At 68.0% G+C, this 54,049-nt stretch carries 59 protein-coding genes (2 of these 59 cut by a window edge); 40 read left to right on the plus strand and 19 right to left on the minus strand.

What is annotated here, in order from left to right; genetic code table 11:
* The 5 genes from moaA to GTW51_RS01100 form a co-directional block, all read left to right on the plus strand.
* A protein-coding gene (moaA, locus tag GTW51_RS01080; protein ID WP_246232465.1) for a GTP 3',8-cyclase MoaA crosses the window boundary here: on the plus strand, nucleotides 1–604 show its 3' portion. 443 nt of this gene lie to the left of the window's left edge; the window shows 604 of its 1,047 coding nt (coding positions 444–1,047); the start codon falls outside the window, past its left edge; it ends in the stop codon at nucleotides 602–604.
* 4 nt (nucleotides 605–608) lie between these two features.
* A complete protein-coding gene (locus GTW51_RS01085) occupies nucleotides 609–1,091 on the plus strand; it encodes a hypothetical protein (RefSeq protein ID WP_343033855.1) in 483 nt (160 codons plus the stop codon).
* A gap of 166 nt (nucleotides 1,092–1,257) precedes the next feature.
* Nucleotides 1,258–2,121 carry a DMT family transporter gene (locus tag GTW51_RS01090; RefSeq protein ID WP_163042636.1) on the plus strand — a complete coding sequence of 288 codons (864 nt, stop codon included), beginning with the start codon at nucleotides 1,258–1,260 and terminating at the stop codon, nucleotides 2,119–2,121.
* A 67-nt stretch (nucleotides 2,122–2,188) separates the two neighbouring features.
* Nucleotides 2,189–3,382, plus strand: a complete 1,194-nt coding sequence (locus GTW51_RS01095) for a multidrug effflux MFS transporter (RefSeq protein WP_246232468.1) — start codon at nucleotides 2,189–2,191, stop codon at nucleotides 3,380–3,382.
* Nucleotides 3,383–3,514: 132 nt separating this feature from the next.
* Nucleotides 3,515–4,312 (plus strand): ABC transporter substrate-binding protein, encoded by a 798-nt coding sequence (locus GTW51_RS01100; RefSeq protein WP_163042034.1) that lies wholly within the window; start codon nucleotides 3,515–3,517, stop codon nucleotides 4,310–4,312.
* Between the two features lie 59 nt (nucleotides 4,313–4,371).
* Here the strand turns inward: GTW51_RS01100 and GTW51_RS01105 are convergent, their stop codons facing one another.
* Nucleotides 4,372–5,346, minus strand: a complete 975-nt coding sequence (locus GTW51_RS01105; RefSeq protein ID WP_163042035.1) for an MBL fold metallo-hydrolase — start codon at nucleotides 5,344–5,346, stop codon at nucleotides 4,372–4,374.
* 122 nt (nucleotides 5,347–5,468) lie between these two features.
* Between GTW51_RS01105 and GTW51_RS01110 the strand changes: the two genes are divergently transcribed.
* The 3 genes from GTW51_RS01110 to GTW51_RS01120 all read left to right on the plus strand — a co-directional run bounded on the left by GTW51_RS01110 (nucleotide 5,469) and on the right by GTW51_RS01120 (nucleotide 7,953).
* A complete protein-coding gene (locus GTW51_RS01110) occupies nucleotides 5,469–6,179 on the plus strand; it encodes an ABC transporter permease (protein ID WP_163042036.1) in 711 nt (236 codons plus the stop codon).
* Complete coding sequence (locus GTW51_RS01115; RefSeq protein WP_163042037.1) at nucleotides 6,176–6,988, plus strand: ABC transporter permease; 813 nt, start codon at nucleotides 6,176–6,178, stop codon at nucleotides 6,986–6,988. Before GTW51_RS01110 ends, GTW51_RS01115 begins: the two co-directional genes overlap by 4 nt.
* Nucleotides 6,989–7,083: 95 nt before the next feature.
* Nucleotides 7,084–7,953 carry an NAD(P)-dependent oxidoreductase gene (locus GTW51_RS01120; protein ID WP_163042038.1) on the plus strand — a complete coding sequence of 290 codons (870 nt, stop codon included), beginning with the start codon at nucleotides 7,084–7,086 and terminating at the stop codon, nucleotides 7,951–7,953.
* Nucleotides 7,954–8,054: 101 nt separating this feature from the next.
* Here GTW51_RS01120 and GTW51_RS01125 read toward each other — a convergent pair whose 3' ends face one another.
* From GTW51_RS01125 to GTW51_RS01135, 3 genes are all read right to left on the minus strand, one after another.
* Nucleotides 8,055–8,540 (minus strand): Lrp/AsnC family transcriptional regulator, encoded by a 486-nt coding sequence (locus GTW51_RS01125; RefSeq protein ID WP_163042039.1) that lies wholly within the window; start codon nucleotides 8,538–8,540, stop codon nucleotides 8,055–8,057.
* Between the two features lie 89 nt (nucleotides 8,541–8,629).
* On the minus strand, nucleotides 8,630–9,262 hold the full coding sequence (locus GTW51_RS01130) for a uracil-DNA glycosylase family protein (protein ID WP_246232470.1): 633 nt from the start codon (nucleotides 9,260–9,262) through the stop codon (nucleotides 8,630–8,632).
* Nucleotides 9,259–9,870, minus strand: a complete 612-nt coding sequence (locus GTW51_RS01135; RefSeq protein ID WP_163042040.1) for a glutathione S-transferase family protein — start codon at nucleotides 9,868–9,870, stop codon at nucleotides 9,259–9,261. The genes GTW51_RS01130 and GTW51_RS01135 overlap by 4 nt, the downstream gene beginning before the upstream one ends.
* A gap of 235 nt (nucleotides 9,871–10,105) precedes the next feature.
* On the opposite strand from GTW51_RS01135, the gene GTW51_RS01140 reads away from it, so the two are divergent.
* From GTW51_RS01140 to GTW51_RS01150, 3 genes are all read left to right on the plus strand, one after another.
* The gene (locus GTW51_RS01140) at nucleotides 10,106–11,608 is read left to right on the plus strand and encodes a sensor histidine kinase (protein WP_163042041.1); all 1,503 of its coding nucleotides are present in this window, start codon (nucleotides 10,106–10,108) and stop codon (nucleotides 11,606–11,608) included.
* A gap of 149 nt (nucleotides 11,609–11,757) precedes the next feature.
* Nucleotides 11,758–11,997, plus strand: a complete 240-nt coding sequence (locus tag GTW51_RS01145) for a DUF1289 domain-containing protein (protein ID WP_163042639.1) — start codon at nucleotides 11,758–11,760, stop codon at nucleotides 11,995–11,997.
* The gene (locus tag GTW51_RS01150) at nucleotides 11,990–12,697 is read left to right on the plus strand and encodes a retropepsin-like aspartic protease family protein (protein ID WP_163042042.1); all 708 of its coding nucleotides are present in this window, start codon (nucleotides 11,990–11,992) and stop codon (nucleotides 12,695–12,697) included. The genes GTW51_RS01145 and GTW51_RS01150 overlap by 8 nt, the downstream gene beginning before the upstream one ends.
* 25 nt (nucleotides 12,698–12,722) lie before the next feature.
* Here GTW51_RS01150 and GTW51_RS01155 read toward each other — a convergent pair whose 3' ends face one another.
* Both GTW51_RS01155 and dusA read right to left on the minus strand, forming a co-directional pair.
* Complete coding sequence (locus tag GTW51_RS01155; RefSeq protein ID WP_163042043.1) at nucleotides 12,723–13,544, minus strand: sulfite exporter TauE/SafE family protein; 822 nt, start codon at nucleotides 13,542–13,544, stop codon at nucleotides 12,723–12,725.
* Between the two features lie 88 nt (nucleotides 13,545–13,632).
* Nucleotides 13,633–14,637: a tRNA dihydrouridine(20/20a) synthase DusA gene (gene dusA, locus GTW51_RS01160; protein WP_163042044.1), complete on the minus strand. Its 1,005-nt coding sequence runs from the start codon at nucleotides 14,635–14,637 to the stop codon at nucleotides 13,633–13,635.
* A gap of 261 nt (nucleotides 14,638–14,898) precedes the next feature.
* Here dusA and GTW51_RS01165 point away from each other — a divergent pair, with 261 nt between their 5' ends.
* Nucleotides 14,899–15,390, plus strand: coding sequence for a hypothetical protein (locus GTW51_RS01165; RefSeq protein ID WP_163042045.1), 492 nt, complete (start codon nucleotides 14,899–14,901; stop codon nucleotides 15,388–15,390).
* The gene (locus GTW51_RS01170; protein ID WP_163042046.1) at nucleotides 15,387–16,061 is read left to right on the plus strand and encodes a DUF1028 domain-containing protein; all 675 of its coding nucleotides are present in this window, start codon (nucleotides 15,387–15,389) and stop codon (nucleotides 16,059–16,061) included. The genes GTW51_RS01165 and GTW51_RS01170 overlap by 4 nt, the downstream gene beginning before the upstream one ends.
* 55 nt (nucleotides 16,062–16,116) lie before the next feature.
* Here the strand turns inward: GTW51_RS01170 and GTW51_RS01175 are convergent, their stop codons facing one another.
* Nucleotides 16,117–16,569: a MarR family winged helix-turn-helix transcriptional regulator gene (locus GTW51_RS01175; protein ID WP_163042047.1), complete on the minus strand. Its 453-nt coding sequence runs from the start codon at nucleotides 16,567–16,569 to the stop codon at nucleotides 16,117–16,119.
* 314 nt (nucleotides 16,570–16,883) lie between these two features.
* Here GTW51_RS01175 and GTW51_RS01180 point away from each other — a divergent pair, with 314 nt between their 5' ends.
* The 7 genes from GTW51_RS01180 to GTW51_RS01210 all read left to right on the plus strand — a co-directional run bounded on the left by GTW51_RS01180 (nucleotide 16,884) and on the right by GTW51_RS01210 (nucleotide 23,164).
* Complete coding sequence (locus GTW51_RS01180; protein ID WP_163042048.1) at nucleotides 16,884–17,165, plus strand: acyl carrier protein; 282 nt, start codon at nucleotides 16,884–16,886, stop codon at nucleotides 17,163–17,165.
* A 96-nt stretch (nucleotides 17,166–17,261) separates the two neighbouring features.
* The gene (locus GTW51_RS01185) at nucleotides 17,262–18,470 is read left to right on the plus strand and encodes a beta-ketoacyl-ACP synthase (protein ID WP_163042049.1); all 1,209 of its coding nucleotides are present in this window, start codon (nucleotides 17,262–17,264) and stop codon (nucleotides 18,468–18,470) included.
* Nucleotides 18,471–18,480: 10 nt separating this feature from the next.
* Complete coding sequence (locus GTW51_RS01190) at nucleotides 18,481–19,767, plus strand: beta-ketoacyl-ACP synthase (protein WP_203565833.1); 1,287 nt, start codon at nucleotides 18,481–18,483, stop codon at nucleotides 19,765–19,767.
* A 36-nt stretch (nucleotides 19,768–19,803) separates the two neighbouring features.
* Nucleotides 19,804–20,859 (plus strand): zinc-binding dehydrogenase, encoded by a 1,056-nt coding sequence (locus GTW51_RS01195; protein ID WP_163042050.1) that lies wholly within the window; start codon nucleotides 19,804–19,806, stop codon nucleotides 20,857–20,859.
* Nucleotides 20,856–21,800: a lipid A biosynthesis lauroyl acyltransferase gene (locus GTW51_RS01200; RefSeq protein WP_163042051.1), complete on the plus strand. Its 945-nt coding sequence runs from the start codon at nucleotides 20,856–20,858 to the stop codon at nucleotides 21,798–21,800. The genes GTW51_RS01195 and GTW51_RS01200 overlap by 4 nt, the downstream gene beginning before the upstream one ends.
* Before the next feature lie 217 nt (nucleotides 21,801–22,017).
* Nucleotides 22,018–22,914, plus strand: coding sequence for a universal stress protein (locus tag GTW51_RS01205; protein WP_163042052.1), 897 nt, complete (start codon nucleotides 22,018–22,020; stop codon nucleotides 22,912–22,914).
* Nucleotides 22,915–22,933: 19 nt separating this feature from the next.
* The gene (locus GTW51_RS01210; protein WP_203565834.1) at nucleotides 22,934–23,164 is read left to right on the plus strand and encodes a hypothetical protein; all 231 of its coding nucleotides are present in this window, start codon (nucleotides 22,934–22,936) and stop codon (nucleotides 23,162–23,164) included.
* Nucleotides 23,165–23,234: 70 nt separating this feature from the next.
* Here the strand turns inward: GTW51_RS01210 and GTW51_RS01215 are convergent, their stop codons facing one another.
* The 4 genes from GTW51_RS01215 to GTW51_RS01230 all read right to left on the minus strand — a co-directional run bounded on the left by GTW51_RS01215 (nucleotide 23,235) and on the right by GTW51_RS01230 (nucleotide 26,518).
* A complete protein-coding gene (locus GTW51_RS01215; RefSeq protein ID WP_163042641.1) occupies nucleotides 23,235–23,663 on the minus strand; it encodes a L,D-transpeptidase in 429 nt (142 codons plus the stop codon).
* A gap of 221 nt (nucleotides 23,664–23,884) precedes the next feature.
* On the minus strand, nucleotides 23,885–24,289 hold the full coding sequence (locus GTW51_RS01220; protein ID WP_163042054.1) for a hypothetical protein: 405 nt from the start codon (nucleotides 24,287–24,289) through the stop codon (nucleotides 23,885–23,887).
* A gap of 166 nt (nucleotides 24,290–24,455) precedes the next feature.
* A complete protein-coding gene (locus GTW51_RS01225) occupies nucleotides 24,456–25,706 on the minus strand; it encodes an NAD(P)/FAD-dependent oxidoreductase (protein WP_163042055.1) in 1,251 nt (416 codons plus the stop codon).
* Between the two features lie 119 nt (nucleotides 25,707–25,825).
* On the minus strand, nucleotides 25,826–26,518 hold the full coding sequence (locus GTW51_RS01230; protein ID WP_163042056.1) for a FadR/GntR family transcriptional regulator: 693 nt from the start codon (nucleotides 26,516–26,518) through the stop codon (nucleotides 25,826–25,828).
* A 226-nt stretch (nucleotides 26,519–26,744) separates the two neighbouring features.
* Here GTW51_RS01230 and GTW51_RS01235 point away from each other — a divergent pair, with 226 nt between their 5' ends.
* The 7 genes from GTW51_RS01235 to GTW51_RS01265 all read left to right on the plus strand — a co-directional run bounded on the left by GTW51_RS01235 (nucleotide 26,745) and on the right by GTW51_RS01265 (nucleotide 33,669).
* A complete protein-coding gene (locus tag GTW51_RS01235; protein WP_163042057.1) occupies nucleotides 26,745–27,788 on the plus strand; it encodes an ABC transporter substrate-binding protein in 1,044 nt (347 codons plus the stop codon).
* A 61-nt stretch (nucleotides 27,789–27,849) separates the two neighbouring features.
* Nucleotides 27,850–28,749, plus strand: coding sequence for an ABC transporter permease (locus GTW51_RS01240; protein ID WP_246232473.1), 900 nt, complete (start codon nucleotides 27,850–27,852; stop codon nucleotides 28,747–28,749).
* Nucleotides 28,749–29,573 (plus strand): ABC transporter ATP-binding protein, encoded by an 825-nt coding sequence (locus tag GTW51_RS01245; RefSeq protein WP_163042058.1) that lies wholly within the window; start codon nucleotides 28,749–28,751, stop codon nucleotides 29,571–29,573. Before GTW51_RS01240 ends, GTW51_RS01245 begins: the two co-directional genes overlap by 1 nt.
* 5 nt (nucleotides 29,574–29,578) lie before the next feature.
* Nucleotides 29,579–30,331: an ABC transporter permease gene (locus GTW51_RS01250; protein ID WP_163042059.1), complete on the plus strand. Its 753-nt coding sequence runs from the start codon at nucleotides 29,579–29,581 to the stop codon at nucleotides 30,329–30,331.
* Nucleotides 30,331–31,053: a fumarylacetoacetate hydrolase family protein gene (locus GTW51_RS01255; RefSeq protein ID WP_163042060.1), complete on the plus strand. Its 723-nt coding sequence runs from the start codon at nucleotides 30,331–30,333 to the stop codon at nucleotides 31,051–31,053. Before GTW51_RS01250 ends, GTW51_RS01255 begins: the two co-directional genes overlap by 1 nt.
* A gap of 70 nt (nucleotides 31,054–31,123) precedes the next feature.
* Entirely contained in the window at nucleotides 31,124–32,644 is a 1,521-nt protein-coding gene (locus tag GTW51_RS01260; protein WP_163042061.1) for an acyl--CoA ligase, read from the plus strand.
* Nucleotides 32,641–33,669, plus strand: coding sequence for a 2-dehydropantoate 2-reductase (locus tag GTW51_RS01265; protein ID WP_163042062.1), 1,029 nt, complete (start codon nucleotides 32,641–32,643; stop codon nucleotides 33,667–33,669). The genes GTW51_RS01260 and GTW51_RS01265 overlap by 4 nt, the downstream gene beginning before the upstream one ends.
* On the opposite strand, the gene GTW51_RS01270 is transcribed toward GTW51_RS01265, so the two are convergent.
* Nucleotides 33,627–34,502: a helix-turn-helix transcriptional regulator gene (locus tag GTW51_RS01270; protein WP_163042063.1), complete on the minus strand. Its 876-nt coding sequence runs from the start codon at nucleotides 34,500–34,502 to the stop codon at nucleotides 33,627–33,629. The two genes, GTW51_RS01265 and GTW51_RS01270, sit on opposite strands and share 43 nt — an antisense overlap.
* A gap of 85 nt (nucleotides 34,503–34,587) precedes the next feature.
* Between GTW51_RS01270 and GTW51_RS01275 the strand changes: the two genes are divergently transcribed.
* The 5 genes from GTW51_RS01275 to GTW51_RS01295 are packed head-to-tail and all read left to right on the plus strand — an operon-like array spanning nucleotide 34,588 to nucleotide 40,006.
* A complete protein-coding gene (locus GTW51_RS01275; RefSeq protein WP_163042064.1) occupies nucleotides 34,588–35,283 on the plus strand; it encodes an ABC transporter permease in 696 nt (231 codons plus the stop codon).
* The gene (locus GTW51_RS01280) at nucleotides 35,280–36,005 is read left to right on the plus strand and encodes an energy-coupling factor ABC transporter ATP-binding protein (RefSeq protein WP_163042065.1); all 726 of its coding nucleotides are present in this window, start codon (nucleotides 35,280–35,282) and stop codon (nucleotides 36,003–36,005) included. Before GTW51_RS01275 ends, GTW51_RS01280 begins: the two co-directional genes overlap by 4 nt.
* Before the next feature lie 20 nt (nucleotides 36,006–36,025).
* Nucleotides 36,026–36,865, plus strand: coding sequence for an ABC transporter substrate-binding protein (locus GTW51_RS01285; RefSeq protein WP_163042066.1), 840 nt, complete (start codon nucleotides 36,026–36,028; stop codon nucleotides 36,863–36,865).
* Between the two features lie 43 nt (nucleotides 36,866–36,908).
* Nucleotides 36,909–38,045: a molybdopterin-binding protein gene (locus tag GTW51_RS01290; RefSeq protein WP_163042067.1), complete on the plus strand. Its 1,137-nt coding sequence runs from the start codon at nucleotides 36,909–36,911 to the stop codon at nucleotides 38,043–38,045.
* Nucleotides 38,042–40,006 (plus strand): molybdopterin biosynthesis protein, encoded by a 1,965-nt coding sequence (locus GTW51_RS01295; protein WP_163042068.1) that lies wholly within the window; start codon nucleotides 38,042–38,044, stop codon nucleotides 40,004–40,006. The genes GTW51_RS01290 and GTW51_RS01295 overlap by 4 nt, the downstream gene beginning before the upstream one ends.
* Nucleotides 40,007–40,008: 2 nt before the next feature.
* On the opposite strand, the gene mobA is transcribed toward GTW51_RS01295, so the two are convergent.
* Nucleotides 40,009–40,641: a molybdenum cofactor guanylyltransferase MobA gene (gene mobA, locus GTW51_RS01300; RefSeq protein WP_163042069.1), complete on the minus strand. Its 633-nt coding sequence runs from the start codon at nucleotides 40,639–40,641 to the stop codon at nucleotides 40,009–40,011.
* Nucleotides 40,638–41,522, minus strand: a complete 885-nt coding sequence (locus tag GTW51_RS01305; protein ID WP_163042070.1) for a formate dehydrogenase accessory sulfurtransferase FdhD — start codon at nucleotides 41,520–41,522, stop codon at nucleotides 40,638–40,640. The genes mobA and GTW51_RS01305 overlap by 4 nt, the downstream gene beginning before the upstream one ends.
* Before the next feature lie 96 nt (nucleotides 41,523–41,618).
* Here GTW51_RS01305 and GTW51_RS01310 point away from each other — a divergent pair, with 96 nt between their 5' ends.
* Together GTW51_RS01310 and GTW51_RS01315 are read left to right on the plus strand one after the other, a co-directional pair.
* Nucleotides 41,619–42,875 (plus strand): molybdopterin molybdotransferase MoeA, encoded by a 1,257-nt coding sequence (locus GTW51_RS01310; protein ID WP_163042071.1) that lies wholly within the window; start codon nucleotides 41,619–41,621, stop codon nucleotides 42,873–42,875.
* Between the two features lie 64 nt (nucleotides 42,876–42,939).
* Entirely contained in the window at nucleotides 42,940–43,176 is a 237-nt protein-coding gene (locus GTW51_RS01315) for a sulfurtransferase TusA family protein (protein ID WP_163042072.1), read from the plus strand.
* 38 nt (nucleotides 43,177–43,214) lie between these two features.
* Here GTW51_RS01315 and GTW51_RS01320 read toward each other — a convergent pair whose 3' ends face one another.
* From GTW51_RS01320 to GTW51_RS01335, 4 genes are read right to left on the minus strand one after another with little or no spacing between them, the layout of a single operon-like run.
* Entirely contained in the window at nucleotides 43,215–43,667 is a 453-nt protein-coding gene (locus GTW51_RS01320; RefSeq protein ID WP_246232475.1) for a DUF3305 domain-containing protein, read from the minus strand.
* Nucleotides 43,667–44,680 carry a DUF6352 family protein gene (locus tag GTW51_RS01325; RefSeq protein WP_163042073.1) on the minus strand — a complete coding sequence of 338 codons (1,014 nt, stop codon included), beginning with the start codon at nucleotides 44,678–44,680 and terminating at the stop codon, nucleotides 43,667–43,669. The genes GTW51_RS01320 and GTW51_RS01325 overlap by 1 nt, the downstream gene beginning before the upstream one ends.
* Complete coding sequence (locus GTW51_RS01330; protein ID WP_163042074.1) at nucleotides 44,677–45,216, minus strand: DUF6505 family protein; 540 nt, start codon at nucleotides 45,214–45,216, stop codon at nucleotides 44,677–44,679. The genes GTW51_RS01325 and GTW51_RS01330 overlap by 4 nt, the downstream gene beginning before the upstream one ends.
* Nucleotides 45,207–45,899, minus strand: a complete 693-nt coding sequence (locus GTW51_RS01335; RefSeq protein ID WP_246232478.1) for a biotin/lipoate--protein ligase family protein — start codon at nucleotides 45,897–45,899, stop codon at nucleotides 45,207–45,209. Before GTW51_RS01335 ends, GTW51_RS01330 begins: the two co-directional genes overlap by 10 nt.
* Before the next feature lie 87 nt (nucleotides 45,900–45,986).
* Here GTW51_RS01335 and GTW51_RS01340 point away from each other — a divergent pair, with 87 nt between their 5' ends.
* A complete protein-coding gene (locus tag GTW51_RS01340) occupies nucleotides 45,987–47,723 on the plus strand; it encodes a 4Fe-4S dicluster domain-containing protein (protein ID WP_343033859.1) in 1,737 nt (578 codons plus the stop codon).
* Between the two features lie 27 nt (nucleotides 47,724–47,750).
* Here GTW51_RS01340 and GTW51_RS01345 read toward each other — a convergent pair whose 3' ends face one another.
* On the minus strand, nucleotides 47,751–49,022 hold the full coding sequence (locus tag GTW51_RS01345; protein ID WP_163042077.1) for a c-type cytochrome: 1,272 nt from the start codon (nucleotides 49,020–49,022) through the stop codon (nucleotides 47,751–47,753).
* A gap of 96 nt (nucleotides 49,023–49,118) precedes the next feature.
* Here GTW51_RS01345 and GTW51_RS01350 point away from each other — a divergent pair, with 96 nt between their 5' ends.
* The 5 genes from GTW51_RS01350 to fdh3B all read left to right on the plus strand — a co-directional run.
* Nucleotides 49,119–49,754 carry a DUF3306 domain-containing protein gene (locus GTW51_RS01350; protein WP_163042078.1) on the plus strand — a complete coding sequence of 212 codons (636 nt, stop codon included), beginning with the start codon at nucleotides 49,119–49,121 and terminating at the stop codon, nucleotides 49,752–49,754.
* A 116-nt stretch (nucleotides 49,755–49,870) separates the two neighbouring features.
* The gene (locus GTW51_RS01355) at nucleotides 49,871–50,512 is read left to right on the plus strand and encodes a TorD/DmsD family molecular chaperone (protein ID WP_246232480.1); all 642 of its coding nucleotides are present in this window, start codon (nucleotides 49,871–49,873) and stop codon (nucleotides 50,510–50,512) included.
* A gap of 52 nt (nucleotides 50,513–50,564) precedes the next feature.
* Nucleotides 50,565–50,792 (plus strand): formate dehydrogenase, encoded by a 228-nt coding sequence (locus GTW51_RS01360; RefSeq protein WP_163042079.1) that lies wholly within the window; start codon nucleotides 50,565–50,567, stop codon nucleotides 50,790–50,792.
* A gap of 7 nt (nucleotides 50,793–50,799) precedes the next feature.
* Complete coding sequence (locus GTW51_RS01365; protein ID WP_163042080.1) at nucleotides 50,800–53,739, plus strand: formate dehydrogenase subunit alpha; 2,940 nt, start codon at nucleotides 50,800–50,802, stop codon at nucleotides 53,737–53,739.
* 15 nt (nucleotides 53,740–53,754) lie between these two features.
* Nucleotides 53,755–54,049, plus strand: the beginning of a protein-coding gene (gene fdh3B / locus GTW51_RS01370; protein ID WP_163042081.1) for a formate dehydrogenase FDH3 subunit beta. The gene runs 302 nt beyond the window's last position; the window shows 295 of its 597 coding nt (coding positions 1–295); the start codon lies at nucleotides 53,755–53,757; its stop codon lies beyond the right edge, outside the window.

The following is a 54,049-nucleotide window of genomic DNA, read 5'->3' on the forward strand; positions in this document are numbered from 1 at the left end:
CCGCCAGATCACCCGCTGGGGCGAACTCGACAAGGTGATGGCCGGCATCCGCGCGGCCCAGGCGGCCGGCATCGGCATCAAGCTGAACGCCGTCGCGCTCAAGGGCTTCAACGACGGCGAAATCCCCTCGATGATCGAGTGGGCGCATGGCGAAGGCATCGACCTGACGCTCATCGAGACCATGCCGATGGGCGAGATCGACGAGGACCGCACCGACCAGTATCTGCCGCTGACCCAGGTCCGCGCCGACCTTGCCGAGCGCTGGACGCTGCGCGACATCCCGTACAAGACGGGGGGCCCGGCCCGCTACGTCGAGGTCGCAGAGACCGGCGGGCGGCTGGGGTTCATCACGCCGATGTCCCACAATTTCTGCGAAAGCTGCAATCGCGTCCGCATCACCTGCACCGGCACGCTGTTCATGTGCCTCGGCCAGGAAGACGCCGCCGACCTCCGCGCGCCATTGCGCGCCTCGGAAGGGAACGAATTGCTGTCAAATGCCATTGACGAGGCGATCGGCCGCAAGCCGAAGGGCCATGACTTCGTCATCGACCGCGCGACGCGGAAACCTTCGGTCTCACGGCACATGAGCGTGACCGGAGGATGATTCCGTGGCAATTCGACGACTGGCTCTGGCGGCAGCCGGGCTGACCCTCGCCTTCACGGCCGCGAGCCCCGCCTTGGCGGAGGACGTGACCTACCGAAACGAACGCTTCGGGACGACCGCCACTTTCCCGGCCGAGCTGTTTCCCGATCAGCTACCGGCGCCGACCAATGGCGACGGCCTCGGCTGGACGTCGCCCGAAGGGGCGGAGATATTCATCTACGCGCGACCGCGCCAGGACGGCGAAACGCCTCGCACCGTGGTGCGCGACCGCGGCTCGGTGGATGACGTCACCTACGACCGCTCCGGGCGGCGCTGGGTCGTCGTGTCGGGCTACCGGGACGGCCGCATCTTCTACGAGCGCTACATCTTCCGCGGCGATCTCGTGCATTCAGTGTCGATCCGTTATCCCGAGACACTGCGCGCCACCTACGATCCGCTGGTCGGTCCCGTGACGATGTCCCTGCAGGGTCCGTCGAGCGGCTCATAGTCCTCGCCGGCTGGCAGAGATTGTCACTTCTGCAGGATCGCGCGGCAGACAACCGCAATGTGGCCTCGCCAAGCGGCAGGGGTGAGCGTAAGGGAGACTGATCGTCCCTTCCGCAGTTTTCCCGGCCGTCACCTTGCACAGCGACAATTTCCGCGCCGCCCTGTTCATGCTGTTGGCCATGGCGGGGTTCGTCGTCAACGACACCTTCGTCAAGATCGCCTCGACGGACATCCCGCCGGCGCAGATCATGGCGATACGCGGCGTCGCCGCATCGCTGTTCCTCGCGGTTCTCGCTTGGAAGCTGGGGGCACTGGGCCCGGTACGGCTGGCGCTGTCGCCGCGGCTGCTGCTGCGAACCGCCGCCGACATCCTCGCCACGCTCTCCTACATCACCGCCCTCGGCCAGATGCCCATCGCCAACGCCTCGGCCATCTTCCAGGCGTTGCCGCTGGTGGTGACGCTGGGGGCCGCCCTGTTCCTCGGCGAACCGGTCGGCTGGCGACGCTGGTCGGCGATCATTGTCGGCTTCATCGGCGTGATGATCATCGTCCGGCCGGGCACCGAGGGATTTACGGTCTATTCGGTTGCCGTCCTCGCCTCTGTCGCCTTCTCGGCGGTCCGCGACCTTTCCACCCGCCGGATGGACCGGACGGTGCCGTCGATCTTCATCGCCCTGGTGACGGCCATCGCCGTGGGGCTGTTCGGATGGCTGCTGGTGCCATTCTCCGGCGGGTGGCAGCCCGTGTCGGCATCGATCCTTGTCAGCCTGACCGTCGCGGCGGCGGCGATCGCGGTCGGCTACATCTTCATCGTCCAGGCCATGCGGACCGGCGACATGGGCTTCGTCGCGCCGTTCCGCTATTCGATCCTGCTCTATGCCTTGGTCATTGGCTATCTGCTTTTCGGCGACCTGCCCTCGCCGCTGACCCTGATCGGCTCGGCCATCGTCGTGGCGAGCGGCCTCTACACGCTGTATCGCGAGCGCCTGCGCGGCGTCGTCAAGCTCCCGCCGACGCCGCAGGTGCACTGATGATCACCGTCCCGACCCGAAGCTGCCAGCCCGCTGCTTCGCCGCTCGATCCCGCAGGAAAGTCCGCATGACCGACCAGACCACCATCGCCCGGCGCCCGATGCTCGTCACGCTGATGATCGCCTCGGCGCTGTCGCCGCTGGCGATCAACATCTTCATCCCCTCGATGACCTCGATCGCGCGTGACCTCCAGGCGGACGGGCCGACCATCGGACTCGGCCTGTCGCTTTATCTGATCGCAACGGCGCTCATCCAGCTGATCGCCGGGCCGCTCTCCGACCGCTACGGCCGGCGTCCGGTGATCCTCTGGGGCATGGTGCTGTTCCTCGTCGGCACGGCGATGTGCCTCGCCGCCGAGGGACCGGGGCTTTTCCTCGCCGGCCGCATCGTGCAGTCGGCCAGCGCCACCGGCATCGCCCTCTCCCGGGCGATCGTGCGCGACGTCTACAGCCGCGAGCGCGCCGCGGCGATGATCGGCTACGTGACGATGGGACTCGCCGTCGCGCCGATGGTGGGCCCCGCGCTCGGCGGCCTGATGGACACCGCCTTCGGCTGGCGCAGCGTCTTCTGGCTGCTTGGCGGCGTCGGCGTCCTCACCGTCGGCCTGCTCGCCTTCGACCTCTCGGAGACCAACAGCGAGCGCGGCAAGCCGTTCTTCTCGCAGTTCGGCTCCTATGCGCTGCTGCTTCGATCGAGCGCCTTCTGGATCTATGTCGGCGCCTCGGCCCTCACCTCGGCGGTGTTCTTCGCGTTTCTCGGCGGCGCGCCGTTCATCGCCGTCGAGGTGCTTCACATGACGCCGGCTGGCTACGGCTTCTGGTTCATCCTCTGTTCGGTCGGCTACGTCGCCGGCAATTACGGCACCGCCCGCTATTCGGAACGCCTCGGCATCAAGACGATGATGGTCGCCGGTACCGTGCTGACGGTCTTCGCCGCCATCGTCGGAGCGGTGACAATCGGCGCCGGCCTGTTGTCCCCGTTGACGCTGTTCGGGCCGATGATGCTGGTCGGACTCGGCAACGGCCTGGTCTTGCCGACCGCGACCGCGGGCGGCGTGAGTGTCCGACCGGAATCAGCGGGCGCGGCGGCAGGGCTACTCGGTGCCTGCCAGATCGGCCTCGGCGCGGTCGCCTCGATCCTGGCCGCGATTCTCGCTACCGGCGCTGGCGGCGCCTTCGGCATGGCGTTGCTGATGCTCGGCTTCGGCATCGCCGGCCTCGTCTGCACGCTGCTCGCCAAGCGGGTACGGACCACCGGCTGAGATATCGGCGGACACGGCCTCGTCACGGTTGCCTTGCACGACGAAAAAATGGCAGCATCGCCTGTCTTCGCGGCATGCTGCTTTTCCGGGCGTCCGAGCAGCGTGACCGCCAACAACAACGATGAGGTCTCCATGCGATTCACCCGAACTCTCGCGCTCGCCACCGCGGTCGCTGCCCTGCTCGCCGGCCCTGCCGCCGCTCAGGAAAGCGATGCGGACAAGGATTGGTCAACCGTGGTGATCGGGACCGAAGGCGCCTACCCGCCCTTCAACTTTCTCGACGCGGCTGGTGAGCTCAAGGGCTTCGACGTCGATATCGCCAAGGCGCTCTGCGCCCAGATGGAGGTCGAATGCACCTTCGTCACCCAGGACTGGGACGGCATGATCCCGGCGCTGCAGAACGGCAATTTCGACGCGCTCGTCGCCTCGATGTCGATCACGCCGGAACGCCAGGAGCAGATCGACTTCTCCGACAAATACTACCAGACCCCGCCGGCCATCGCCGTGCCGAAGGATTCCGACATCACGGAAGCCACGGCCGAGGCACTGTCGGGCAAGGCGATCGGCGCGCAGACGGCGACCACCCACGCCCAGGCCGCCGAAGCGCTGTTTCCGGACGCCGACATCCGGCGCTATCCGACCGCGGAAGAGTACAAGCTCGACATCGAGAGCGGCCGCGTCGACGCGGTGATGGACGACGTCGTGGTCCTGTCGGAATGGCTCGACAGCGAAGCCGGCGCCTGCTGCAAGATCCTCGGCACGCTGCCGGCCGACCCGGCCATCTACGGCAGCGGCGTCGGGATCGGGCTGCGCAAGGGCAATGAGAAGCTCAAGGGCATGTTCAACGAGGCGATCGCCGCGATCCGCGAGAACGGCACCTACAAGACGATTCAGGACCAGTATTTCGACTTCGACGTCTACGGCGAGTGAAACTGGGTCACGAGAGAAGCGCGGCGTCCTGTGACGCCGCGCTTCAGGCAACGATGCGATCAGAGATCGTAGGTCCAGGGGGACGGCTGGAACACGTAGGTTCCGTCCTGCGAGCCCTTCACGACATGACCGACGCCCGGGAACGAGATGTGCATGCCGGCGACGCGGGTACGCTCCGTCGCCACCTCCGCGAGGATCGCCTGGCGTGTTGCGATGGCCGTCTCGGGGTCGGCATCGAAGGCGACGCCGATGTCGGGCCTTGCGATTTGAACCGGCGCGACATGGACGATATCGCCCCACACCAGAAGACTGTCCTCGCCGCTGCCGACCAGGAAGCCGCAATGGCCCGGCGTATGGCCGAAGAGCTCGCGCGCGGTGATGCCGGGCACCACTTCCGCCGAACCGGTGAACGTCTTGACGCGATCACCATAGGTTTCGACCACCGCGCTGGCGGCGTCGAAGAACGGCTTGAACTCTTCGGGTGCGGCGTTGCGGTTGTCCGCGCTCGTCCAGAAGGCGGCCTCGATTTCGTGGACGTGGACGTCGGCATTCGGGAAAGCCGGCTGACCATCCACCAGCATCGCGCCGATATGATCGGGATGCAGATGCGTCAGCAGCACCGCGGTGACGGCATCCGGAGCGATGCCGGCTGCCTCGAGGCCGGGCATCAGCTGTCCAAGGCTTGGCAACATGCCGGCACCCCCGGCATCGATCAGCACGGTCTGATCTGCCATCTGTACGACATAGGCGTTGACGCCGGTGATCACCGGCGAGACGGCGGGCACGAAGGCGGCCGCGAGGATCTCGTTGGCCGCCTCGGGGGTGACGTTGGAGAGCAGCGCGGTCTCGATGGCGAGGAAGCCGTCGGAAATCGCCGTGACGGTCGCCTCGCCGACCTTGAGGCGCTGGATGGCGACGACCTGGGAGACGCCACCCGCGGCGGCGGTTTGCGCGTTCGCCGGGACAAGCGCAAGTTTGACCAGAACGGGCGCGGCAAGCGCTCCGGCAAGCAGCGTGCGTCGGGACATCGTCATGACGAGAAGTACTCCGTGATCGGGAGGCAGACACTAGCCATGTCCCGGCAGGCCGCAAGGCTATCCGCAGGCGAACGATCCGTAGATCAAACGGAGACGCACCGGATCGAGGGGCGCGCCTGATGCAGGAGGCGCTGGTTCTCCTTGGCTTCGGCGAGACCGGATGGGGCGACGACATCGCCGCCGGCGTCCTCGTCACCGTGTCGCTGTCGCTGGCGACGCTGCCGATCGGCCTCGTCGCCGGCTTCCTGCTGTCGCTCGGAAAGCAGTCGGAGGACCGGCTGCTCAATCTTTCCGCCAATATCTACACGACGATCTTTCGCGGCCTGCCGGAGCTGCTGACGCTGTTCCTGGTCTATTTCGGCCTGAACAGCGCGCTACGCTCGCTGAGCAGCGCGAGCGGCCTTCCCGACATCGCGCTGTCGAGCTTCGTCTCGGGCATGCTCGCCCTCGGCCTTGTCTTTTCCGCCTTCGCCAGCGAGGTATTTCTCTCCGCCTTCCGCGCCATCCCGCGCGGCCAGACCGAGGGCGGCATGGCGCTCGGTCTCAGCCGCTGGCGCGTGATGCTCTTGATCATCGTGCCGCAGCTGATCCGCATCGCCCTGCCCGGTCTCTCCAATCTCTGGATGAACCTCCTCAAGGACACCGCCCTCGTCTCGGTCATCGGCCTTGCCGACATCTTGCGCCAGGCCGGCATCGCCGCGCGGGTGAGCCGCGAGCCTTTCCTGTTCTTCGGCGTCGCGATCATGCTCTATCTCGTCCTCACCATCGTCTCGTCGGTGGCGATCGGCGGCATCGATCGCTGGACGAAGCGCGGTGAGGCCGTGCGATGAGTGCCGCGACGCTTCATTCCGGTGCGCCGGTCGCCCCCCGGCCCAAGCGCGGCACCGCCGGCATCGTCGCGGTCGGGTTCTGGATCCTCGTCGGCGTCGGGCTGGTCATCTATCTCGCCAGCGTCTTCGACCCCAGCCTCTTCGTCCGCTTCGGGCCATCCTACCTCTCGGGCCTGTGGATCACGTTGTCGCTAGTGCTGATCTCGTTCGTCGTCGGTGCCGTCGTCTCGGTGCCGGTGGCGTTCGGCCGGATGGCGAAGAACCCGGTGGCCCGGACTCTGGCCTTCGTGTTCGTGTATTTCTTCCGCGGCACGCCGCTGATCGCCCAGATATTCCTGGTCTATTACGGCTTCGGGCAGTTCCGCGGGTTCTTCGAGGCGATCGGGCTTTGGGGGTTCTTCCGCGAGGCCTGGTACTGCGCGCTGTTCTCGCTGTCGCTGAACACCGCGGCCTATCAGGCGGAAATCCTGCGCGGCGCCATCGAGAGCGTGGCGCGCGGCCAGTGGGAAGGCGCCCGCTCGCTCGGCCTGTCGCGCGGGGTGATCTTCTGGAAGGTCGTCCTGCCCCAGGCGATGATCGTCGCGCTGCGTCCCTACGCCAACGAGATCATCCTGATGATCAAGGCGTCGGCCATCGTCGCGATCATCACCGTCTACGACCTGTTCGGCGAGACCCGGCAGGCCTATTCGCGCACCTTCGATTTCCAGACCTATGTCTGGGCGGCCCTGCTCTACCTCTCCATCGTCGAGGCGCTGCGTCACGCGACGAACTTCGCCGAGCGCCGGCTGACACGGCACCTGAAGCGGTAGCGCGTCTCGACTCCACGCCGGATAACATGGAAAAAGCGAGCGGGCCGCTGCACTATCGGCCCGACACAAGCATCGATCGAGGGGGGAAAGCCGGCATGGCGAAGACAGCATTCATCGGACTGGGCGTGATGGGTTACCCGATGGCGGGTCACCTCAAGGCGAAGGGCGGCCACGACGTCACCGTCTTCAACCGCAGCGCGGAGAAGGCGCAGAAATGGGCTGGCGAACATGGCGGTGCCCATGCCGCAACGCCCAGGGAAGCCGCCGACGGCGCCGATTTCGTCTTCACCTGCGTCGGCAATGACGACGACGTCCGCTCGGTCGTCTACGGCGACGACGGCGTCTTCGCCGGGATGAAGTCGAGCGCGACCCTGATCGACAACACCACCGCCTCGGCCGAGCTTGCCCGCGAACTCGACGCGGCGGCCCGCGAGAAGGGCTTCAAGTTCATCGACGCGCCGGTCTCGGGCGGGCAGGCCGGCGCCGAGAACGGCGCCCTGACCGTGATGTGCGGCGGCCACGAGGCCGACTTCGCGGCGGCCGAGCCCGTCATCAGCGCTTACGCCAGGATGGTCGGCCTGATGGGTCCGGCCGGCTCCGGCCAGCTGACCAAGATGATGAACCAGATCTGCATCGCCGGCCTCGTCGAGGGCCTGTCGGAAGCGATCGCCTTCGGCCAGAAATCCGGTCTGGACATCGAGAAGGTCATCGGCGTGATCTCCAAGGGCGCTGCCGGATCCTGGCAGATGGAGAACCGCTACAAGACGATGATCGCCGACCATTACGAGCACGGCTTCGCGGTCGAGTGGATGCGCAAGGATCTTGGCATCTGCCTCGCCGAAGCCCGGCGCAACGGCGCCACACTGCCCGTCACCGCTTTGGTCGACCAGTTCTATGCCGAGATCGAGGCAATGGGCGGCAAGCGCTGGGACACGTCGGCGTTGCTTGCCCGACTCAATCGGTAAGGCGCTATCTCCGTCGCGCGGGCACACCTGAAGATGCTCGCGCGACGCATGAAAGCATTGTCCCAGCCAATTCAGCCGACTCGGCTATCGGCGCCAGCGACTCAGTCCCCGCGCGGCTCCTTGTCGAGCACCAGATAGTCCAGCGGCAGCTCGGTCGTGTACTTGATCTGCTCCATCGCGAAGGAAGAGGAGACGTCGCGGATCTCGATCTTGGCGATCATCCGCTTGTAGAAAGCGTCATACGCCGCGATGTCCGGCACAACGACGCGCAGCAGATAGTCGACGTCGCCGCTCATGCGGTAAAACTCCATCACTTCCGGAAACTCGCCGATCACCTCGGAAAAGCGCTTCAGCCACTCGTTGGAATGCGAGTTGGTGCGGATCGAGACGAACACGGTGACGCGGGCATTCACCTTGACCGGGTCGAGGATCGCCACGCGGCGCTTGATGACGCCCTCTTCCTCGAGCTTCTGGATGCGGCGCCAGCAGGGCGTCGTCGACAGCCCGACGCGCTTGGCGACGTCGGCCACCGCCAACGTCGAATCCTCCTGCAGCAGCCTCAGAATCTTCTTGTCCAGCCGGTCCATTGCCGCACCACTCCCGTCGTTCCTTCGAGTGATAGACAAGGCTCGGCGAAAACAACAGGGCGCGGCGGCATTGCGCGCATTGCCACGTCTCAGACCAGTTGCGCCACGCGCCGCTGCAGTTCCGGTACCAGCTCGGCCTCGAACCATGGATGGCGCTTCAGCCAAGGGGTGTTGCGCCAGGACGGATGCGGCATCGGCAGCACCGGCGCGAAGCGCCCGCGTCCTGCAAGTATCGTTCGCCAGTCCGTGACGGTCTCGGTCAGGCTCCGGCCGGCGCCCTCGACGATGTGGAAGCGCTGGGCGTGGAGCCCGATCGCCAGCACCAGCTCGACCTGCGGCATCGAGGCCATCACCAGCTCGTGCCAGGCGGGACGGCATTCCCGGCGGGGCGGCAGGTCGCCGCCTTTGGTGTCGTTACCGGGAAAGCAGAAGCCCATCGGCACGATCGCCAGCCGGGCGGGATCGTAGAAGATGTCCGGCCCGATCCCCAGCCATTGCCGCAGCCTGATCCCCGATGGATCGTTGAACGGAATCGTCGTCCGGTCGGCGATATTGCCCGGCGCCTGGCTGGCGATGACCAGCCGCGCCGTCGAGGAGATCACCAGGATTGGGTTGGGCTCGATCGGCAGCGGCGGCCCGAGCGGCGCGTCCCGGCAGATGCGGCAGCCGCGGATCGTCCGGTACAGCGCTTCGGGCGTTTGCGGGAACGCGCTTTCGGTCAAGCCGCCGCGCCCGGCCGCGACGAGACCTCGGCATGCCACCGCGCAACGTTCGTGAGTCCCTTGGGCATCGCGATCTTGGCCGGCTTCATGAAGTCGCAGGCGATCAGGCCGGTGACGTCGGCGACGCTGTAATTCTCGCCCGCAGCAAAGCGGTTGTCCGCCAGATGCGCGTCGAAGAGTTCCAGGAATTCCTGCGCCTTGGGTCGGTTCGCCTCGCCCCAGGCGGGAATTTGAGGCACTTCCCATGCCGCCATCGCCGGATGGGTATGACGGAACGCAGAAGCGACCGCCATGTAGAGCCCCAGCTCCAGCCGGCGGTTCCACATCTCGACCCGCGCCCGTCCCAGGGCGCCAGTACCGAACAGCGCCGGCTCGGGATGCAGCTCCTCGAAATAGCGGCAGATCGCGATCGATTCGGTGAGCACGGTCCCGTCGTCGAGTTCGAGCACCGGCAGCCGTTTCAGCGGATTCAGCCGGGCCATCGCGTCGGATCGATGCGCCAACTGGCCCATGTCGACCGCTTCGGTCGGCACCTCGATACCTTTTTCCGCCAGGAAGACCCGGACGCGCCGCGGGTTGGGCGCACGGCCGCCGTCGAACAGTTTCATCGCTTCATCCTCCCGAATGCTTCCCGATGAGTAGGCAAGTGCGGCGGGCCTGCCAAGACCCTTGTCGCGTGGGGTCTGAAGCGCCGGCGCGCTGCCGTGCCGACCGACCGTCGCCGAAGTCAGGTCGGATTTTCCACAGGCAATCGGCATTTTCGCTCTTCCTTAAGGCATTTTTTTAAGCTTCCCGAAACATGATCGGTCGTCATCCGCGTATCCAGGCGATCGATCGAGTTTCATGTCCATCGCAGCCCATCCGCTCTACGATTCCCAGCTCGTCTCGCGGCGTGCGTCGGGCAATGCCGACCTGAACCGGACGCTGCGGCGGACGCGCGAGAAGCTGTCGTCGCGAGGTGGCGTGTCCGACAGCTACGGCCGCGAACTGCTGGCGCAGCATGCGGCCTCGGTGCAGGCGGCGGCGGTCGTGCTGCCGCTGCCGGTGATCCTCACCGGCTCTGCGCTCTCGGTGTTCACCGGGCCGGCGATGGCGATGATGTGGACGCTGTTCGCGCTTGCCAGCCATCTCGGGCTCGTCCTGATCGCCCGGCGCTTTTCCGCCCGCCCCGGCGACAGCATCGACGTCCGGCGCTGGAGCCGGCTCTTCCTGCTCGGCCACGTCGTCGCCGGGTTGTCCTGGGCGTATCTCGCCACGCTGTCCTGCGAAGCCTGCGGGCCGATGCGCTTCGAGATCTTCCAGTTCACGGTGATCTTCCTCGCCGTGGCGATGATCGCGATGATCTCCTACACGCTGAAGGGGGTCGTCCCGCTGACCTTCGTGCCGACCGGGCTGCTGGTCGTGGTCGCGATCATGTCGTCGCCGCAGCCGGTGACCGGGACGATGCAGGTCGTGCTGCTCGGCGCCGTGCCGTTCTTTTCCATCGTCGCGGAGCGGCTGCGGCGTAGCGCCCTCGACCGGATGAAGCACCAGGCCGAGAAGGACGACCTGATCGCCGAGCTCGAGACCGCGAAGATCGTCTCGGACGAGGCGCGAAGGCGCGCCGAGGACGCCAATCTCGCCAAGTCCCGTTTCCTCGCCACGATGAGCCACGAACTGCGCACGCCGCTCAACGCCATTCTCGGGTTCTCCGAAGTCATCGGCAAGGAAATCCTCGGCCCGGTCGGCAACCCCGCCTACAAGGAATATGTCGACGACATCCACGCCTCCGGCCAGCATCTGCTCGGCCTGATCAACGAGATCCTGGACCTCTCCCGTGTCGAGGCGGGGCGCTACAACCTCAACGAGGAAGCCGTCGAGCTGGTGCCCATCGCCCGCGATTGCCTCGCCTATATCCGGGTCAAGGCTGATGCCAAGGAACTCGAGGTCCGCGCCGAGTTCGAGAAGGACCTGCCCGCCATGTGGGCCGATGAACGCTCGCTCCGGCAGATCGTCATCAATCTCCTCTCCAACGCGGTGAAGTTCACGCCGCGCGGCGGCAAGATCCTGCTCCGCGTAGGCTGGACGGCCGGCGGCGGCCAGTATGTCTCGGTCAGCGACAACGGGCCGGGCATCCCGGAAGACGAGATCCCGATCGTTCTCTCGTCCTTCGGCCAGGGCTCCGTCGCCATCAAGAGCGCCGAGCAGGGAACCGGCCTCGGCCTGCCCATCGTGCAGGCGCTGGTGAAGATGCATGACGGCACGTTCGAGCTGCAGTCGCGCCTGCGCGAAGGAACCGAGGCGATCGCGATCTTCCCCAATTCTCGCGTCCTGGAAGTCATGGAAGCGCTCGACGAAATCGCCTGACGATCGGCGGTCGGCACCCCCAGTGACATCATCTTTGCTGACGACAAACTGACAGGATCGTCAGGAGCGGGACGCTTGCCCGTTCGGCGCCGGCTCGCCATATCTGTGGCGAAGGCGGCCGAACGCCGCAAGCAAGGACGGGCATGACCATCGAAAGCCCCTGCAACCTCGTCTGCACCATCGATCCGACGAGCGGCTACTGCTTCGGCTGCGGCCGGACCGGCGACGAGATCGCCGGCTGGACGGGCTTCAGCCCGGCCGAGCGGCGCGACCTGATGATCGTGCTGCCCGAGCGGCTGGCCACCCTTACCCGCCCACCACGCCGGGAGACGCGGCGCAGCGCGCTCGCGCGCGCCCGGGGTGCTGCCGGGGGCGCCGACGATGCGTAGGGACGTTCTCCTCTGGGTCATCCTGGCGCTGCTTGGCGTCGCCTGCCTCGTGCTGGTGCTCAACGGCGACGGCGAGATCGCCGGGCTGCCGGACGGCCAGTTCGCCCGCCTCGCCTATTACGGCGCGTGGGGGCTGGCGCTCGCCTCGACCGCCCTGTTGATGGTCCGTACCCGCCTCGGCTTCGCCCTGAAGGCCGCGGCCATCTGGGGCCTCGCCTTCCTCGTGCTGATCGGCCTCTATGCCTCCGCGCCGGAGTTGAACGCGCTGAAGAACAGGCTGATGGCGGCGCTCGTGCCCGGCAGCGTCGTGGCGGTCTCCGGTTCCGACGGCCGGCAGTTCATGGCGACGCGCGGCGTCGACAACCATTTCCATCTCGACGGCTCGATCGACGGCGCGCCGGTGTCCTTCATGGTCGATACCGGCGCTTCGGTCGTCGCGATGGACCGCGCTTCCGCCGAGTCGCTCGGCCTCCGCACCGACAATCTGCGCTTCTCGCAGCAGGTGATGACGGCCAACGGCGTCGCCAACGCGGCACCGCTGCGGCTGGACACCGTTCGGATCGGCGACATCGTCCGTCATGACGTCGACGCGGCGGTCATCGAGGGGCGAGGCCTCGGGGTCGTGCTGCTCGGGATGAGCTTCCTGTCGACGCTGACCTCGTTCGACTTCCGCGGCGACCGGCTGATCATGACGGACTAGCTGTCCGGGAATGTCCGGCGCGGCCTCAGAGCAGGCTGTAGATGAAGCGTGCGGCAACCAGCAGCAGGAAGCAGCCGAAGCCGATCTCCAGCTGGCGCCGGCTGAGCCGGTGCGCCAGCGCCGCGCCGCCGGGCACGGCCAGGATCGAGGCAGGGGCGATGATCGCGACGGCGGCGAGGCTGACAAAGCCGAAACTGTAGGGCGGCAGCAGCGGATCGCCCCAGCCGCCGACGATGTAGGCGACGAGGCCGGGGATCGAGATCAGCGCGCCGACGCCGGCGCTGGTCGCCACCGCCTGGATCATCGGGCGGTTGAACAGCGTCATGAAGGTGTTGTTGAGGACGCCGCCGCCGATTCCCATCAGGGCCGAGAACACGCCGATGGCGAAGCCGGCGACCGAGCGACCGGCGAGGCCCGGCAGATCCTGCGCGACGACATAGGGCACACGACCGAACAGCATCTTGATGCCGAGGATCGTCGCGAGCACGGCAAAGATCCCGCGCAGCGTCTCGGACGAGGCGTAGGTGGCGAAGACGACGCCGGCGATGGCGCCGAGCGGGACCGCCACCGTCCATTCGCGCAGCAGCCGCCAGTCGACCACATCCTTGCGCCAGTGGGCGACCAGCGAGCGTACCGACGTCGGCACGATGATCGCGATCGACGAGCCGACGGCCAGATGCATCGTCACCGCGTGGTCGACGCCAAGCGTCTCGAACGTCTGGTAGAGTATGGGAACATAGATCGCCCCGCCGCCGATGCCGAACAAGCCGGCGAGGAAACCGCCCGCAGCGGCGGCGATCAGGATCGGGATGAGCAGCGCCAGGAGCGACGCGAGATCGAACGACATCAGGTCTCTTAGGCCACTAGGTGCCGCGAGGCACCCCACGCCGCGGGATGTCCACCGTCATGCGCGCAGTGAACGCGTGCAGGCAGCCTCACGCCGCATCCCGCTCGGCCGGAGCAACCCGGACGGCGGCGAACGCTTCGTGCAACAGGGCCGGACCGGCGCCGGGCTTGACGGCGCCGTCCGACAGGATCTGCCGCCAGCGCCGCGCACCCGGCATGCCGTTGAACAGGCCGATCATGTGACGGGTGACCTGCCCCAGCCGGCCGCCTTGGGCGATATGCCGGCCGGCATAGTCCGCCATGGCGTCGATGATGGCGGGATAGTCGACCGGCCGTACTTCGTCGCCGAAGACGCGGGCATCGACGTCGAGGAGCCGGTCCGGCGTCTGGTAGGCGGCGCGGCCGAGCATCACCCCGTCGACATGGTCGAGCTCTGTGACGGCGGCATCGAGCGTCTGAAGCCCGCCATTCAGCCCGACGAAGACGTCCGGCAGCCGGCGCTTCAGCCGGTGCACCCGGTCATAGTCGAGCGGCGGGATATCGCGGTTCTCGCGCGGGCTAAGCCCCTGCAGCCAGGCCTTGCGGGCATGCACCCAGATTGCCGAAATGCCGGCCGCGACCGCCACGTCCGCCAGCCGGTCGAGCGCTTCCTCCGGATCCTGGTCGTCGACGCCGATCCGGCACTTGACCGTCACCGGCACCGGGCTCCCTTCGACCATCGCCGTCAGGCACTCGCCGACGAGATCCGGCTGCAGCATCAGGCAGGCGCCGAAGACGCCCGACTGGACGCGGTCCGACGGACAGCCGACATTCAGGTTGATCTCGTCATAGCCATAGGCACCGGCGATCCGGCAAGCCTCGGCCAGCTTCGCCGGGTCCGACCCGCCGATCTGCAGCGCCACCGGATGTTCGGCCGCGTCGAAGCCGAGCAGCTTGTCGCGATCGCCCCGGATGATCGCGTCGGCGACAATCATTTCGGTATAGAGCAACGCCCGCCGCGTCAGCTGCCGGTGGAAATACCGGCAGTGGCGGTCCGTCCAGTCGATCATCGGGGCAACCGCAAAGCGACTGCCGATATTCGCGTATACCGTCATGCTGGAATGCACGCCCGTTAGCTGGTGGCGATGGGCCGCGCGGCGGCCTTGGATACTCTTTGCCGGGCGGCTTCCGCCGGCCCTTGGTCCGGCCATATCATGGAACGCACCTGTTGGCATCCGGACTGGCCCGGCGACCAAAGGGGCGCTTTGTTAACTGCCCTGCCGGAAAATCCCGCCGCTGCGCCGGCCTTCGGATGACAGCCGGCACCGGCGCGCCCATGTCTTGGTCCGAACAAAGCCTGGCGACGGGAGACGACGATGGTTCGAGTAGCCTTGCTGGTGCTGATGCTGACCGGGATCGGGCCGGCACTGGCCGCCATGCCCGTGACGGCTGTGGGAGATCCTGCGCGAGCGGCGGCGGCAGGCCTCCGGGAAGGCTCGGACGCTTCTGATCGAGTGGTGCAGTACCGCGGCGACCAGCGGTCGTGGCGTGGCGAGGTCCGCCATCATCGCTATTTCGGCCGCGGCGACGACTGGCGCCGGCACCACCGCGGCTCCTACGACCGTCCGCAATGGCGCGACCGTCACCGCGATGAATCGCGACACGACCGCCGGCGCGACCGCCCCGGGGACCACGCCCGCAGGGGGGATCGCACGCGCTACGATGACAGGCATGATCGTCGGGGGCGCTGGGAGAGCGGCGGCAGCTTCCGCGGTGATGACTGGGGCCGCCAGGAAGGCCACGGCCGGTTCGACGATCGGCGCCGGCGCTTCGACGCCCGTCGCGACCGCTGGGTAGACGCGCCGTGACCTTTTCCATCGTCGCCCGCTGCCCCGAGACTGGCCAGTTCGGCATCGCCGCCACCACCGGCGTTCCGGCGGTCGGCAAGCTGCTCACCCACGCCGCGGCGGGTGTCGGTGCCGTGGCCACCCAGGCGCGCGTCAACCCCTATCTCGGCATCGACGGCCTTGCCTGTCTGCGCGACGGGATGCCGGCCCGCGAGGCCCGCAACCGCCTCATCGGCATGGATCCCGCGATCCAGGACCGGCAGTTCGCCATCATCGACCGGCATGGCGATACGGCCGTCTGGACCGGTGACGACTGCCTCGACTGGGCCGGATCGATCGAGGGCGAAGGCTACAGCCTGCAGGGCAATCGGCTCGTCGGGGAAAACGTCCTGGTCGACGCCGCCGGCGCCTACGACAGTGCCGCTGGCCAACCCCTCGCCGACCGTCTCCTGGCGGCCGTCGTTGCCGGCGATCTGGCGGGCGGCGACCGCAAGGGCGAGCGCTCGGCGACGATCTATGTCGTCGACACCGAAGAGTATCCGCTCTGGGACATCCGGATCGACGAGCACGAAGCACCGGTCAGGGAATTGCAGCGGCTTCACGCGCTCTTCGCCCGCGAGGTGATCCCGGAGATCCGTCGCATGCCGACGCGCGAGAACATGGCCGGCGAGGCTGGCGAAGACCCGATCTAGCCGTCGGCTTTTCCGCAGACGGCGGGAGCGCGATTCGCGCGGCGGACGAAACTGCTCAAGGCCGCTCCCCGAAGGCACGGTCGAGACCGGCGAGCCCACGTTCCAGACCGCTGATCTCTTCCTTGGTCAGATTCTTCAGCACGGTATTCTCGGCCGTCTCGACCTTCGGGACCAGTTGCGCATAGGCGGCCCTGCCGGCTGGCGTCAGCGCCAGATACTCGAAGCGGCGATCCGACGTTGCCCGTGTCCGCTGCAGCCATTTGCGCCGATCGAGCGAGGAGACCGCTCGGCTGACCTTGGTCTTGTCCATCGCCGTGGTCTCGACGATGTACGAGGAGGTCTGGGCGCCGTCTTCGCCGCCGAGGATCATCAGCACGCTGAATTCGGGCAGCGTCAGCCCGTGCTGGCCCTTGTGCACCTGCGACGTGACGCGGCCGAGGGCGGTCGCGGCGCGGATGAGTCGGCTGCTGAGGAAGAGGCTTCTGTCGCTGTCTCCTGTCGCGGTCATGATGTGGTTCCCTTGGGCCCGCGACGCGGGTATTTGCCTGATGCTTACATTCGAGAATGCTGGGCGGGCCAAGGCGTTGCGTCACCGATAGGTGAAAAAGTCACGGCGCTCGCCGGCAGGCGTTGCCTCCGGGCCGCGCGTCCTGCATTTCGTGCGCTGCCACGGCGCCGGTACCGGCAGCGAATGCTAGGATGAAGTGCCGCATATCGCGGGTCCCGGCGACGGCGGGTGATCCTCGCTTTGCTTTTCCGGGCGAATTCCCTATAGGTTCGCGCCGGATTCAGCATACCTCCCAACGTTCAAGGATTTCCCCATTGTCTTCAACCTTCGACCGGGTCGCGGACATCATCGCGGAAACGAGTGAAATCGACCGCGACCAGATTACGCCGGAAAGCCACACGATCGACGACCTCGGCATCGATTCCCTCGATTTCCTCGACATCGTCTTCGCCATCGACAAGGAATTCGGGATCAAGATCCCGCTCGAGAAATGGACCCAGCAGGTCAACGACGGCGACGTTCCGACCGAGGAATATTTCGTCCTGAAGAACCTCTGCGCCAAGATCGACGAATTGCGGGCCGCCAAGACCGCCTGAACCACTGCCCGCGCGTCGGCGCGTCGTGGTCATCGGCATGAAGGGATCGCAGGTCCTGCCGAAGGGAGCGGCAGACCTCGAAACTGGAATGAAGACATGAGCGACAGTCCAAGGGACGTTGTCATCACCGGGATCGGCCTCGTCTCGTCCCTCGGCGAGGGCATCGGCGCGCATTTCGATCTGATCGGCCGCGGGCCGCAGCCGCACATCGATGCCGAGGGCTACGCCCCGTATTTCGTGCATCCGCTGCCGCCGATGGACTGGTCCAGCCAGATCCCAAAGCGTGGCGACCAGCGCCAGATGGAGACCTGGCAGAAGCTCGGCACCTATGCTGCAGGGCTTGCCCTCGAGGACGCCGGCATTCCCGCCGACGAAGCCGTCCGCGCCAAGATCGACATGGTCGTCGCGGCGGGCGGCGGCGAGCGCGATGCGACCGTCGACGCCATGGTCATCGAGCGGGCACGCGGCGCCAACGACCGCGAGCAGGTGATCAACGACACGCTGTCGACGGAACTGCGGCCGACGCTGTTTCTCGCCCAGCTCTCGAACCTTCTCGCCGGCAACATCTCGATCGTCCACAAGGTGACGGGCTCGTCCCGCACCTTCATGGGCGAGGAAGCGGCGGGCATTTCCGCCCTCGCCTCGGCGCGGGCGCGGATCGCGGCCGGCCAGAGCGACATCTGCCTAGTGGGCGGCGCGTTCTCCGCAGAGCGCAAGGATCTGATCCTGAATTTCGAGCTCGCCGGGCTGATGCTGCGGGACGAGTGGCGGCCGGTATTCTCCCGTTCGGCGCCGCATGACGGCATCACCGTCGGCAGTGTCGGCGCCTTCCTGATCCTGGAGTCGGCAGAACATGCCGCGGCCCGCTCGGCGCCTGCCTATGCAAGGCTGGCTTCCGTCTCCGGCGACCGTGGGCGTCGCGACACGGCAGCGGCGACCGAAGCCCGGATCAAGCGGATGCTTCCCGAGATCGACGGCGACGGCGCGGACACGATGATCTTCTCCGGCGCGACCGGCATCGCCGCGCTCGCCGATGTGGAACGCAGCGTCCTGCGCGGCTGGCTTCCCGACGCCGCGCTGCGGGCCTATGGAACCATCATCGGCCATTCGTTCGAGGCGCAGGTGCCGGCCGGGGTGGCGCTGGCCGCGGGCGCTCTGGCGCGCGGTATCGTGCCGCCGCCCTTCGACAGCGGCGAGGAACGGCCGACCGACACGCGGCCGAAGCACGCCGTGGTCACCGGCATCGGCCATCTCCATGCCGAGGGCGTCTGCCTGCTCGAGGCGGTGGACGGGCGCAGATTGTGAGGATGAGGACATGAGCGTCAGCGGAAACGACTTCATGGGCCGCCCGATCGTCGCGATCACCGGCATCGGCATCGTCTCGCCGCTCGGTCGCGGCGTGGAGGACAACTGGGCCGCGCTTGCCGCCGGCCGTTCCGGTATCCACCGGATCGACCGCTTCTCCACCGAGGGGCTTCGCACCACCATTTCCGGCTCCGTCGACTTCATGGGACCGGAGGCCGCGACCTCCACCGGCCTGTCCTATGCCATGGCTGAGGCGGCGGGCGCCGAGGCCGTCCGCATGGCTGGCCTGCCGGACGACGACTTCGCCGGACCGCTGTTCCTGGCGGCGCCCCCCGTCGAGCTCGAATGGCAGCACCGCCTGGCCATCGATAGGATGGACGATGCCGACATAGAGGAAGCCGGCTACGATCGCCTGCTGCAGATCGCCCGGCGGCGGCCGGACCCGTCGATCTACCATTTGACCCAGTGCAGCCGGATCTCCGAGCTGCTCGCCGACCGGCTCGGCACGCGCGGCCTGCCGATCACGCTCTCGACCGCCTGCGCCTCCGGCGCCAGCGCGATCCAGCTCGGCGTCGAGGCGATCCGCCGCGGCGAGACCGAACGGGCGATCTCGATCGGCACCGACGGCTCGATCACCCAGGAATCGCTGATCCGCTTCTCGCTGCTTTCGGCGCTGTCGACGAACAACGAGTTTCCGGAGAAGGCCTCCAAGCCGTTCTCCAAGGATCGCGACGGCTTCGTCATGGCCGAGGGCGCCGGCGCCCTTGTCCTGGAATCGCTGTCCGCCGCGAGAGCCCGGGGTGCGACCATCCTCGGCGTCATCCACGGCTGCGGCGAGCGGGCGGACGATTTCCATCGCACGCGCTCGAAGCCGGACGGCTCGCCGATCATCGCGACGATCAAGGCGGGCCTTGCCGATGCGGGCATGGAGCCGTCCGACATCGACTACATCAACGCCCACGGCACCTCGACGCCGGAGAACGACCGGATGGAGGCGACGGGCCTTGCCGCCGCCTTCGGCGACGCACTGGCCTCGACGCCGATCTCCTCCAACAAGTCGATGATCGGCCACACGCTGACGGCGGCCGGTGCCATCGAGGCCGCCTTCTCGGTGCTGTCGATGCGCCATGGCGTGCTGCCGCCGACCATCAACTACGAGAACCCCGACCCGGCGATCCCGCTCGATACCGTGCCGAACCAGGCGCGTTCGGCCGACATCGCCGCGGTCCTTTCCAATTCCTTCGGTTTCGGCGGGCAGAACGCCTGCCTGGTCATCGGCCGCGAACCCCGCGCCTGACCATCGCCGAAGCCAGCATTCGAGGCTGATAGACCCATGCGGGCATTGCAACTCGTCGGCGACCGCGACCTGCGGGAAGTCGACCTTCCACCCCCACCGCCCCCCGGCCCCGGCGAAGCCACCGTGGCCATCCGGGCGGTCGCCCTGAACCACATCGACGTCTGGGGCTGGCGCGGCATGGCGTTCGCTAAGCGCAAGATGCCGCTCGTCGTCGGCGCCGAGGCTTCCGGCGTCATCGAGGCTATCGGGCCCGGCGTCGGCAACGTGCTGCCCGGCCAGCTCGTCGCGATCTACGGTGCGCAGACCTGCGGCCTCTGCCGCCCCTGCCGTGAGGGCCGCGACAATCTGTGCGAGCACGTCTCCGGCGTGCACGGCTTCCATCTCGACGGCTTTGCGCAGGAGAAGGTCAACCTGCCGACCCGGTTGCTCGTTCCCGCTCCTCCGGGCTGCGACGCGATCGGCGCGGCGCTGGCGCCGGTCACGTTCGGCACCGTCGAGCATATGCTGTTCGACAATGCCAGGCTCGAGCCCGGCGAGACCATCCTCGTCCACGCCGGCGGCTCGGGCATCGGCTCGGCGGCGATCCAGCTCGCCAAGAAGCAGGGCGCGACGGTCATCACCACCGTCGGCTCCGACGACAAGATCCAAAGAGCGAAAGCCCTCGGCGCCGACCACGTCATCAACTACCGCACCGACCGCTTCGAGGGCGTGACGCGGAAGCTGACCCGCAAGAAGGGCGTCGACGTAGTCTTCGAGCATGTCGGCAAGGACACATGGCCCGGCTCCATGCTCTGCCTGAAGCGGGGCGGCCGTCTCGTCACCTGCGGCTCGACGTCGGGCGTGTCGACCGACATGAACCTGATGATGCTGTTCCAGCAGCAGCTGAAGCTGTTCGGCTCGTTCGGCTGTCGCATGGAGAACATGCGCGACGCCATGCAGAAGATGGCGCGCGGCATCGTCCACCCGGTGATCGACACCGAGATCGGCTTCGACGGCATCGCGCTGGCGCTGAAGCGCATGGAAGCCCGCGAGGTGTTCGGCAAGATCATCCTGCACGTGAACCGCGAGAGCGCGGACGCAGCCGGCTCATGAGTCCTCAGGCCACGCGGCTGCTGCTGCGGCTGAAACGGGCCGGCGACTATGTCGTGGCGCAGATCCTCTTCGCGATCCTGCGGCTGCTGAGGCTGCTGCCCGCCGAGGCGGGGCTGGCCTTCGCCGACCGGGCCTCGCGGCTGATCGGACCCCTGACGCCGCGCCACACGCTCGCCAAGGACAATCTCCGCCAGGCATTCCCCGAGCGGGACGAAGCCTGGGTCGAAAAGACCGCGCGGGCGAACTGGGGCCAGATGGGCCGCATCGCCGCGGAATACGTCTTTCTCGACGATCTCTTCGACTTCGATCCCGAGCGGCCCGGCGAGGGCCGGATCGAGGTCGAGGGCATCGAGACCTTCATCGAACTGCGCGAGCGCAAGGGCCCGTTCATCTTCTTCACCGGGCATCTCGGCTGCTTCGAGCTGCTGCCGATCGGCGCCGCCGCCTTCGGGCTGGAATTCACCGCACTGTTTCGCCAGCCGAACAACCGCTACATCGCCAAGGAGGTGCTGTCGGCCCGCCGGACCACCGGCGGCCACATGGTGCCATCCAAGGCCGGGGCCGCCTGGTCGCTGGCCGGCATCCTGCAGCGCGGCGGTGCCGTGGGCATGCTGGTCGACCAGAAATTCCAGAAGGGCGTCGGCACCACGTTCTTCGGCCGGCCCTGCAAGACCAATCCGCTGCTGCCGAAGCTGGCCCGCCAGTACGATGCGGAGATCTACCCGGCCCGCTCGATCCGGCTGCCGAACGGCCGCTATCGCCTGGAGCTGCAGCCGCGGCTAGACCTGCCGCGCAACGCGGCCGGCGCGGTTGACGTCGAGGCGACATGCCAGCTGCTCAACGACGTCGTCGAGGGCTGGGTGCGCGAGCATCCCGAGCAGTGGATGTGGTTCCACGACCGCTGGCAGTCGCGCAAGCCCTCCCGGAAGCGTCGCAAGTAGCGTCGGCTTCGCCGGACCGTCCTGGCGGGAAGTCTCATCCGAATTGATCCCGATCAACGTTCGTTCGTCGCGTGCGCGCGATAGTGCGGCATATCGTCAGGCGCGGGCCGTCCAATGGTGGGAAACCATCTGGCCCCGCCCTCGACGACACCGATCATTTGCACGCCGGGTATGGCCTTCGGACCTCGCTCCGCGTGAGGGAGCGAGAGGATCGACTATGAGCAGCCTTCTCAACCAGGGCCCCTATTCCGATGCGACGGGGCAGGCGCAGACGGCGCCCGCCCTCGATCGCATCGCCGACCTTGCCGTCCATCTCGACGGTTCCGGCTATGATGCCCCCCGACTTGCCTACGCGCAGATGCTGACGAATATCTTCGGCACGCATGTCGAGGGCTTCTTCGCCAACCCAATCCCGACCTCGTTCATCCCCGTCGGGGCCGGCTACGAGCGCGTTGCGGTCGAGATCTGGGAAGAAGGCCGCGCTGCCGGCGATGTCGCGGAGAAGGCGATCCGCGCCCGCCTCGAGCACATGGACAATGGCTGCGCCCTACGGCGCGTCGACGGCATGCCGCATGAACTCGCCTTCGCCGCCGCACGACTGGCCCGAACGCTCGACCTCGTCGTCCTCGGGCGGCCCGACGACGACCGATCGCTCGCCGACATGATTGCGGCCGTGCTCTTCGACGCCGGCTGCCCGGCGCTGATCGTGCCGCCGGATGCGAGCGAGCCGCGGGACCCGCAGACGATCGTCATCGGCTGGCGCGACTCGACCGAGTGCTCGCGGTCGATCGCGGCTGCCCTGCCCTTCCTCAAGCGGGCCCGCGAGGTCTTCCTCGTGTCCGTCGCGGAAGCGACGGCGAGCGAGGAACGCCACAGCGAGCCGGTCGCCGACATGGCGCGCCATCTCGCCCGCCACGGGGTCACCGTCGAGGTCCGGCATCTGCCGAAATGGAACCGGCCGGCCGACGCGCTGCTCAACGAGGCGAAGATCGTCGGAGCCGAGCTGCTGGTCTCCGGTGCCTACGGCCGTTCGCGGCTGCGGGAGATGATTCTGGGCGGCGTGACACGTGACCTCTTGAAATCATGTCCGATTCCGCTCCTCATGTGCCATTGAGGTTCGCAGTACGGGAGGCATGAACATGCATACCTCGGAACTCAGCTACAATGTCGAGCCGCTCGGCAGGCGCTGGACGATCTCCTTCTGTCACACCCCCCACGGCACCTTCGACCGACGTGTCGATGCGCTGCGGGCCGCAGTCCAGGACGCCGACCGGGTGCGCCGGATGGGTCACAGGGTAACCGTCTCGGTGGCGCGCCCTCACGGCGCGCCCTTCGCCGAACGTGTGGTGCGACTAGCGCCCTGAAGTCCTGGGCGGTCCGCTTCCCGCGCCAGCCACGGCGAGCCGACCGACCTGACGTGACTGCGCAACCAGCCTAGCGCTGCACGACGACGCGGGTGTTGCCCATGCCGTGCTTGCGGACCAACGCGTAGAACGTCTTCGCATTTGCCGTGTGGAGGCGCACGCAGCCGTGCGACGCCGGACGGCCGAGACGGCTGACGGCGCCGGTCCCATGGATCGCATAGCCGCGGTGGTAGAAGACCGAATAGGGCATCGGCGACATGTCGTATTTGCGCGAATGCCACATGCGGTGGATGCGCTTGGCCCGCCAGCTGCCGGTCGGCGTCACGTAGCCCTTGCGCGCCGTCGACACCGGCCAGCGGTAAACCACCTTGCCGTTCTGAATAACCGTCATGGTCTGAGTAGAAATGTCGACTTTTGCTACGAGACCTGCCGCGGCGCTCGAGACACCGAGCATCATCGATGCCGCAATCAACATCGCGGCCACAAGGAATTTCTTCATCACGCAAACTCCAACCAAAAATTAGCCGTCTGTTCGCCGCGAAAAAATCTAATTCTGATTGCCGAAAACTGTCAATTGCCGATGACGTGAGGCGTTAGACCATTTTTCAACATGGTTTCTGATGGCTCCCATGCAGATTGCCATCCTGGTGCCTCAGCGGCACCAGGCGCTTGACGGGTGCCGGAACAGGGCTCGACCAGCCGGTTGTTCGCCCGTCGGGGTCAGAGCCGCTCGACGAGCTTGACCTGATAGGTGTGCATGGCGCCGTCGCTGCGGATCGAGACATACTCGCCCGGCACGAAGCGCTCCTCGCCGAGGCGGAAGCCGACCTCGTCGTCCTCGTCACCCTCGGCATAGTCGAAATACCAGGTGCCGCCCGGCTTGCGGCGCAGGCGACCGACGAGTTCGGTCTGCCCGTGTGCGAAGCGCCGGACGCGGCAGGCCGCCTGATGCGTCTTCCATTCGGCGGCATCGAGCCGTCCCTCGGCATCCAGCGGCACGAGGAGGTCATAGCCCTGCTCCCGGTCACCGTCCGGATGGCCCTTCTCGCGGGCGAGTGCCAGGCGCACATGCCGGAAATTCGGCGTCAGCTCCGGCGTGGCTTTCGTCTCGGCGGTCGACGTCATGGCAGTTCCTCCCGATCTGTTGCTGTCCCGTCGGGCAAGGTCGGCTCGCGCCGTCAATCCGGATCCCGGGGGCGCCTGCATCAGGCGCCCGGAACGATCCGCCGGCCTTGATCAGGATCAACGGGCCGGTCGGCGCCTCCCGAACACCGAGCGGCCAAATGCCGTCTCAGCGTTCGGACAGGCTCGCCACATGCGCCTTGAGGTCGAAATCGTGGCGTGCCACCTCGGCCCGCGCGATCGTCAGGTCCTGCCCGAGAATACGCCGGCCGAGCATGTGCTCGCCAGGCCGGTTCACCGTCTCGATGCCGAGCAGCCGATCGCCGCGGAAGCAATAGGCGATGAGCCGCCCCTCCTCCCCGAGCCGGCCGAGCTCGACGTGATCGGACCCCGCCGTCAGGCCGACGACCTGCAGCTTGAACGGCCCCTGGTCGCTCCAGAACCACGGCACGCTGCGATAGGGCTCGCCCGGGCCGATGACCCTTGCCGCGACGGTTTTGGCCTGGTCGACGGCGTTCTGCACCGATTCCAGCCGCACCGGCCGGTCGGTGAACGGGCTTTCGAAGACCGCGCAATCGCCGATGGCGAAGATCCGCGGATCGCTCGTGGTCATGAACGTGTCGACGACGATGCCGTTGTCGGTCGCGAGCCCCGCGTCCCGAGCCAGCCGGTCCTCCGGCACGACGCCGGCAGCGATCAGCACGATGTCGGCGGCGATCGTCGTCCCGTCCGCCAGCAGCACGCCTTCGGCGCGGTCGTCGCCGAGCACTGCGGCCAGCGCGGTCTCAAGCCGGATCTCGGTGCCCATCCCCCGGTGCTGGTCGAGGAAGAAGGCCGAGACCGGGCGCGAGACCGTTCGGCCCATCAGCCGGTCGGCGGCCTCGATCAGCACGACGTCCTTGCCGAGCGAGCGGACCGCCGCGGCGACCTCGAGCCCGATGAAACCGCCCCCGACGATGACCAGCCGATTGGCTGCGTCGATCGCCGCGCGCAAAGCCTCCGCGTCGGCCGCCGTCCGCAGGCCGTGAACGCCTGGCAGGGTCGCGCCCGCGACGGGCAGCGTGCGGTTGGCCGCGCCGGTGGCCAGCACGAGATGGCCGTAGGCCAGCTGCTCGCCGCTATCCAGCGTCACCGTCGAGCCCTGCCGGTCGATCGAGACGACACGCTCGCCGGTTCGCACGGTGATGTCGTTCTTGGCGTAGAAGCTGTCCGGCCGGATCAGCAGGCTGTCGAAGCCGGCATCGGTCTTGATGTAGGTTTTCGACAGCGGTGGCCGCTGATAGGGCAGCCGGTCCTCCGCCGCGATGATGGTCACCGGTCCGGCAAAACCGAGCTGCCTCAGGCTCGCCGCGACCTGGAAGCCGGCCTGGCCGCCGCCGGCGATGACGACACCGGCGTCAATGGTGCTGGACGTGTTCATGCTGACCCGAATCGCTGGAGATCGGCGAGGATACCGTGTTTGCCGTCGGGACTTGAAGCGACGGGCGGTAGCGTCGCGCGGGCGAAAGTGTACTCGCGGCGTCCCTGCCGAGCCGATGGCTAGTCCTGCGCCGCCTGATGCCGTTCGATCAGATTGGCCTGCACGCGCTGCAAATGCGTCCGCATCAGGCTGGCGGCGGCGGACAGATCGCGGTTCTCGATCGCTTCGACGATGGCGTCGTGGTCCCCGAAGCTGTGATGGTCGGCGGGCGGCAGCAGCTTGTCGTTGCGCAACCGGCCCCAGACGACGGTCCGGCGAACCGCGTTGATCGTGTCGAAGACCGAGAGCAGCAGGGCGTTCCGGCCCGCCTCCGCGATGGTGCGGTGCAGCCGGTTGTCCCAGTTCTCGTATTGCCGCCAGGTCTCGGCGGCGCGGCCACCGTCGGTACAGAGCCGCATCGCCCTGATGTCGTCGGCCGTCGCATGCAAAGCCGCTTCGCGGGCGAGCTCCGGCTCGAGCACCAGGCGGGCGCGCATCACCTCGGCCGGGCTCGTCTGGTTGGCGATGACCGCAATGGAGTCGATCTCCGTCGTCGGACGCGCCCCCGTAAACGTGCCCTTGCCGACGTGACGCCAGAGCAGCCCGTCGGCTTCCAGCGTCGCCAGCGCCTTGCGCAGGTCGCCGCGCGACACCCCGACGATCTCGGCCAGTTCGCGTTCCGGGGGAAGCCGCGAATTGCCCGGCAGCTCCCGTTGCGCCAGCCAGGCCCGCAATTGTACCAGGGCCGCGCCCCGGCCGTTGTCCACGCTCATGAGATGCCCTTCATGGCCGGTCATAACTTCATCAACCCTCTGACCAATAGTTAGATTGGTTTGGCTTACGCCTTAGCGCAATTCGCAGAAGCGTACAAATGCGGGTTGACGCCTAACCAATCGTAGCATTTACTCTAACCAATCCAGAAATTGGAGAAAGCCGACGGGAGATCGGCGAGGAGAGCCAAGGCCGGCGGCTTAGCCCGGCTACCATCGGGAGGCCAACATGACATCACGACGCATAACGCTCGCAGAAGCCTGCGCAGGCGCCATCGCCCTCGCCGTCGCCAGCTTCGCGCCGGTCGCGCCGGGCATGGCGCAGGAAGATCCGATCCAGGTGGCGTTCGGCGATATCGCCAGCGTCGAGAGCCTCAACCTGCTCATCGCCATCGAACGCGCCAAGGAGCGCGGCGTGCCGATGGAGCTGACCTTCTTCAATTCCGAGGACGTCGCCGTCCAGGCAGTGGTCGGCGGCCAGGCCGATATCGGCGTCGGCGCTCCCTACGCGTTCCTCAAGAACTCGCAGGCCCCCGTGCGGATGTTCTACCGGATGAGCACGCTGCTGTTCTTCCCGGTCGTCAACGGCGAGATGTACAAGGACTGGTCCGACCTCGACGGCGAGGAGGTCACCGTCCACTCGCGCGGCTCCGGCACGGAGGCGCTGATGCGCCTGATGGAGCAGGTCAACGGCATCAAGTATTCCAACATCAGCTACGTGCCGGGCGCGGAAGTCCGGACCGGCGCGATGCTGCAGGGCAACGTCAACGCGACCATCGTCGACTCCGCCGGCATGCGCCTCCTGGAGAGCGAGGGCGGCGGCAAGTTCATCCGTCTGCCGGTCGAGGGCGTCAACGCCACCGACGAGGCGCTCTACGCCAATAACGAACTGCTCGAGGAGCGTAGCGAGGACGTGCAGGTCTTCGTCGAGGAACTGCTGCGGACCTGGGCCGAGATCGACGCCGACCCGACGATCGTCGCCAAGCTGCGCGAAGAGTACGATCTCCTGCCCGACCTGCCGGACGAGGCCGCGGCCGACATCACGCCCTACTACACCGAGTCCGTCGAAGGCGGCGTCTATCCGCTGGACGGCGGCGAGCCGGCCGACGTTCAGAACGACATCGAGTTTCTCGCGGCGGCAGGACAGGTCGAGGCCGACGGCGAGGTCAACGTCGACGATTACTGGAACTTCGGCCCGCTCGAAGCAGCCAAGGCGGCCGGCACGGCGGCGCCCGCCGAAGCCGGGGCAGCCGACGCGGCCCCCGCCAACTGACGTCGAGCAATCGCGCGCCGTCCAGGCGACGGCGCGCACCGCTTCGTTTCCGAGGTGACCGATGCCACCCGCAGTCCTGCGCGGCACTGCGCCGTCCTACGCGCGCGTCCAGAACAACGAGGGTGAGGCCGCCATGTCCACCGCCAACACTACCTTTGATAAAGTCGGCCTCGACAAGGGCAGCGAGCCGCCCGGCCTGTTGCGGCGTGCCGGAAGCGCCTCCTGGACGTGGCGCATCGTGTCGCTCGCCATCTTCTTCCTCGCCTGGGAGATCGCTGGCCGCTCGAACTTCAACTTCGCCTTCCCGTCCTTCTCCGCGACGCTCGGCGCCTTCTTCGCCATGGTCGCGGACGGGACGATGGGCGCGGCCTATCTGCGCACCATCGAGCCGCTGCTCATCGGGCTGGTGATCTCGCTGACCGTCGGCATCTCGTCCGGCGTGGCGATGGGCCTGCGCAAGGATTTCGAGTGGTTCACCCTGCCGATGTTCATCGTCATGCAGGCCGCGCCGATGAGCGCGCTCATTCCGCTGATCACCTTCGTCTACGGCATCGGCCTGACGTCCAAGGTGCTGGCCGTGGTGATGCTGGCGATGCCGGTGATCGCCATCAACAGCTACAAGGCGGTGCGCAACGTACCGCCCTCGCTGGTGTCGATGTGCCAGTCCTTCATGGGCAGCCGCCGCCAGCAGATCTTCCGGATCATCCTCCCCGCCGCCAGCCCGATGATGTTCGCCGGCCTGCGCCTCGGCGTCGCCGAAGGCTTCTCGGGCGTCGTCCTCGCCGAGTTGCTGATCACCCCCACCGGCATCGGTGACCTCATCACCTTCCATCGGTCGGTGGCCAATTACGACAACATGTACGCGGCCATCGCCTCGATCATCCTCTTCGCCGTGCTGGCCGTCACCATCCTTCAATACGTCGAAACGGCCCTCTTCCGGCCCGAGACGCGGAGCGCCTGATGAGTAATGCCGCCATCCTTCCCGCCACGGCGCGAGCGCCGTCCCCGCTGCCTTCCGGCGCCGCTGCCGCTCCACCGATCATCGAGGTCCGCGGCGTCTCCAAGATCTACGGCGACGTCGTCGCGCTGAAATCCATCGACCTCGTCTTCGAGACGGGCAAGATGACCAGCCTGCTCGGCCCGTCCGGCTGCGGCAAGACCACGCTCCTGAAGATCGTCGCCGGGCTGCTGAAACCCAACCAGGGCGAGGTGCTGGTGCATGGCCGGCCGGTCACCGGTCCCGGTCCCGAGCGCGCCTTCGTCTTCCAGGATTTCGCGCTGATGCCCTGGGCGACCGTGCTGCGCAACGCCGCCTTCGGCCTCGAGATGCAGGGCCGGCCCAAGGCCGAGCGCGAGGACAAGGCGCGGCATTACATCGCCGAGGTCGGGCTCGCCGGGTTCGAGGAGAAATACCCGCACGAACTCTCCGGCGGCATGCGCCAGCGCGTCGGGCTCGCCCGGGCGCTCGCCGTGGATGCCGACGTCTTGTTGATGGACGAGCCCTTCTCGGCGGTCGACGAGCAGACCCGCCGCAAGTTCCAGGAGGATCTGATCCGGTTGCGAGAGGTCGAGAACAAGACCTTCCTGTTCGTGACCCATTCGATCGAGGAAGCGGTCTACGTCTCGGACCGCATCATCATGCTGTCGCCCCGCCCCGGCCGCGTATCGCAGATCATCGAGCCGGACATCCCGCGCGGCGACGATCCCGAGGCGATCCGCCGCGATCCAGTCTATCTCGATACGGTGGACGAGATCTGGCACGGCCTGAAGCATTACGTGGAGTAGATGCGATGACCCTCTATGGCTACAAGGTGCCCAAGATGGCCTCGCTGCTTGTCTGGGTGGCGATCTGGGAGATCGTCGGCCGGCTCGAGCTGGTGATGCTCTTCCCGCCCTTCACCGAGGTGCTGGCCGCGCTCGGCGACGTCGTGACCTCGGCAAGCTTCGCCGAGGCGATGCGCATCACGGTCTATTCCTACGTGATGGGGCTCTCGCTGGCGATCGTCGTCGGCATCGCGATGGGGTTCCTGATGGGTCTCGTGCCGGCGGTCGACGGTCTCCTCAACATGTGGGTGAACATCTTCCTCTCGGCGCCGCTGTCGGCGCTGGTGCCGATCTTCATGATCCTGTTCGGCATGGGAACGCCCACCGTGATCGTCACCGTCTTCATGTTCTCGGTGTTCATCATCGCGCTCGATACCAGGGCCGGCGTCCGGCACGTTTCGGGATCGCTGATGGAGATGGCGCATTCCTTCGGCGCGTCGAAGTTCGAGCGACTGAAGATCGTCTTCCTCGCTGCACTGCCGGAGATCCTCTCCGGCGTCCGGCTCGGCGTCATCCGCGGCGTCAAGGGCGTGGTGATCGGTCAGCTGCTGGTCTCGATCATCGGCGTCGGCGCGCTGTTCACCCTCTACTCGAACAACTTCCTGATGGCGCATTTCTGGGCCCTCATCCTGATCCTCTTCACCCTCGCCCTCACCCTGGCCGGGCTCGTGGCCCGGCTTGAAACCCGCATCGAATATTACGCAGGAGCCAGAAGCTGATGAACATATCCGTGACCGCCAACCGTCCGGACACCGGCGAGGACTACGTCTTCGCCGCCCCGAAGACCCCGACCCTGCCGGTGGTCGGCACCAGCCAGCGCTACCCGGTGCGGCGCGTCTATTGCGTCGGCCGCAACTACGCCGACCACGCTATCGAGATGGGTCACGACCCGAACAAGGAGCCGCCTTTCTTCTTCCAGAAGAACCCCGACAATCTCGTCGTCGGCGACAGCTTCCCCTACCCGGCGATGTCCTCCGACGTGCATCACGAGATCGAACTCGTGGTCTGCCTGTCCAAGGGCGGCGAGGACATCGCGGTCGAGGACGCGCTGTCGCATGTCTACGGCTATGCCGTCGGCCTCGACATGACCCGCCGCGACCTGCAGGGCGAGGCCAAGAAGATGGGCCGGCCCTGGGAGATCGGCAAAGCCTTCGAGGATTCCGCGCCGGTGTCACCGGTGGTGCCGGCTTCCGAGATCGGCCATCCCGATTCCGGTGCAATCTGGCTCAAGGTCAATGGCGAGACCCGCCAGAGCGGTGACCTCAACCAGATGATCTGGAAGGTAGCCGAATCGATCTCCTATCTCTCCGGCCTCTTCCGTCTCGCGCCGGGTGATGTGATCATGACCGGGACCCCCGCCGGCGTCGGCGCCATCCAGCGCGGCGACGTCATGGAAGGCCATATCGACGGCATCGGCGATCTCCGCGTCACCGTGTCCTGACGATCGAAGCCGCACCGACCGGCGGCGCCCCGCGCCGCCGGTTTTCCGCAACTTGAAGGACGGCAACCACATGCTCGAACTCCTGGGGCGGGGCGCTCCCGCCGATCCTGCCATCGGCGCGCCGGACCGTCCGTCGCTCAGCTTTGCCGGCCTCGGCGAGCTGGTCGCCGCGACGGTGTCCGCGCTCAACGCGCTCGGTATCGGGCGTGGCGACCGTGTCGCGATCGTCCTGCCCAACGGCCCGGAGATGGCGGCCTGCTTCGTCGCCGTCGCGGCCGGGGCGACCACCGCCCCGCTCAATCCGGCCTACCGGGCGGACGAGCTGGAGTTCTACCTCAACGATCTCGGCGCCAAGGCGCTGATCGTCGATGCCGCCGGCCACGAGGCGGCCGAAGCCGTCGCGGCGAAGCTCGGCATCCCAGTGCTGCGGCTGCGCGTCGCCGATGGCGCGCCCGCCGGCGCCTTCACCCTGGAAGGCGAAGCGGTGGGGACGACCGAGCGTCGCGGCTACAGCAACGACGACGACATCGCGCTCGTCCTGCACACCTCCGGCACCACGTCCCGCCCCAAGATCGTGCCGCTCAGCCTCGGCAATGTGAAGGCCTCGGCGCGCCACATCCGCGAGACGCTGGCGCTGACACCGGGCGATTGCTGCCTCAACATCATGCCGCTGTTCCACATTCACGGCCTGATCGCCGCGGTGCTGTCGTCGCTCTCGGCCGGCGCATCCGTCGTCTGCACGCCGGGCTTCAACGCCTTGAAGTTCTTCGCGTGGATGGATGCAGCCGGCCCGTCCTGGTACACGGCCGTCCCGACCATGCACCAGGCGATCCTCGCCCGCGCACCACGCAACCAGGACAGCGTCGACAAGGCCAAGCTGCGCTTCATCCGCTCCTCCTCGGCCTCGCTGCCGGCGCAGGTGATGAGCGAGCTGGAAGCTGCCTTCGGCTGCCCGGTGATCGAATCCTACGGCATGACCGAGGCGGCGCATCAGATGGCCTCCAACCTCCTGCCGCCCGGCCAGCGCAAGCCCGGCAGCGTCGGTCCCGCCGCCGGGCCGGAAGTGGCGATCCTGTCGCAGGACGGCACGGTGCTGCCGGCCGGTGCGGTCGGCGAGATCTGCATCCGCGGTCCGAACGTCACCAAAGGCTACGAGAACAACGACAAGGCCAACGCCGAAGCCTTCGCGCATGGCTGGTTCCACACCGGCGACCAGGGCACAATGGACGAGGACGGCTTCGTCCGCCTCACCGGCCGGCTGAAGGAGATCATCAATCGCGGCGGCGAAAAGATCTCGCCGCTGGAAGTCGACGACGTGCTGATGGACCACCCGGCGGTGCAGCAGGTCGTGACCTTCGCCATGCCGCACGACAAGCTCGGCGAGGAGGTCGCCGCCGCGGTGGTGCTGCGTGAGGGGATGAACGCCACCGAGCGCGAGATCCGCGATTTCTGCGCCACGAAGCTCGCCGACTTCAAGGTGCCGCGCCGGCTGGTCTTCCTCGACGAGATCCCCAAGGGCGCCACCGGCAAGCTGCAGCGCATCGGCCTTGCCGACAAGCTCGGTCTCGGCAAGGCGGCGGCGCCGGCATGAGGATCTGCATCTTCGGTGCCGGCGCGATCGGCGGCCTCGTCGCGGCAAAGCTTGCCGCGACCGGCGATGCGGAGGTCAGCGTCGTGGCGCGCGGCCCGCATCTGGCGGCGATCCGCCGGAACGGCCTGACCGTGCGCGATGCGGCCGGCGAAACCAACGTCGCCCTGCAGGCGACCGACGATCCGTCCGAGCTCGGGCCGCAGGATTACGTCTTCGTCGCGCTCAAGGCGCATTCGGTGCCGGTGATCCTGCCCGGCCTCGTCACCCTGCTAGGTCCCGATACGGCCGTGGTCACCGCCCAGAACGGCGTGCCCTGGTGGTACTTCCACCGCAGCGGCGGCCCCTATGAGGGGCACCGGGTCGAGGCGGTGGATCCGGGCGGCAGGATCTGGGACACGATCGGCCCGGAGCGGGCGATCGGCTGCGTCGTCCATCCTGCCGCCGACATCGAGGCCCCGGGCATCATCCGCCACACCGAGGGCGATCGCTTGCCCCTTGGCGAGCCCTCCGGCGAAAAGAGCGAGCGCACGCTGGCGCTGTCACGAGCATTGGTGGCCGCGGGTTTCCGTGCCCCGGTGCGCCCGCAGATCCGCTCGGAGATCTGGATCAAGCTCTGGGGCAACGTCTCGCTGAACCCGATCTCGGCCCTCACCGGCGCCACCCTCGCCGCGATCTGCGGCAATGACGGCACCAGGGCCGTCGCCCGTCAGATGATGCTGGAGGCGCAGGCCATCGCCGAAAAGCTCGGCATCCGCTTTCCCATCGACGTCGACAAGCGCATCGCCGGCGCGGCGGAAGTCGGTGAGCACAAGACCTCGATGCTGCAGGACCTCGAGCTCGGCCGGCCGATGGAAATCGACGCACTGGTCGCCGCCGTGCAGGAGCTCGGGCGCCTCACCGAAAGCCCGACGCCGACGATCGACACCGTCCTCGGCCTCGTCCGCCTTCGCGCCGCGACGCCGCTCGTCCCGACGCTGTCCGATCAGGCGAAGGTGCGGATCGATCCGGCCGGCGTCAGGTCGTAGCCGGTGAGGTCGGCAGCGCGTTGCTGGATCGCCTCGCCGGCCAGGAAAGCGACCAGCGCCTGTAGCGGCGGGGTGAAGTAGGTCCGCTGCCGCATCAGGAGATCGAAGTTCTCCCAGGTCAGCGTCACGAAATCGAGGCCGGCCGCGCGGGCAGCCGACCGCGTCGCGATGCCGCAATCGGCCCGCCCTTCGCGGATGGCCGCCGCAACGTCCGGACCGCTGAGGCAGGCCGGCTCGAGCCGTTCGAGGTCGGCCGGCGAGACGCCGAGCCGTGCCAGCATTCCGTCGAGCAGCATCTGCGCCCCGGCGCCCTTCTGCCGGACGGCGAGCCGGGCCCGACTTTCGATCACGTCCTCCAGGCTGGCGAGCCCCTTCGGATTGCCGGGCGGCAGCAGCAGCCCCTGCTCGCGGCGCACGAGGCCGACCAGCAGCGCGTCATGCAGATGCGGCATGCGCTCGACAAAGGCGACGTTGTCCTCGTCGGCGGCCCCGTGAAAATGGATCGCCGCCGCCGCGATCTCGCCGCGCAGCAGCCGGCCGACGCCGGCTTCCGTTCCCTCGGTCAGCGAGGCGAGCCCCGAGCCCGACTGGCGCAGGCTCCATTCGAGCAGATCGTCCTGGCTACCGCCGACGATCGGCGGCGCCTCGCCCGGCACCATCCCCGCCGGCCGCGCCAAGCCGGAGACCACCCAGCGATCCAGCTCGTGGCGAGGAAACAGCCACTTGCCGGTAACCTTCGAGCACGGGATCGCCCCCGCCGCGACCAGTTCGTAGAGCTTGCGCTCACCGAGCCGGAGATAGTCGGCGGCCTCGCCCGTCGTCAGCAGATCCATCGGCATATCCTTGCATTTACATGCGCGAATTCCGTGAATTGACATACACGGATTCCTTGCAGAAGAAAGCCTCAAGGGAGGCGTCATGCCGGATACTCTCGGTGCGTGGCACCTGATACTCAGCGGCGACCCCGCGCTCTACGCCATCGTGCGCCTGTCGCTGCTGGTCAGCCTGTCCGCCGTCGCGCTCGCGACGCTGGTGGCCTTTCCCCTCGGCGCCGTCCTGGCGCTGACGCGGTTTCCCGGCCGGACCGCGGTAATCGTCGTTCTCAACGGTTTCATGGGCTTGCCGCCGGTGGTGGTCGGGCTTGCGGTCTATCTGCTGCTGTCGCGCTCCGGCCCGCTCGGCTCGCTCGGCATCCTGTTCACCCCGCAGGCGATGATCATCGCGCAGGCGCTTCTGGTCATGCCGATCATCGCTGCCCTCGCCCGCCAGACGATCGAGGATCTCTGGCACGAGTATCGCGACGAACTGACCGCGATGAATGTCGGGCCGGCTGGCCGCGTCGCGACGCTTCTGTGGGACTGCCGCATCAGCCTCGTCACCGCCCTCCTCGCCGGTTTCGGGCGCGCCGCGGCCGAGGTCGGAACGGTGATGATCGTCGGGGGCAATATCGACGGCTTCACCCGCACGATGACCACCGCCATCGCGCTGGAGACATCCAAGGGCGACCTTGCCCTCGCCATGGGCCTCGGCGCGATCCTCGTCGGCCTGATCCTGGTGGTCAACGCGCTCGCCTGGAGCCTGCGCAGCTGGTCGGAAAAGCGGGTGACCGGATGAAGGCGCTGGCCCGCACCGACCTGCCACTGTCCCTGCACGACGTTTCGCTTGTCGCCCGCGGGACGGCGATCCTCGACCGGGTCACGCTGACCATCCGCGCCGGCCAGCCGACCGTGATCGTCGGGCCGAATGGCGCCGGCAAATCCTCGCTCCTGCGCCTCTGCATGGGGCTGATGACCCCCTCGACGGGCCGCGTCACCTGGGGCGGCCGGATCGACTCGTCCCCGGTCCGCCGCGCCATGCTGTTCCAGCGGCCGGTCATGCTGCGCCGCTCCGCCCTCGCCAACATCGTCTACGGGCTGGCGCAGGCCGGCTGCCCGCGTCGCTTGCGGGCCGCAAAGGCCGAGGCGCTGTTGCAGCGGGTCGGCCTCAGCGACCATGCCGACCGACCCGCCCGCTCGCTCTCCGGCGGCGAACAGCAGAAACTCGCTTTGGCCCGGGCCCTCGCTCGCGAGCCGGAACTGCTGCTGCTCGACGAGCCGACGGCCAATCTCGACCCCGCCGCCAGCCGCGCCGTCGAGGCGATCATCCAGGAAGCGGCCGCCTCCGGCATCAAGGTGCTGATGGCCTCGCACGATCTCGGCCAGGTCCGGCGCCTTGCCGGCGAGGTGCTGTTCATGGCCGCCGGCACGGTGCGCGAGCAGAAGCCCGTTGCCGCGTTCTTCGACAGCCAGTCCACGCCGGAGGCTGCCGCCTTCCTGCGCGGCGACCTCGTCATCTGAGATCAACCCAGGGAACCGTCATGCGACACTTCGTTCCGACCCTCGCTTTTGCCGGCGCGGCCTTTCTCGCCGCCATCACCGGCCATCCGGCCCTCGCCCAGGATCGCTCAATCGTCGTCGCCTCGACGACCTCGACGCAGGACTCCGGCCTGTTCGACCACATCCTGCCGCTCTTCGAGAAGGAGACCGGGATCACGGTGAAGGTCGTCGCCCAGGGCACCGGCCAGGCGCTCGAGACCGGCCGCCGCGGCGATGCCGACGTGCTCTTCGTTCACGCCAAGCCTCAGGAAGAACAGTTCGTCGCCGACGGCTTCGGCGTCGAGCGCTTCGACGTCATGTACAACGACTTCGTCCTCGTCGGCCCGAAGAGCGATCCGGCCGGCATCGCCGGCACCCAGGACATCGCCGCGGCGCTGCAGGCGATCGAAGCCGCCAAGGCGCCGTTCGTGTCGCGCGGCGACAAGTCCGGCACCCATTCCGCCGAGCTGCGGCTCTGGAAGGATGCCGGCATCGACATCGAGGCCGCGAACGGCGACTGGTACCGCGAGATCGGCCAGGGCATGGGCGCCGCCCTCAACACCGCCGGCGCCATGGAAGCCTACGTGCTCGCCGACCGCGGCACCTGGCTCTCCTTCAGCGATCGCGGCGATCTCGACGTGCTGGTGGAGGGCGACAAGCGGCTGTTCAACCAGTACGGCGTCATGCTGGTCAGCGCGGAGAAGTTTCCGCATGTGAAGAGCGAAGCGGGCCAGGCCTTCGTCGACTGGCTGATCTCCGGCGAAGGCCAGGCCGCCATCGCCGACTACAAGATCGGCGGCCAGCCTCTGTTTTTCCCCAACGCCGCCGAGAGCCGCTCCTGAGCGCGCCGTTGCCAAGCCTTCACCGCCCGGCCCATCATGGGCGATGATGGTCATACCGACTCCTGCCCTTGAACTGAGCCGCGTCGAGGCGGCGCTGGCCCTTCTGACCGAAGGGCTGCAGCCGATCGCGGCAACAAGCCTGAAGCTGTCCGAAGCGCTCGGCTGGGTGGCGGCGGAGGCCGCGCCGCTGGCCGCCCCGCTGCCGGCCGCCGACACGGCGACGATCGACGGCTTCGCCTTCGCGGCCGCCGATCTTCTCGGCGCCTCGCCCTATTCGCCGGTTGTGCCGGCGGGCCCGCTGCATTGGGTCGAAGCGGGCGATCCGCTGCCGGCGGGCTGCGACTGCGTGGTCGAGGCTGGGCTCGTCGATCGCACCGGACCGCTGGTCGAGATCGGCGGCGAGGTGGTTTCCGGTCACGGCGTCGCCCGTCGCGGCGAGGATCTGCCGGCGGGCTTCCTGCCGGTCGCTGCGGGGCGCCCCATCAGTGCCGTGGACATCCTCGTCGCCCGGCAGGCCGGCCTGACGGATCTGCCCGTCCGCCGGCCGAAACTGCATCTTCTGAACGTCGGCGGCGACACCGGCAGTGCCGTTTCCGCCGACCTCGTCGCAGCCAGCGCCCGTGCTGCGGGCGCCCAGATCGCGGCGAGGACCGCCGTTGCCCGTGACATCGCCGCCATCGGCAGCGCCATCGAGGCAGCGACCGGCGATATCATCGTGCTGGTCGGCGGCACCGGCGCCGGCAATGGCGACGTCACCGCCGAGGCGCTGGCGGCAAGCGGCATCCTGCTGGCGCACGGCATCGCGCTTGCGCCCGGCACCACCACGGCGGTCGGCCGGCTCGGGCCGGTGCCCGTCATCGCCCTGCCCGGCGCGCCCGACCAGGCGCTGGCAGCGTTCTGGACCTTCGCCCTACCGGTCATCGACCGCCTCTCCGGCCGCATCTGCCCGCCTGGGCGCGTCCTGCCGCTCGCCCGCAAGATCGCCTCCGCCGTCGGCGTGACCGAGCTGGTCCTGCTGAAAGCGGCGAACGAGGCCTGGCTGCCGCTGGCGACCGGGCGCTTTCCGCTCCACCGGCTGGCCGAGGCCGACGCATGGCTCGCCGTGCCGGGCGACAGCGAAGGCTATGCGGCGGGAACGCCGGTGGCGGCCTTGCCGGTTTCTGCTACGAGCATCGCATGACGCATTCTCCATTGCCGCCAGCGGCAGCCGCCCGCGGCGAAAGCCACGAGCAGGAACAGTTCCTGGCCATCCTCTCGCGAGAGGAGGCCTTGGCCCGCTTCGAGGCTGCGCTGTTTCCGCGACGGGGCACGACCCAGCTGCGGCCGCTCGCGTCGGCGCTCGGCGCGGCGCTGGCAGAGGACATCGTCGCGCCGATCGACGTACCGCCCTTCGACCGCGCCAATGTCGACGGCTTCGCAGTGCGCTCCGCCGACCTTGCCAGCGCCGGCGAGTCGCTGCCCGCGACGTTGAGCCTCAACGACGAGACCATCGCCTGCGGCACCCAGCCGCTTCTGCCCGTCCGGCCGGGCACAGCGACGCCGATCGCCACTGGAGGGCCCGTCCCGCGCGGCGCCGACGCGATCGTCATGGTCGAGCACACCCAGCCGTCCGACGAGGCGGACGGGATCGAGATTCGCCGTGCCGCCAATCCCGGCCAGTTCGTCTCCTATGCCGGCTCGGACATCGCCCGCGGCGAAATGCTGCTGCGGGCCGGCACGCTCATCGGCTCGCGCGAGATCGGCATGCTGGCCGCCTGCGGCATCGCCGCCGTGCCGGTCGCGCGCCGCCCCCGCGTCGCGATCCTCTCCACCGGCGACGAACTCGTGCCGCCCGGCGAGACACTCCGGCCTGCGGCGATCTACGACGTCAACGGCGCGATCGTCGCCGCCGCGGTCGCCGAGAATGGCGGCGAGCCGGACTTCCTCGGCGCCTTCCCGGACGAGGAAGTGGCGCTGGAGACGGCGATGCGCGATGCGCTGGCCTCCCACGACATGCTAATTCTGTCCGGCGGCACCTCGAAGGGCGCCGGCGACGTCAGCCACCGCATCGTGCCCCGGCTCGGCTCACCCGGCATCCTCGCCCACGGCGTCGCGCTGAAGCCGGGCAAGCCGCTCTGCCTCGCCGTCTGCGACGGCAAGCCGGTGGTCATCCTGCCGGGCTTCCCGACCTCGGCGATGTTCACCTTCCACGACATGATCGCGCCGGTGCTGCGCCGCATGGCCGGCCTGCCGCCGCGGGCGGAGCATTCGGTCGAGGCGACGGTGCCGGTGCGGATCGGCTCGGAGCTCGGGCGCACCGAGTTCGTCATGGCCTCGCTGGTCGAGGGCGCCGATGGACTGGTCGCTTATCCGACCGGCAAGGGCTCCGGCGCCATCACCTCCTTCGCCCAGGCCGACGGCTTCCTGCGCATCGAGGCGCTGGCCGATCATCTGCCGGCCGGCTCGCGGGCGAAGGTCACGCTGTTCACCCCGGAACTCCGGGTCCCCGACCTCGTGCTGATCGGTAGCCATTGCGTCGGCCTCGACCGGGTCGTGGCGCCGCTGGCCGCCAAGGGTCTGCTGGTCCGCACGCTGGCGGTCGGCAGCCTCGGTGGCCTCGCCGCCGCACGGCGCGGCGAATGCGATCTCGCGCCGATCCACCTGTTCGACGAAAAGACCGGCACCTACAACGAACCGTTCCTGGCGCCGGGGCTGGAACTGGTCCGCGGCTGGCGGCGCATGCAGGGCATCGTCCATCGGCCAGGCGACCGGCGGTTTGAGGACCGTTCGGCCGAGGAGGCCGTCGCCGCCGCACTCGCCGACCCCGACTGCCTGATGGTCAACCGCAACCAGGGGGCGGGAACACGGATCCTGATCGACAGATTGCTCGGCGCCGCGCGTCCCGACGGCTATTTCAACCAGCCGAAGTCGCACAACGCCGTCGCCGCAGCGGTGGCACAGAGGCGTGCCGACTGGGGCATCGCCATCGCGCCCGTCGCCGAAGCTGCCGGCCTGGCGTTCATTCCGCTGATCGAGGAACATTACGACTTCGCTCTGGTCACCGCGCGCCGGGAGCGGCCAGGCGTCATCGCCTTCCTCGAGGCGCTGGCGTCGCCGGAGAGCGCCGCAGCGCTTCGGGAGGCCGGTTTCGCGAAAGCCTGAACTCAGCCCGGCAGGCTGGCCGCCAGTCGCTCTGCCTCGGCGAGATCCTCGACCGTGTTGGCGTTGAAGAACGGATCGACCGGATCGACCGGCCAGGACACGGCGGCGACACCATGCCGGGCAGTCCAGCGGTCGACGCGGCGCAGGCCCTCCTCGACCAGCGCCTGCCGCAGATCCTGCCGCAGCCCGACTTGCCAGAGCCCGACCACCGGATGCGCCTGGTCGCCCGATGTGGCGACGGCGAGCGGCACGTCGGCCGCGATGCGCGCTTCATGGAGACGCGCAACGAGGTCGCGCGGCAGGAACGGGCAGTCGCCCGGCGCGCTCGCCACCCATTCGACGTCCGGCCGGTGTTCCGCGGCCCAGTCCAGCGCCGCGAGGATTCCTGCCAGCGGGCCGGGATGGTCCTCGACCGTGTCGGCGATCACCGGCAGGCCCCAGGCGGCGAAGCGCGCCGGATCACCGTTCGCGTTCAGCACCAGCCCCTCGCACTGTGGCGCGATGCGTTCGATGACGTGGTCGAGGATCGGCCGCCCGGCGACCGTCCGCATCGGCTTGTCGCCGCCGCCCATCCGACGGGCGAGACCGCCGGCGAGGATGACCCCGAGCGTTGCGGGGTAATCGGCGCTCGTCAAGGCCGATAGCCCTTGCGGTCGGCCAGCGGCGCCTCCGGCGTCGCCTCGATGTCGAGGTCGAAGACAATCCGCTCCTGGCCGGCGACGGCGACGAAGCGCTTGCCGCGGGCCCGCCCGACCAGCGTCAGCCCGGCCTTCTGCGCCAGTTCCACGCCCCAGGCGGTGAAGCCGGAGCGCGAGACGAGCACGGGAATGCCCATCCGCACCGTCTTGATGACCATCTCCGAGGTCAGCCGGCCGGTCGTGTACATGATCTTGTCGGCCGGATCGACGTCGTTGCGGAACATCCAGCCGGCGATCTTGTCGACAGCGTTGTGGCGGCCGACGTCCTCCATGTAGCAGAGCGGCTGGTCGCCGCGGCACAGCACGCAGCCATGGATCGATCCGGCCGCTAGGTAGATCGACGGCGTCGTGTTGATCGTCCGGGTCAGATGGTAGAGCCAGGAGGTCCGCAGCTCCGCCTGCGGCAGCACCACCCCTTCCATCGATTCCATGAGGTCGCCGAAGGCCGTGCCCTGGGCGCAGCCGGAGGTCAGCGTGCGCTTGCGCAGCTTCTGCTCGTAATTCGTGCCCGCCTCGGTCCGCACCACGACGACCTGCAGGTCGTCGTCATAGTCGACGCCGGTCACGACGTCGCCCGGCTTGAGCATGTTCTGGTTGAGCAGATAGCCGAGCGCCAGATATTCAGGATAGTCGTTGATCGTCATCATCGTGACGATCTCCTGGGCGTTGAGATAGAGCGTCAGCGTCCGCTCCACCGGCACCCTAATGTCGACGGTAACGCCATTATGGTCGACACCCGTGACGGCTTGCGTCAGAAGCGGCAGGTCCGGGTCCGGCAGGACGAGGGGCGCATCGGGTCGGATCGTTGTGTGCTGCATGGCCCTTACCTAGATGCCGGCAGGCCGTCCCGCAATCGGCGGGTGGCGCCAGAGGCCTCGAACGCCGATCACATCAGGAAGACGACCGAAGGAGCCATGGCGCAACTTTCCGACGACTGCTTCGCCTTTGGCGGACCGATGCGAACCGTCGACGAGACGGTCGCCCTCATCGCCGCGCGCCTGCCGGCGGTCGAAGGTTGCGAGACCGTGCCGCTGGATACGGCCGACGGGCGGGTCCTGGCGCAGGACCTCACCGCGCCCTTCCCGCTGCCGCCCTTCACCAACTCGGCCGTCGACGGCTACGCCCTGGCCGGCGCCGACCTGCCGGGTGATGGTGACACCACCTACACCGTCGCCGAGCGCCTGCAGGCCGGCATGGCGTCGGAGCGGCGGCTCGCCGGCGGCGAAACGGTGCGGATCTTCACCGGCGCGCCGATGCCGGCGGGCGCCGACACCGTCTTCATGCAGGAGGACGTGCGGGTCGCTGCCGACGGGCGCGTCATCTTCCCGGCGGGCCTGAAGCGCGGCGCCAATGTCCGCCCGGCGGGCGAGGACGTCGCGACCGGGACGGTGGTCCTGTCGGCCGGCCAGATCCTGCGGCCGCAGGACGTGGCAATGGCCGCAGCGCTCGGCTTCACCGAGATCGGCGTGCGTCGGCGGGTCCGCGTCGCAGTGTTCTCCACCGGCAACGAGATCGTCGGGCCGGGCGCGCCGCGCGGGCCGGCGCAGCTCTTCGATTCCAACCGCTTCATGCTGGGCGCGATGCTGCGCCGCCTCGGCTGCGCCGTCACCGATCTCGGCATCCTCGCCGACGACCGCGAGCGCATCGCCGGCGTCCTGCGCGATGCCGCCGCCGGCCACGACCTCATCCTTACCTCCGGCGGCGTCTCCACCGGCGAGGCCGACCATGTGAAAGCCAGCGTCGAGAGCGTCGGCACGCTGGTGTTCTGGCGCGTCGCGATCAAGCCGGGCCGGCCGGTGGCGATGGGCGTGATCGACGGCACCGCCTTCATCGGCCTGCCTGGCAACCCCGTAGCCGGCTTCGTCACCTTCGCGCGCATTGCCCGTCCGGCGATCCATGCGCTGGCCGGGGCAAGTACGCCGGCGCTGGTGGCGACGCCTTTGCGCGCAGCGTTCTCGTATCGCAAGAAGGCGGGCCGGCGCGAATACGTCCGCGTCACCATCCGCCGGGCGGATGACGGCGCTGCCGAAGCCGTCAAGTTTCCGCGCGAGGGCGCCGGGCTCCTCTCCTCGCTGGTCGAGACGGACGGGCTGGCCGAATTGCGGGAGGACTGCCTCGGCGTCGCGCCCGGCGACACCGTCGACTTCCTGCCCTATGCGAGCCTGCTGTGAGTGGCCTGGTGATACCAGCCTCGCGGTTGACCGCGCCCGGCGGCTCGGCCATCGTCGCCGGCACATGACCACCACCATACTCGACCTGTCGGGCCTCAAATGCCCGCTGCCCGCGCTCAAGACCCGCAAGGCGCTGGGCGCCCTTCAACCCGGCGACCGGCTGGAGGTCCGCTGCACCGATCCGCTGGCGTTGCTCGATATCCCGCATCTCGTCAGCGAGATGGCGCACCGGCTGGAGAGCACCGAGCGCGACGGCGAGCGCAGCGTCTTCGTAATCGAGAAGCTGGCGAAGCCGGCCTGAAAAAGCCGCCGCGGACCGGCTCCAAACCAAACCGATCGTCAGTCGCGCCGGCGCTTGAAGAATTTGCGCTCGACATGGTTGACCCGCACGAACTCGGCGAGGCTTTCGGCGATTTCCGGCGGCATCGGCGCGACCTCTACGAGCTGGTCGCCGATCTCCGTCATCGATTCGCCCTCGGCCGGATCGGCGGTGACGGCGACCAGCCGGATCCCCGGCGCCTCCGTTAAAAGCGCCAGCGTCACCCAGAGCCCGGCCTGCCCGGAGCTCAGATTGTCGCGGTAATTGGCCGTCTCGACGCGGTGGAACTCGACCTCGGTCGAGCCGGCATAGATCAGCGCGACCTCGCCCTCTTGCCCGAGCACCTGGCCGTCGGGGGTGCCCGGCGCCTCGGGCACGATCGCGGCGATGCGCCAGGCATGTTCGGCCCATGGGCTCGAGGACGGCCGGCGCTCGACGACGACACCGACACGGAAGGCGGGGGTATCGGCCATCAGCTGGTCTCCGCCGGGCCGCGCAGCGGCAAACCGGCAACAAGGTTCTGCGGCTTCATCCGCACCATGCCGTCCGGCGTCGTCGACAGGAACAGCCAGACGGGCCGGTCGCCGATCGACGGAAACGCCTCGGCCGGGTCCTTGAAGCGCAGCGCGAACAGGCCGATGATCCGCTCCAGGTCGGCATCCCGCGTCGCCTCGCCGCGCCAGAGCTGGTTGCCGACCCGCATCGAATCGACGTCGAGCCCGACGAACCAGGCCCAGTCGGTTTCCTCCGCCTTCGCCACCGGCTCGACGCTCACGGCAACGCCCAGGAGATGGCGCACCCAGATCTCGATGGCCCTTGCGAGGCCGGCGCGCGAAGCGAGCCCGCCGCCGAAGCTGAGCACCAGGTCGAACGCCTCGTTGCGGTGGCCGTAGGAGGCTTCGTTCTCGGCGTCGAGAATGTCGAGTTCGGTGATCGCCGGACCGCTGAACATCACCAGCAGCGGCGCGGTGTTGCGGCGGCTCTCCTCCTGCAACTCCACGACTTCGGCGTCCGCGAGCAGCAGCGCACCCTCGTGGACGCTGCTGCGCTGCGGCCGGAAGAACAGCTCCGCCGAACGCAGGACGAATGCGTCGGAGCATCCCTCCAGCGCGTTGCGCAGGATCACCTGCGTCAGCTGGTTGATGAAGAGCGGCGGCGTGCCGCTCATCCCGCCCCGCACCAGATCGAGATAGGCCGCTTCCAGCGTCGGGTGCGCCAGCAGCCGGTCGCGGAAAGCCAGCATCACGTCCCAGTTCTCGCGCGCATCCGCGTCCGCCAGCGCGGCGATCTCGTCGGCCGCCACCGGCCGCTTCGGATCGGCCAACAGCTTCGCGTGCAGCGACCTTTCGGCATCGCAGGCATCCTCCGGGGGCATCAGTTCCGGCCGGGCGAAATACGCCTTCAGGAACGCGTCGGTCGGGACCAGCCAGCCGTCCTCGTGGCGGTCGAGCAGATGATGGCCCGACGAAACCCAGAAATCGCTCATGCCTTGTCCTGCCGGAGTGCGAGAAGGTCGACATGCTCGACATAGTCGGCCTCGTCCACCTCCACGATGTCGAAGGCCCGGCTGTGTTCGACCAGGCCCTCGCGCTTTTGCAGCGTACGGAAGCGCTCGCGGATGCCCTCCTCCTCCATCGACCGCTGCACGGCGAGGACCGTATTGACCGGATGGTCGCAGAGCGAGGCTGCGAAGGCGATCTCCTCGGCCGCGGCGGCGCGGGCGGTCGCCATGTCGGGCGCCCCGAGGCGGTCGACGAGTTGCGCCGCAAGCCCGGAGAGCGCCGCCTCGCGGTCTGCCTCGCTGGCGTCCGTCACCACCACGAGCGTCGACCAGGCGAAGCTCGAAATCCCCAGGAAGCCCGAGCGGAAGGCCTGGCGTTCCTGGCCGCCCAGCGCGGAAATCTCATCGTTGAAGAAGCAGAACGATCCCGACACCGCCCATTCGCCGGGCTCGGCGGCGCGGGCGAAGACGAACGTGTCCGACGGGTCGAGGCGGATGGTGCGCGGCAGCTTCAAAGCCATGGTTCCCCCGTCTCCGGATCGAGCCAGGCGGGAATGCGCAGCGCCTCGGCCAGCCGGTCCTCGTCAAGCAGGACGGCAGTCCCGTCCTCGGCGCGTTGCAGCCAGCGTTTCTGCACCGTCTCGAAACCTTCCGCGTTCCACTCGTTCATCTCCCGCAGGAAATACCGCGAGAACCCCTCGATCAGCACCGAGGGGCTGAGTTCCTCGAATCCCTGTTCGTCGAGGCCGCCCAGCAACGGCCGGAACCCCGGCTCGCCGGCGCGCATGACGATCATCCGCACGCTGCAGCCGAGCACCAGCCAGTCCGGCACGGCGTCTTCCGCCGCATCGGACGGCCAGGCGAGGCGCAGGCCGCCGACCAGCGCGCCATCGACGCGCAGGCCGCCCGGCCAGTCGAACCCGATTGGCTGCTGCGGTGGCGCATGGATGGCGAGGGCGTCGGCGAGGGCATTGCCCGCCGCATAGACGACGCGCCGTGCCGTGGCCAGCGTCTCTTCCGGCTCGAGCACCAGGGCGAATTCGGCCATGTGGAATCGCCGTGCCCAGACCAGCGTGCCGGCCCCGTCCGAGGCGGCGATCGACTGGGCGTGGGCGTAGGCATCTCCCGCCTCGCGAAGCGTCACCAGCTGGAACGGCGGCGGCAGGCTGAGCGCGGCATTGTAGGATTGGGACATGAAATCCATATGAAATTATCGACTTGCGCCAGATTATAATCGTTCTAGTCTAGCGGCAACGCGCAGTTCCACCGCGCCATGGAGACTCTCCGAACCGTGACCATTACCGAAGCGGACGTCATTCCGCGAGACATAGCCCGTTCGGCCCTTTCCGCCCTGACCCTTCCCGAACCGCCGCTGCTGTCGCTGCACAGCGACGGCGTGGTGCTGATCTACGGGCGCGACATGAGGGCGATCGAGGCAGGGCAGCGCCTGGCGGAGACTCTCGACGTCACCGTGCTGCTGTCCGACACCACCACCATCACGATCCCGGCACCGCTGCCCTTTCCGGTCGCCCGCGGGTGCGTCGCTTCCGCGACAGGGCATTTCGGTGCCTACGAGGTCGTCGTCGACGGCTTCGCGCCGCCGCGGCCGGCGGCCGATGGTGGCGTCGCCTTCGGCGTGCTGCGCGACGGCGCGGTATCGCGCTGCGACCTGATCCTCGACCTGTCGGGCGAGGCGCCGCTGTTTCCGGCGCATGAAGCACGCGACGGCTATCTCAAGGCCGATCCTCTCGTGGCCGAGGCGGTTTCGGCGAAGATCGCCGAAGCGGGCGAACTGGTCGGCGAGTTCGACAAGCCGGTCTACGTCGCCTACCGCAAGGAACTCTGCGCCCATTCGCGCTCCGGCATCACCGGCTGCACGCGCTGCCTCGATGCCTGCGCGATGGAGGCGATCACGCCGGCCGGCGACCACGTCACGATCGACGCCCATGTCTGCGCCGGCTGCGGCAATTGCGCCGCCGTCTGCCCGACGGGCGCTGCCACCTATACCCTGCCGACGGTCGACGTGCAGCTCGACCGCCTGCGCACGCTCCTGCTCGAATACCGAGCGGCCGGCGGCCGCGATGCCGTGGTGCTGTTCCATGATGGCTATGTCGGTGGCCCGCTGATCGAGGCGATCGGCGATGCGTTGGCGCCCAATGTCCTTCCCTTCCCGGTCAACGAGATCAAGCAGATCGGCCTGGAGAGCCTCGCCGCCGCGCTGGCCTATGGCGCTTCTGCAGTACGGATCCTGGCAAGGCGCGAGCCTCGCAACGGCATCGTGACGCTGGGCGCCACCGTGGCGCTGGCTGCCGACGCGGCCAAGGCGCTGGGCTACGGCGACGGCGCCTGCGGCATCGTCCACGCCGACGAGCCCGCCGAAGTGCTCTTCGGCTTGGCACAGCAGCCGCTCGGCACGCCCAGCCCCGAGCCCGCGAGCTTCAAGCCGGTCGGCACCAAGCGCGGCCTGCTCGAGCTCAGCCTCGGCATGCTGCACCAGGTGGCGCCGGCACCGGTCCCGGTCGTCGCGCTGCCAGCGGGCGCACCCTTCGGCGCCGTCGATGTCGACGTCGATGGCTGCACCCTCTGCCATTCCTGCGTCACCGCCTGCCCCACCGGCGCGCTGTCGGCGGGCGAGGATCGGCCGATGCTGCGCTTCCTCGAAAGCGCCTGCGTCCAGTGCGGCCTCTGCGAGGCGACCTGCCCCGAGGACGTGATCACCCTGCGGCCGCAGCTCGACTTCGCCGCCTGGGCATCGCCCCGCAAGACGCTGAAGGAAGAAGAGCCGTTCTGCTGCATCAACTGCGCCAAGCCGTTCGGCACGAAGAGCACGATCGAGCGGGTCATCGCCAAGCTGGAAGGCTCGCACTGGATGTTCTCCGGCGAGAACGCCCGCCGGCTGGACGCCATCCGCATGTGCGAGGATTGCCGCGTCGAGGCGGTGCTCAACGAGGGCATCGACCCCTATGCTGGCGCGCAGCGCCCCAGGACCCGCACCGCGGACGACTACAAGACCGATCCAGTTCAATGAGATGCGTGATCGCGCTGACTTGATCTCTCAGCGGGTCGCCCGCTCCAGAAACTCGACCAGCGCGTCCCGGTCGGCGGCGCGGTTGATCGTCTGCTCGGGCATCTTGGTGCCCGGCGTATAGGCATGCGGGCCGATCTCGAAGAGCCGCGCCACGGTCTCCGGCGTCCACACGATGTCGTGGCCGGAGAACGCATCGGAGTAGTCGTAGTCCGGCAGCGACGCGATCGGCCGGCCCATGATTCTGTGCAGCGTCGGCCCCGCCCGTACCCCCTCGCCGGGCTGCAGCGTGTGGCAGGCGACGCAGGCACGGTAGACGCCGGCGCCCGGATCGCCGGCGTATTCCGCCAACGGATCGACGGGGCTGCCCGCCAGGCCGGAATCGAGGCTGGCGCCGGTCGCGACGTTCCACCGCCTGATGACGCTGTCATTGCCGCCGGTCAGGAGCTCGTCGGTGCCCGGCACGAAGGCGAGCGACCAGACCGGCAGGCCGGGGCCGACCAGTGTCCGCTCCGGTGCGAGGTCAGCCGCCGCGAGGATCGCGATGGCGCCGCGCAGGCCCGCGGCGGCGATACGCTGTCCGTCGCTGGCGACGGCGATCACCGGGGTCGGCGAGATCTCGGCCTCTGCCCTTATCGTTCCGTCTTCCCCCACCAGACGCAGTCGTCCGTCGGCGCCGCCGATGGCCAGGAGTTCGCTACCGGGCACCACGGCCAGCGCATTGAGCGGCGTCGGGAAGGTCTCGACCTGAGCCGCGCCGTTCTCGGGCCAAATCCGCAAGGTCGCGTCGTAGCCGATCGTCACAATCTCGCCGGATGCGAGGAACGCCACGCCATTGACGTTGCCGGTGTGTCCTTCGAGGATTTTCGGCGGCGACTCGCTGGCCAGCGGCCAGATCCGCGCCGTACCGTCCCAGGCCGCCGAGCCGAGGCGCTGACCGTCCGCCGACAGCGTCAGGGAGACGATCGGGCCTTCATGGCCTTCGAGGATGCGAGATGGCTTTGCGGCTCCTATTGCCCATATGGCGATACGTCCGTCTTCGCCGCCGGTAACCGCTCGTCCATCCGGCAGCAGGATCGCCGCATTCACCGAGCCGTCATGGAAGCGCAGGACCTGCTCGGTCGAACTCGTCCCCAGCGACCAGCTTATCGCCGTCGAATCGAAGCTGCCCGAGACCACCGATGCGCCGTCGGCGCCGACCGCGAGCGCGCGGACTGGCCCGCCATGACCCCGAAGCTCCGCGGCATGGACGCCGGGGATCGCGAGGAACACGGCAAGTGCCAGAGACAGCAGGCGGATCATCGGCGGGCCTCGAATACGGGATCAGCTGGAGGAAGCCGCGGCGAAGGAGGGGACGCCACGCTTGCAATGTGCCGGTATCGCGCAAACATGGCATCCATGAGCAATGAATTCTTCGCGCGCTGGTCGCGCCGCAAGCTGGAAGAGGCATCCCCGAAGACGGGCGAGGCTGCTGTCCCCCCGCCGGAGGCCGAGGATTCGACGGCCCCTGTCGCGGCCGAGGCCGACGCACCCGTCGAGCCGATCACCGAGGAAGAACTTGCGGCGCTCCCCGAGCCGGATGCGGTGACCGACTGGTCGGAGATCGCCGGCTTCCTGCGCCAGGGCGTTCCGCTCGCCTTGCGCAACCGCGCCATGCGGCGGATCTGGAGCCTCGATCCGTCGATCCGCGATTATGTCGGCGACGCCCGCGACTATGCCTGGGACTGGAACGTACCGGGCGGCATGCCGGTTTCGGGGCCACTTTCGGCGACCACCGATGTCGGCAAGATGGTCCGCGGCCTCTATGAGCCGGCTCCGGAAACACCAATGCGTGAACCCGAAGCGATCGCCGAGCGGGAAGAATTGATCGGGCCCGAGCCTGATCGCGGCACGGGAGCGGCGCCAGATACGCTCACCGAGCCCGTGACTCCCGCATCACCAACCGAGACGACGGACGCTTGCGATACGCCGGACTCCAGCGATGAATTGTCGCTGCCCCGGGTGACGCGCCACGGTGGCGCCCTGCCAACCTGAAAATCAGCGCGAACCTGTTTGGAATGACTACAAAAAGGGCTTGGCGCACATGCTTTAGGCCTTTAGGATCGTTCCATGATCGAATGCGTCGGCTGCAGGCACTTCCAGGTGCTGACATGACGGAGTTACATCGCGGTGTCGCGGCAGCAATGCTCGGCCCTGGCAGCGCCGAGGCGCTCGAAAGCCAGCAGTCCTTCGACCTTTTCCGCGCCCATCACTACGCTTTGCTGGCAACGCTGCTGGCCCGGGCGCCCACCGAGTCGACATTGCAAATCCTTGCCGGTCTCCAGGGTGACTCCAGCGCGCTCGGGCGCGCCCATGCCGCTCTGGCGGAAGCAGCGCGCACCGCCAGGCCCGCAGCGCTGGAACGCGAGTATTTCAACCTGTTCATCGGCGTCGGCCGCGGCGAGATCGTCCCTTACGAATCCTTCTATCTGACCGGGTTCCTGCAGGAGAAGCCGCTGGCCCGGCTCCGCCAGGACTTGGCTGTCCTCGGCGTCGAGCGCTCGCCTGACCTGATCGAACTCGAGGACCATATCGCCGTGCTCTGCGAGATCATGGCCGGCCTGCTTGGCGGCTCCTTCGAAGCACCGGAAGGCGCCGAGTCGCAGTTCTTCAATGCACACTTCAAGCCTTGGGCGCCGCGTTTCTTCGACGACCTCGGCTCGGCCGCGGCAGCCGATTTCTACAAGCATGTGGCCGTTCTTGGCCGGACATTCATGACGATCGAATCCGAGGCCCTGGCCCTCGCGGCCTGATGGCCGAAGAACGCATGATCCGGCCCGCGCGCCGGATTTCGGGAGAGAAACGATGACGACACAGAAGCGCGAGCCCATCGATCGCCGGACGTTCCTGCGCAGCGCCACGGGCGCCGCCGGCCTGGCCGCGACCGCTGCGGTCATGACCCCGGCGATGGTGACCGATGCCGAGGCCTACGACCCCGGCGAGGACGAGACGCGGACCAAATACCAGCCGGACAGTGCCGACGTGCAGGCTTTCTACCGCACGAACGGCTACGAAACCCTCGACAGGAAGTGAGGCGGCCATGCTGACCAAGCGCAAAGACGGCCAGCCCGGCCGCGCAGTTCCCTCGGCAATCGCGGCTCGTTCGCCCGGCGTCGACCGCCGGACGTTCCTGAAGCATTCGGGTATCGCCGTCGGCGGGCTCGCGGCCTTCGGCTCGATGATGCCCGGTGCGGTCCGCAAGGCGGATGCCGCGATTCCGGCACCGATGCCCGGCGTCGAGATCACCATCAAGAAGAACATCTGCACCCATTGCTCGGTCGGCTGCACGGTCACCGCGGAAGTGCAGAACGGCGTCTGGACCGGGCAGGAGCCCAGCTGGTCGAGCCCGATCAACCGCGGCACGCATTGCGCCAAGGGCGCGGCGATCCGCGAGATCGTCTTCGGTGACCGGAGACTGAAATATCCGCTCAAGCTCGTCGACGGCGAGTGGCAGCGACTGTCCTGGGAGCAGGCGATCGCCGAGATCAGCGACAAGATGGTCGAGATCCGCGAACAGTCCGGCGCCGATTCGATGTACATGCTCGGCTCGGCGAAGTTCACCAACGAGGGTGCCTACCTCTTCCGCAAGTTCGGTGCCTTCTGGGGCACGAACTCGGTCGACCACCAGGCCCGCATCTGCCACTCGACCACGGTGGCCGGCGTCGCCAACACCTGGGGCTACGGCGCCCAGACCAATTCCTACAACGACATCCGCAACGCCAAGACCATGATCATCATGGGCGGCAACCCCGCCGAGGCGCATCCGGTCGCCATGCAGCACGTGCTGGCCGGCAAGGAGCTCAACCGCGCAAACCTGATCGTCATCGATCCCCGCTTCACCCGCACCGCCGCGCACGGCACCGAGTACGTGCGGCTGCGTGCCGGCACCGACATCCCGGTGATCTGGGGCATTCTCTGGCACGTCTTCGAGAACGGCTGGGAAGACCAGGAATTCATCCGCACCCGCGTCTACGGCATGGACGAGGTCCGCAAGGAAGTCGCCAAGTGGACGCCGGAAGAGGTCGAGCGGGTCGCCGGCGTGTCCGGCGAGCAGCTCAAGCGCATCGCCTACCTCTTCAGCCACGAGAAGCCGTCGACGCTGATCTGGTGCATGGGCGCCACCCAGAAAACCGTCGGCACGGCCAATGTGCGGGCCTACTGCACCCTCTGCCTGGCGACGGGCAATGTCGGCAAGCCGGGCACCGGCGCCAACATCTTCCGCGGCCACACCAACGTGCAGGGCGCGACCGACCTCGGGCTCGATGTCACCTCGCTGCCGCTCTATTACGGCCTTACCGAAGGCGGCTGGAAGCACTGGTCGCGCGTCTGGGAAGTCGAATACGACTGGCTGCAGGGCCGCTTCGATGAGGTGCCGGCGAAGGGCGGGCGCAAGGCCCGTTCGCGCAAGGACAACATGGAGACCCCCGGCATCACCTCGACGCGGTGGTTCGACGGGGTGAACCTGCCCGAGGACGACATCGACCAGCGCTCGGCGCTGCGCGGCATGTTCATCATGGGCCACGGCGGCAACACGGTGACCCGCATGCCGGAGATGATGAAGGCGCTCGAGAAGCTCGAGCTGCTGGTCGTCGCCGACCCGCACGCGACGACCTTCGGCGCCATCAAGGGCCGGCGCAACGGCACTTACCTCTTGCCCATCGCCACGTCGCTGGAATGCGACGGCTCGCGCACGGCATCCAACCGCTCGCTGCAGTGGGGCGAGAAGATCGTCGAGCCGGCCTTCGAGGCGCGCAACGACTATGACGTCATCTACGATTTCGCGACCAGGCTCGGCTTCGGCGCCGACATGTTCAAGAACATCGGGGTCGAGGACGGCCACGTCGTCGCCGAGGACATCCTCCGCGAGATCAATCGTGGCGGCTTCTCCACCGGCTATTGCGGCCAGTCGCCGGAGCGCCTGAAGGCGCACATGCGCAACCAGGACAAGTTCGACCTCGTCACCCTGCGCGCGCCGGCCGACACGCCCGACGTCGGCGGCGAATATTACGGCCTGCCCTGGCCGTGCTGGGGAACGCCCGAGATGAAGCATCCGGGTTCGCCGATCCTCTACCGGACCGACGTGCCGGTCTGGGAAGGCGGCGGCACCTTCCGCGCCCGCTTCGGCGTCGAGCGGAACGGCGAGACGCTTCTGGCCGAGGATTCCTTCTCGGCAGGCTCGGAACTCACCGACGGCTATCCGGAGATCAACTACGGCATCCTGCGCAAGCTCGGGTGGGACACCGATCTGCGGCCGGAAGAGCGCGCGACGATCCTGCGGATCGGCGCGGACAAGCCGGATGCGGTCAGCTGGGCGACGGATCTGTCCGGCGGCATCCAGCGCGTCTGCATGGATCATGGCGTGATGCACTACGGCAACGGCAAGGCCCGCGTCGTCGCCTGGAACCTTCCTGACCCGGTGCCGATCCATCGCGAACCGATCTACACGTCGCGGCCGGATCTGGTCGCGAAGTACCCGACGCGTCCCGACGAGATGCAGTTCCGCATTCCGAATATCGGCATGTCGGTGCAGCAGTCGGCCGTCGACCGCAACGTCGCTCAGACATTTCCGATCATCCTCACCTCCGGCCGCCTGGTCGAGTACGAGGGCGGCGGCGAGGAAACCCGCTCCAACCGCTGGCTCGCCGAGCTGCAGCAGGAAATGTTCGTCGAGATCAATCCGGCGGACGCAGCCGCCCGCGGCGTCACCGACGGCCAGGTCGTCTGGGTCTCGGGAACCGAGAACGGCGCACGGACGCGGGTGAAGGCCCTCGTGACCGAGCGGGTCGGACCGGGCGTGGCGTTCATGCCCTTCCACTTCTCCGGCCACTACCAGGGCGAAGACTGGCGGCCGCATTATCCCGCCGGCGCCGACCCGATCGTGCTCGGCGAGTCGGTCAACGCCCTGACGACCTACGGCTTCGATCCGGTCACGGGCATGCAGGAAACCAAAGTTGTGCTCTGTCAGATCGCAGCGGCTTAAGGAGGCGACAAGACAATGGCACGGATGAAATTCCTCTGCGACGCGGACCGCTGCATCGAATGCAATGCCTGCGTGACGGCCTGCAAGAACGAGCACGACGTGCCGTGGGGCATCAACCGCCGGCGCGTGGTGACGCTCAATGACGGCAAGCCGGGCGAGCGCTCGGTGTCGATGGCCTGCATGCACTGCACCGACGCGCCCTGCGCGGCGGTGTGTCCGGTCGACTGCTTCTTCACCACCGCAGACGGTGTTGTCCTTCATTCGAAGGATCTGTGCATCGGCTGCGGCTACTGCTTCTACGCCTGCCCGT

The organism is Aurantimonas aggregata, from assembly GCF_010500835.1.
In the GTDB taxonomy this organism is placed as follows: domain Bacteria; phylum Pseudomonadota; class Alphaproteobacteria; order Rhizobiales; family Rhizobiaceae; genus Aurantimonas; species Aurantimonas aggregata.

Bases quoted from the DNA above. Each gene is read 5' to 3' on its own strand.
- GTW51_RS01190 (WP_203565833.1), top strand. From the start codon at position 18,481: ATGAGCGTCAGCGGAAACGACTTCATGGGCCGCCCGATCGTCGCGATC.
- GTW51_RS01250 (WP_163042059.1), top strand. From the start codon at position 29,579: ATGACCCTCTATGGCTACAAGGTGCCCAAGATGGCCTCGCTGCTTGTC.
- GTW51_RS01240 (WP_246232473.1), top strand. From the start codon at position 27,850: ATGCCACCCGCAGTCCTGCGCGGCACTGCGCCGTCCTACGCGCGCGTC.
- GTW51_RS01155 (WP_163042043.1), bottom strand. From the start codon at position 13,544: ATGTCGTTCGATCTCGCGTCGCTCCTGGCGCTGCTCATCCCGATCCTG.
- GTW51_RS01330 (WP_163042074.1), bottom strand. From the start codon at position 45,216: ATGGCTTTGAAGCTGCCGCGCACCATCCGCCTCGACCCGTCGGACACG.
- GTW51_RS01140 (WP_163042041.1), top strand. From the start codon at position 10,106: ATGTCCATCGCAGCCCATCCGCTCTACGATTCCCAGCTCGTCTCGCGG.
- GTW51_RS01275 (WP_163042064.1), top strand. From the start codon at position 34,588: ATGCCGGATACTCTCGGTGCGTGGCACCTGATACTCAGCGGCGACCCC.
- GTW51_RS01215 (WP_163042641.1), bottom strand. From the start codon at position 23,663: ATGAAGAAATTCCTTGTGGCCGCGATGTTGATTGCGGCATCGATGATG.
- GTW51_RS01320 (WP_246232475.1), bottom strand. From the start codon at position 43,667: ATGGCCGATACCCCCGCCTTCCGTGTCGGTGTCGTCGTCGAGCGCCGG.
- GTW51_RS01225 (WP_163042055.1), bottom strand. From the start codon at position 25,706: ATGAACACGTCCAGCACCATTGACGCCGGTGTCGTCATCGCCGGCGGC.
- GTW51_RS01120 (WP_163042038.1), top strand. From the start codon at position 7,084: ATGGCGAAGACAGCATTCATCGGACTGGGCGTGATGGGTTACCCGATG.
- GTW51_RS01245 (WP_163042058.1), top strand. From the start codon at position 28,749: ATGAGTAATGCCGCCATCCTTCCCGCCACGGCGCGAGCGCCGTCCCCG.
- GTW51_RS01195 (WP_163042050.1), top strand. From the start codon at position 19,804: ATGCGGGCATTGCAACTCGTCGGCGACCGCGACCTGCGGGAAGTCGAC.
- GTW51_RS01255 (WP_163042060.1), top strand. From the start codon at position 30,331: ATGAACATATCCGTGACCGCCAACCGTCCGGACACCGGCGAGGACTAC.
- GTW51_RS01285 (WP_163042066.1), top strand. From the start codon at position 36,026: ATGCGACACTTCGTTCCGACCCTCGCTTTTGCCGGCGCGGCCTTTCTC.
- GTW51_RS01325 (WP_163042073.1), bottom strand. From the start codon at position 44,680: ATGAGCGATTTCTGGGTTTCGTCGGGCCATCATCTGCTCGACCGCCAC.
- GTW51_RS01305 (WP_163042070.1), bottom strand. From the start codon at position 41,522: ATGCAGCACACAACGATCCGACCCGATGCGCCCCTCGTCCTGCCGGAC.
- GTW51_RS01265 (WP_163042062.1), top strand. From the start codon at position 32,641: ATGAGGATCTGCATCTTCGGTGCCGGCGCGATCGGCGGCCTCGTCGCG.
- GTW51_RS01110 (WP_163042036.1), top strand. From the start codon at position 5,469: ATGCAGGAGGCGCTGGTTCTCCTTGGCTTCGGCGAGACCGGATGGGGC.
- GTW51_RS01185 (WP_163042049.1), top strand. From the start codon at position 17,262: ATGAGCGACAGTCCAAGGGACGTTGTCATCACCGGGATCGGCCTCGTC.
- GTW51_RS01295 (WP_163042068.1), top strand. From the start codon at position 38,042: ATGACGCATTCTCCATTGCCGCCAGCGGCAGCCGCCCGCGGCGAAAGC.
- GTW51_RS01090 (WP_163042636.1), top strand. From the start codon at position 1,258: ATGCTGTTGGCCATGGCGGGGTTCGTCGTCAACGACACCTTCGTCAAG.
- GTW51_RS01175 (WP_163042047.1), bottom strand. From the start codon at position 16,569: ATGACCGCGACAGGAGACAGCGACAGAAGCCTCTTCCTCAGCAGCCGA.
- GTW51_RS01200 (WP_163042051.1), top strand. From the start codon at position 20,856: ATGAGTCCTCAGGCCACGCGGCTGCTGCTGCGGCTGAAACGGGCCGGC.
- GTW51_RS01230 (WP_163042056.1), bottom strand. From the start codon at position 26,518: ATGAGCGTGGACAACGGCCGGGGCGCGGCCCTGGTACAATTGCGGGCC.
- GTW51_RS01210 (WP_203565834.1), top strand. From the start codon at position 22,934: ATGAACATGCATACCTCGGAACTCAGCTACAATGTCGAGCCGCTCGGC.
- GTW51_RS01290 (WP_163042067.1), top strand. From the start codon at position 36,909: ATGATGGTCATACCGACTCCTGCCCTTGAACTGAGCCGCGTCGAGGCG.
- GTW51_RS01115 (WP_163042037.1), top strand. From the start codon at position 6,176: ATGAGTGCCGCGACGCTTCATTCCGGTGCGCCGGTCGCCCCCCGGCCC.
- GTW51_RS01355 (WP_246232480.1), top strand. From the start codon at position 49,871: ATGACGGAGTTACATCGCGGTGTCGCGGCAGCAATGCTCGGCCCTGGC.
- GTW51_RS01220 (WP_163042054.1), bottom strand. From the start codon at position 24,289: ATGACGTCGACCGCCGAGACGAAAGCCACGCCGGAGCTGACGCCGAAT.
- GTW51_RS01165 (WP_163042045.1), top strand. From the start codon at position 14,899: ATGGTTCGAGTAGCCTTGCTGGTGCTGATGCTGACCGGGATCGGGCCG.
- GTW51_RS01365 (WP_163042080.1), top strand. From the start codon at position 50,800: ATGCTGACCAAGCGCAAAGACGGCCAGCCCGGCCGCGCAGTTCCCTCG.
- GTW51_RS01105 (WP_163042035.1), bottom strand. From the start codon at position 5,346: ATGACGATGTCCCGACGCACGCTGCTTGCCGGAGCGCTTGCCGCGCCC.
- GTW51_RS01135 (WP_163042040.1), bottom strand. From the start codon at position 9,870: ATGAAACTGTTCGACGGCGGCCGTGCGCCCAACCCGCGGCGCGTCCGG.
- GTW51_RS01150 (WP_163042042.1), top strand. From the start codon at position 11,990: ATGCGTAGGGACGTTCTCCTCTGGGTCATCCTGGCGCTGCTTGGCGTC.
- GTW51_RS01205 (WP_163042052.1), top strand. From the start codon at position 22,018: ATGAGCAGCCTTCTCAACCAGGGCCCCTATTCCGATGCGACGGGGCAG.
- GTW51_RS01235 (WP_163042057.1), top strand. From the start codon at position 26,745: ATGACATCACGACGCATAACGCTCGCAGAAGCCTGCGCAGGCGCCATC.
- GTW51_RS01350 (WP_163042078.1), top strand. From the start codon at position 49,119: ATGAGCAATGAATTCTTCGCGCGCTGGTCGCGCCGCAAGCTGGAAGAG.
- GTW51_RS01260 (WP_163042061.1), top strand. From the start codon at position 31,124: ATGCTCGAACTCCTGGGGCGGGGCGCTCCCGCCGATCCTGCCATCGGC.
- GTW51_RS01360 (WP_163042079.1), top strand. From the start codon at position 50,565: ATGACGACACAGAAGCGCGAGCCCATCGATCGCCGGACGTTCCTGCGC.
- dusA (WP_163042044.1), bottom strand. From the start codon at position 14,637: ATGACGGTATACGCGAATATCGGCAGTCGCTTTGCGGTTGCCCCGATG.
- GTW51_RS01315 (WP_163042072.1), top strand. From the start codon at position 42,940: ATGACCACCACCATACTCGACCTGTCGGGCCTCAAATGCCCGCTGCCC.
- GTW51_RS01270 (WP_163042063.1), bottom strand. From the start codon at position 34,502: ATGGATCTGCTGACGACGGGCGAGGCCGCCGACTATCTCCGGCTCGGT.
- GTW51_RS01280 (WP_163042065.1), top strand. From the start codon at position 35,280: ATGAAGGCGCTGGCCCGCACCGACCTGCCACTGTCCCTGCACGACGTT.
- GTW51_RS01345 (WP_163042077.1), bottom strand. From the start codon at position 49,022: ATGATCCGCCTGCTGTCTCTGGCACTTGCCGTGTTCCTCGCGATCCCC.
- GTW51_RS01335 (WP_246232478.1), bottom strand. From the start codon at position 45,899: ATGGATTTCATGTCCCAATCCTACAATGCCGCGCTCAGCCTGCCGCCG.
- GTW51_RS01125 (WP_163042039.1), bottom strand. From the start codon at position 8,540: ATGGACCGGCTGGACAAGAAGATTCTGAGGCTGCTGCAGGAGGATTCG.
- GTW51_RS01310 (WP_163042071.1), top strand. From the start codon at position 41,619: ATGGCGCAACTTTCCGACGACTGCTTCGCCTTTGGCGGACCGATGCGA.
- GTW51_RS01095 (WP_246232468.1), top strand. From the start codon at position 2,189: ATGACCGACCAGACCACCATCGCCCGGCGCCCGATGCTCGTCACGCTG.
- GTW51_RS01100 (WP_163042034.1), top strand. From the start codon at position 3,515: ATGCGATTCACCCGAACTCTCGCGCTCGCCACCGCGGTCGCTGCCCTG.